The following is a 44,126-nucleotide window of genomic DNA, read 5'->3' on the forward strand; positions in this document are numbered from 1 at the left end:
GCCAAGCTGTTTAAGCGGTGCGACTGCTTCGTGATCAAAGCCCTGATATGTGTCTTCAAGAATGGCCTTAAGGGCATCGTCATCAACAGTACCCGCCACAAATGGCTGGATCACCTTGAACGCCACTTCGGCATAGGTCAGAGTTCGCAGCGCACGAATGTCATCCTTGGAAAAGGTCGGCCAGGTTTCGGGAACATAAAGCCCCCCGTCACGGGCCAGACCGGCAAGAAGAACTTCATCGAACTGCAAAACGGGGGCGCTTCCCCGCGTGCTGACATAGCGCACTAGACCTGCTCCTGCGTAAGGCGAATACCGGTTCCGTGCCCACAGGCGCAGTACGCCCCCATAAACACGGCAAGGCCTGATTTAGTGAGGGTTTGCGCCGCTATAGTCAAGGGTCAATACAACAGGTCTGGCACGCATTGGCGATAATACGCGATCAATACCAGCCATCGCTGCAAACATCCGTGAAGACTTAGCCATCAAGCGGGATGTCATGTTCCTTCAACTTGGCTTCCGCAAGCGCAGCGCGACGGACAACGGTGCGGTAATTGCCCAGAAGGATTCGCAAGACCGCCTTGATGAACCGGTCCGAGCCCGACATTTTCTTCTCGAACGTCTGGCGATTGATTGCGATCAGAACGGTACGTTCCTTGGCACGGGCGGATGCCATCCGGGGCTGATTATCAACAAGGGCAAGCTCGCCAAACAAACCACCGGCCTCAATCGTTCCCAGAACGACTTCTTTGTTTTCACTCAGCGTCTTGTAGATTTCGACCTTGCCTTCCTGCACGACATAGGCGGCATTGCCGGGCTTGCCTTCGCGGAAAATGACCTGATCGATGGCAAAGACCTGTCGGTCCATGACCTTCTTGTTGCCGTCAGTTATGCCCATGTCTTTGCAGTGCCCATGTAAATTTAGCCGGGATTTTGCCCCGATCATTGATGGCAGCGTATATCACCAATCCATCAATCAATGCTAGCAGATTGCCCGATCCATTCAATTGAATTTACTGGCCATACCTATTCTCAAGATGGGCCTTGAATGCATCGACGCCAAGGGCCTTTCCTGTTGCCGCTTCAAGGATCGCGTCGGTGGATTTACTTGACGCCTGACCATGAATGTTTTTGCCAAGCCAGCGCATCAACGGGGCGAAATCACCGCGCGAAAGTGCGTCTGGAATCTCCGGGTTGGCTTCCCTGGCAGCGGCAAAGATCTGGGCTGCGGCCATCGCACCCAACGTATAGGTCGGGAAATATCCCCACGCCCCGGCAGGCCAGTGGATATCCTGCATACAGCCGTTACGGTCATCTTCGGGCACAATGCCCAGAAGTTTCTGCATCATTTCGTTCCAGGCCGCTGGGAGGTCGGCAAGTTTCATGTCACCTTCGATCAATGCACGCTCGATGCGATAGCGCAGGATCACATGGGCGGGATAGGTCACCTCGTCGGCATCAACACGGATCAGCCCCGGCTCAACCCGTGTATACAGACGATGCAGGTTTGCCGGTTTCCATGCCGCACTGTCGCCGCCAAAGGCCGCCTCAAAAACCGGCCCGGCATAGGTCAGGAATTCTTCTGACCGGCAGGCCTGCATTTCAACCAGAAGCGACTGGCTTTCATGCATGGTCATGCCACGCGCCTTGCCAACAGGCTGGTTTTGCCAATCGGCTGGCAACCCGCGCTCATACATGGCATGGCCGGTTTCGTGCAGAACCCCCATGATAGCGGAGGTAAAATCATCCTCGTCATAGCGCGTGGTCAAGCGTACGTCTTCGGGGATGCCACCACAGAACGGGTGATGCGAAATATCCAGACGTCCGTGATCAAAGTCGAAACCAACCGCCTTCATCAGCTCAAGGCCGATCTGGTTTTGTGTTTCAACCGGGAACGGCCCATTCGGTTTCAGCGGATTGTCTTCGGCTTTTTGACGCTCGATGACATCGGCAGTGAAATCCGGCAGGAAGGATTCCAGTTCGGCAAATAGCGTATCAATCCGGTCAGAGCGCATCATCGGGTCATACTGATCAAGCAGCGCGTCATAAACAGACGTCCCAAGTGCCTCTGCCTTGGCTTTTCCGGCCTCAATCGAAAGATCGAGAACTTCTTGCAGTTGCGGCAGCAATCCCTTGAAGTCATTTTCAGCCCGCGCAGTACGCCAGGCGACCTCACAGCGCGTTCCAGCACGTGACATCTTCTCGACCAGTTCGCCCGGAACAGCTGTCCCATGGACCCATGCGCGCTTCATTTCCGCCAGATTGGCCTGTTGCCAGTCATCAAGTCTTTCGCCCTGGGCACTGGTGATCAGGTCCCTCAGATCCGGTGCATTGATCAGCTCGTTTTCGAGAACGCTCAGTGTTGCCAACTGTTCAGAACGGGCATCTGCGCCGCCGCCCGGCATGATCACTGCCATATCCCAATGCAACATCCCGCCAATGCCCGACAGGACACTCATGCGGTGAAAACGGGATTCAAGCTTTTTGTATGCTTCAGTCATGGGGGCTCCTGCGCGGTCTGGTTGGTCACAGTCCGCATAAAAACAGTCAAATTCGGCAAAGTGCAATCAGGACGGCGTGTCGTTTTCCTTATCACCAGACGGGCGGCGATGATACAGGACAAACATCACGATCAGGGTCAGTGCAAGACTGTACCAGGTGATGGCGTATTGAAGATGGTTATTGGGCAGTTCAACTTTCGCCTGACCACCGATCGGCAGGCCACCCGGGACCTCGGAATCATCGAGTTCCAGATAATACGGGCTTGCAAGCTCCGCCCCGGAATCTTCGGCCATGTGATCGACATCGACGTAAAACCACTGATTGCGCAAGGCATCGTTTTCTGGCTGGGCCCAATGCTTTTCGCGCGGCAGACGCAGAACGCCAGATACCTGCACAGGTCCCTCGATCAGGCTTTCCGGGCGGGTTTCCGGGTCGCGGTAATCCTGGGGCACCCAGCCGCGATTGACCAGAATGATACGGCCGTCTTCCTGTTCAAGCGGTGTGATCAACTGAAACCCGACATTGCCGCGACGGGTCCGCGCCATCAGGTATTTTTCCTGATCGTTCAGGTACACACCTTCGGCATATGCCGCGCGAAACGCCATACCCGGATCTAGGGCCGTGTCCGTCGGCACCGCGATGGGGGCCATTTGCGCCTGTGCTTGGCGGCTTTCAATCAGGTTTTGCTTCCAGAACAGTCTGTCGACTTGCCAGGAACCAAGCCCCAAAAGGATCACCAAAGACAGCCCGGCGGAAATTTTCATCGCCAGACTGGGACGCGTTTTAAGAAGTGGCATGAAGGGTCAGTCCTGTTCGGATGTCGATCGGTGACGATATTGCAGCGCCACCATGATGCCTTTGAGCGGCCTTAGCAAGACCAGTGTCAACCCGATGATCACCGGGCCCCACATAACGGCATGGAGCCATAATGGCGGCATATAGGCCATTTCGACCCAAAGCGCCATGGGCACCACCAGAAATCCGAGAATAAAGATGATGAAAACGGCCGGGCCATCACCGGAATCATGGCCGCGAAGATCCAGTCCGCAAACCGCACAGGTTTCACGGACTGTCAAAAAGCCCGAAAACAACTTTCCCCCACCGCAGCGGGGGCATTTGCATGCCAACCCGGTACGAATGGGGGAAAGGTTTGGATAATAATCATCCATGATCTTGTTTGTGACCTGACGGCGGCTTATTCGCCACCCCAGATGTAAACGGCAAAGAACAGGAACAGCCAGACAACGTCAACAAAGTGCCAGTACCAGGCTGCCGCTTCGAGACCAAAGTGATGATCCTGCTTGAAGCCATCTTTCATTGCACGCACAAGGCAGACCGCCAGGAACACCGTCCCGACAAACACGTGGAAGCCGTGGAAACCGGTCGCCATGTAGAAGGTCGAGGAATAGATGTTGTCCGAGAAGCCGAATGCCGCGTGGCTGTACTCGTATGCCTGCAGGAACAGGAAGATAACGCCAAGACCAACGGTCAGTGCCAGCCCCTGAACAAGGTCCTTTTTCTTGCCTTCAAGGATGCCATGATGCGCCCAGGTCAGGGTGCAACCCGACAGCAGCAGGATCAGGGTATTCAGGAACGGCAGATCCCAGGGATCAAGTACTTCGACACCGGCAGGCGGCCATTCGGTCACACCCGGGCTGAAGATCACAAACGCGTTGTGGAAGAATGCCCAGAAGAAGGCGACAAAGAACATCACCTCGGATGCGATGAACAGTGACATCCCGTAACGCAGGCCAATCTGAACGACCTTGTTATGATAGATGTGTGATTCACTGATCACGTTGCTCCACCAACGGAACATCACAAACAGAATGCCTGCAATGCCGATCGCTGCCAGCCAGAAGTCAGCCGGCGCACGGTCCGAATGCATGAACATGACCATGCCACCGGTGAACAGACCAGCAGATGCCGCAGCCACCAGCGGCCACGGGCTCGGGTCTACCAGGTGGAACGGATGCTTTTGTGCATGATCACTCATTCCTTGCCCCCCTCAATCCTTACAAAAGAAACTCTAAGTTCGCTTTGTTAACCAAAGACTGGACATGCCACCAAACAGTGGACTGTCAGCCTCCATGATCTTCGTTCCCGTCAACTGCTTCCACCGATGCCTCGGATTTGAAGAAGGTGTATGACAGGGTAATCGTCTTCACGTCTTGGGTATTGATGTCTTCGGCAATGGCAGGATCAACATAGAAACTGACCGGCATGTCGACGCGCTCGCCCGGTTGAAGGGTTTGCTCGTCAAAACAGAAACACGCGATCTTGCTGAAATACTGCCCTGCTTTTAGTGGTGTCACATTATAGACCGCCTGCCCGGTGATCGGTTTGACGGCCATGTTTTCGGCCACGTAATAGGCCAGATTGTCTTCGCCCAGACGCACCGTGATTTCACGCTGTTCCGGTTTGAACTGCCATTGCAGTCCCGAATTCACATCTGCGTTGAAACGGACCTTGATGGTCTTTTCCGACACTTCAACGCCGGTGTCCTTGCCCACTTGTGGCGTGCCGCCAAATCCGGTTACCTGACAAAACAGCTCATAAAGCGGAACCGACGCATAGGACAGGCCAATCATGCCGCCAACGACGACAACACAGCTGAGCAGCACACGCTTGTTGCGTGCCTTTACAGTATCTGTGTGTTTTTGATCAGCCATGGCTTCCTAGCTCATCTTCAATATGGTTATGGCAAAGAACAGCACAATCAGGCTGGTCAAAATCACCAAAAACGCCCAGTTCTTCTTTTTACGCTTGGCGTAAAACGCTTCGAGTTCGGCTTTGCTCATTTTGGGGTGCTCCGTCATACGATGAACCCGCCAAGCCAGACATCTGCAACCATCGCCCCAAACAGGACAAACAGATACAAAATGGAATATCCAAACATCTTGTGCGGCGCGCGTTCTTCGGCGTTGCGCAAAACCCGTACCGCATGGCGCAGGAACCAAAGCCCGGTCAGACCCGCCGTCACGGCGTAAATCGTTCCTAGCAATCCGGTCGCGACCGGAACAAAGGTCACCGGCAAAAGCAGAATGGTATAAACCAGCATCTGCTTTTTGGTTGCGGCGTCACCGGCAACCACCGGCATCATGGGAACACCGACCTTGGCATAGTCGCCGCACCGAAACAGTGCCAGCGCCCAAAAATGCGGCGGTGTCCACATAAAGATAATCATGAACAGCGCGATTGAATTGATATCAATCCCGCCCGTCACCGACGCCCAGCCGATCATCGGGGGAAAGGCCCCGGCGGCACCGCCGATGACGATATTCTGTGGTGTGCTGCGTTTCAGCCAGATGGTGTAGACGAACACGTAAAACGCTATCGATACAGCCAGCAAAACCGCAGCAGCAATATTGATGGCAACCGCCATGATCGTGACCGAAACAATCGACAGCGCAATGCCAAGAGACAAGGCCTCGTCGGCGGGCACGCGCCCGGCCGGGATCGGTCGGTTTTGGGTACGTTTCATGTGGATATCGATATCACGATCATACCACATGTTAATGGATGCCGCGGCACCACTGGCGATAGCGATACAGGCGATTGCGACGAGTCCCAGAAACGGATGGATCGAACCCGGGGCAATCAGCAACCCCACAGCACCGGTGAAAACCACAAGCGTCATCACACCGGGTTTGAGCAACGCGATATAGTCACGCACATCCGAAACCGGCAGGGATACTGCGTTTTCAAGCGCTAGGGTCTGATCTGCAACCTGCTTGGTCATTGAACTCTGGTCTTCTCGTTTGGGGCGGTAGGATGCCCCCCGCAAACCGGGGCCTGCGGGGGACTTAAACCAGGATCACTTACTTGATACGTGGCAGTTCGTCAAAGGTATGGAACGGCGGCGGAGAGCTGACGGTCCATTCCAGTGTATCTGCACCTTCCCCGTACGGGTTTGCTTCGGCCTTCTTGCCACGGATGAAGGCATGCGCCACCACACCAAGGAAGAAGATGGTCGCGGCAAACGAGATGTAAGCACCATAAGACGAAACCATGTTCCATCCGGCAAACGCATCCGGGTAGTCGGCATAACGACGCGGCATGCCGGCAAGCCCCAGGAAGTGCTGCGGGAAGAAGGTCAGGTTGACGCCAATGAAGAAGAGCCAGAAGTGGATCTTCGCACCGAGATCGGAAATCTCGTAGCCCGACATTTTGCTGAACCAATAGTAGAAGCCAGCAAAGATCGAGAAGACAGCGCCAAGCGACAGAACATAGTGGAAGTGCGCCACAACGAAATAAGTGTCATGCAGCGGCAGATCCATGCCCGAGTTCGCCAGAATCACACCTGTCACACCGCCCACAGTAAACAGGAAGATGAAACCGATTGCCCAAAGCATCGGAGCACGCAAGGTGATCGAACCACCCCACATGGTCGCAATCCACGAGAAGATTTTAACCCCGGTCGGCACCGCAATCACCATCGTCGCTGCGGTAAAGTATGCACGGGTATCAACATCCAAGCCCACCGTGTACATATGGTGCGCCCACACGATGAAGCCGACAACACCGATTGCCACCATCGCATAGGCCATCCCGAGATAACCGAAGATCGGCTTGCGCGAGAAGGTGGAGATGATGTGACTGATGATGCCAAAGCCCGGCAGGATCATGATGTACACTTCTGGATGACCAAAGAACCAGAACAGGTGCTGATACAGGATCGGGTCACCGCCACCGGCCGGATTAAAGAAATCCGTACCAAAGTTACGGTCGGTCAGAAGCATGGTGATCGCGCCACCAAGTACCGGCACCGCCAGCAGCAGCAAGAATGCCGTCACCAGCATTGCCCAAGCAAAAAGCGGCATCTTATGCAGGGTCATGCCCGGCGCACGCATGTTAAAGATGGTGGTAATGAAGTTCACCGCACCAAGGATCGAGCTGGCACCGGCAAGGTGAAGGGCAAAGATCGCCATATCCACCGAGGCATCCGGATGGCCAAGCACACTTGAAAGTGGCGGATAAACCGTCCAGCCGGTGCCGGCACCACTGCCGACAACAGCCGACAGCATCAGCAGGATAAAGGCCGGAACAATCAGCCAGAACGAAATGTTGTTCAAACGCGGGAACGCCATATCCGGCGCGCCAATCATGATCGGAACAAACCAGTTGCCAAAGCCGCCAATCATCGCGGGCATGACAACAAAGAACACCATGATCATGCCGTGTGCGGTCACAAGCACGTTAAAGAATTGCGGGTCATCAATGACCTGGGTTCCCGGTTGTGCCAGTTCCATACGGAACCAGACCGAAAACGCACCACCGATCAAACCGGCAAGCACTGAGAAGATTAGATAAAGAGTCCCGATATCCTTGTGGTTGGTCGACAGGAACCAACGGGTAAAGAAGCCGGGGGTATGATCGTGATCATGTGTTTCAGCGTGAGCCATCAATCTCTCCCTCACTCTGCCGATGCCACTGATACCGCAGACGGCAGATCAGCAGATGCGAACTGTTCTTGAGCCTCGGCGACCCAGGCTTCGTATTCTTCCATGGTAACGGCCTTAACCGCGATCGGCATATATGCGTGGTTCACACCACACAGTTCCGAACACTGACCATAGAATGTCGTACCGGCATACTCAGCTGGAATGCGGGTCCAGGTTTCGTTCAGTCGGCCGGGAACGGCATCAAGCTTGATGAACAGCGACGGCATCGCCCAGTTATGGATCACGTCGTCTGACGTCATGATAAGACGGATGTTCTGATCCACCGGCAGGACAACGGGATTGTCCACATCCAGAAGGCGATTCAAGCCTTCGGCAACAGCAGTTTCCTGATCGATCATAAGAGAATCAAAGGTGAAGTTGCCGTTATCCGGATACTCGTAGGTCCAGTACCACTGCTTGCCAATGATCTTGAGCGTAAGATCGGCGTCCTCGACGCGGTCTGCAAAATACAGCAGGCGGAAAGACGGGATCGCAATAACAAGGAGGATCAGGACCGGAACAACCGTCCAGACCACTTCAAGAAGGGTATGGTGCGTTGTTTTCGATGGGACCGGGTTGCGTTTCGCGCTGAAGCGATAAAGCACAAACAGCAGCAAAGCCAAGACGATCACGGTAATGATCACCATCAACCACGTAACGAGATTAAAGAATTTCTGGCCTTCAACAGCCACAGGCGAAACCGGATCCTGCAGCCCAAGCTGCCAGGGTTCAGGTTGACCAACAGCCGCAAGTGCTGCGCCATCAAACCCGGTAAGTACCGCCAATCCCAACAGAAGGATGGGAAATAGCTTCTTGATCGACATGCGAATCTGCCCCCTCGCATTACATCTCAAGGCGATATGCCTCAATCGTCTCCACCCCTGACTGACAGTGGCCGAGCTGACAAATACGGCCCACTCTCAAGGACCTTATCACGTCTCAACCAAAGATTACCCTGACAAACAGGCCGGAGCATTTCCTCTGACATATCTTATTCTTAATAAGCCTGCACTCGAAAGTACATTTGTAACGCAGGCAAATAGCGTATCTTCGACACCAGTTCCAGAAAAAACCTCGCTGCATTGCACAAAAAATATATTTTGCCGCCATCAGAATGATCGCTCTGGTTTTGACTGAAATCGCTCTAAATACCCACCCTTGGATAGAAAAACCGCCATTCCGCGTCGCAAGGTTTTGCCATGCCTGCTTTTGCTGCTGTGCAATATAGTCGTAATTGGTGTTTTTATCCCTTCAACCAATGGCTAAAGCCGTCATCCAAGTGATGCTACGCTCTTGGGCGATCTTCGGATCAGCACGACGCCCTGACGGGCAACAGATTGCCAAATGATATCAAATTTCCCCGGCTTGCGCCGACATGCCCCAAAGAACGATTCGCCAGACCGGTTTGGGGGAATTATGTGCACCCAGTCACAAAAAAGGCACCTGAACCCTTTAATTATGCGGGCTTTTCCCCAATATCACAGATAGAAATTCAGTTGGAAATATCAGCTTTGCCAACTATTCTATTCTCACGTATGAGTACCGAACATTGGATGCAAGGCAGTCGTCCAGGCAATTGCCGGATGCAGACAGTTCAAAGACAGAGGTTCGCCTATGGCACGCTCAGGAAGTAAAAGACTTTTCACTGCAGAAATGCGGTTGCTCAATAAACTTGAATCCATGAGTGACATGGTCGCCCTGCCGACCGAAATGCCATCCGATCCAAATGCATCTGCAAGTGGCCCGGACATTTCCAGCCTTCACACCGCGATTGAGGAGCTCAAGCTTGAGCTGCTGTCTGATATCCGTGTGATGATCGAAGAACAGAAAAAGGCAAATGCTGCCCCTGAGGATGACGAACAGGCAGATGCGCGCAACGAGCTGCGTCTGGTCAAAAACGAAGTCCGGGCGCTGGCCAATTCCATTCAGGAAACCAAAAAGGAAATCGCCGCCCTTTATACCGCGCCCGAAGATGACACCGGCACGCGCATTAATATCGTAAAGGGTGAGCTTGATTCCGTCGTTGCCGCCACCGAGGACGCAACGGCAAACATACTTGAAACCGTCGAAAAGATCGACGCGGTCGCCCACAACATTCGTTCGGCAGCACCCGATGACTATACGCAAGGGCTGGCCGACGACATTGTCGAACTGGTGGTCAAGGTCTTTGAATCCTGTAACTTCCAGGACCTGACCGGGCAGCGGATCACCAAAGTCGTCAACACGATGAAATATATCGAGGAACGCGTGAACCGCGTGATCGAGATTTGGGGCGAAGACGACTTTGGCGACTTTGACCTGCCGCCAGATCCCAAGGGCCTCGACAATCTGGACAAAACTGTCACCAAGGCCCCGCAGAACGCCAATCGCGTGTCTCAGGATGAAGTTGACCAGATCTTCTCACAGGAAGAAATCGACGCCCTGTTTGATTGATCCGCACAATCCCGCGCAAAAACAAAAGCCTGCCAAATTGGCAGGCTTTTTCTTTTGGCAGTTTGTGAAAATTTGTGCCTCAGGCGTGTCCGGCTTCACCCGACAGCAGTTCGGGCGCAAATCCAAGCCGCGAGAACGCCTGTTCCCACTTGTCTTCGCAATCGGTGTCAAACAGCAAGTCTGCATCCGCATCGACATGAAGCCAACCGTTGGCCAGAATTTCACTTTCAAGCTGACCACTGCGCCACCCGGCATAGCCAAGGGCCAGAATACGGCTTTGCGGGCCTTCGCCCACTGCAATCTGTTCAAGGACATCAACCGTCGCCGTGACCGATACACCACGATCGACGTGAAGTGTCGCTTCGTTGGAGAAATCGGTTGAATGCAGAACAAAGCCACGGCTGCTTTCGACCGGGCCACCGAAATGCACCTGAATGTCTTCGATGGTGGGTGCCGGACGCGCAATGCCAAGCTGTTCAAGGAGTTCGGGGAAGGTGATGCTGTCGATCAGGCGGTTGATGACAAGCCCCATCGCACCGTCTTTGTTATGCGCACAGATATAGACCACACTTTGCGAAAAGCGCGGATCACGCATTCCCGGCATCGCTACCAAAAGCTTCCCGCCAAGATAATCGCCAGTGTCTACACCTTCACCCATCTCGAAAACTCTCTTTATCCAGTTTCATCAAGCCTAACGCGAATGCCTTTCCATTACCATCAAGAACCCCGGAAACCGCGACAATTTGTCGTTTGACATTGCTCCATCCCATATATCGTATGTAGGTGCAAACGCCATGTTCTGCCATTGGGCGGCATTACAGTTGTTCTGGATCAGGCCAAGGCACAGCGGTTTTGTGGTACTGATAGACCGTTCACACAGTCGTGGCTTGATTTGAACACGGGCTCGAACTACGCCTGTTTTGTGCCACAAGTCTGGCTCATACTGCGCCAACCGTTTTTCGTGCTTAAGGAACAACACGTGTTTCGCCACCTTATCGCCCGTTTGACCCTGTTATTTGCCCTCTGTCTTACGATCATCGGCACAACGTCGGCCGCAATGGCGGCGTCGAGCATGGCCACCGACTGGTTTGACGAAGACTTTGCCTCGGTGCGCCTGATCAGTGCACAGACCGAAACCAGCGGCAAAGAAGTCCTGCGTTTGGGTCTTGAATACGAATTGCAGCCGGATTGGAAAATCTACTGGCGCAGTGCGGGCGATGCCGGTTTCCCGCCGCAACTTGACTGGACCGGGTCCGAAAACATTGGCGAGGCCGAGATGCTCTGGCCCGCACCATACCGGTTCTCGATCTTCGGGCTGGAGACCTTCGGCTATAAGGACCATATCATTCTGCCGATTGATGTCGCGATCATGGACCCGACTGAACCAGTCGCGATCCGCCTTGATGTCGACTATCTGGTTTGCAGCGACGTCTGCATTCCAGCGACAGCCACCTTCAATCTCGACATACCGGCGGGCAGTTCTGGCAGCGCTGCCGGATCAATCACCAGCGCCCACGCCCATCAGATCGAAAAATTCGTTTCAAAGGTACCGCTGACTGGCGCTGGCCTGCCGATCCAAGTCACCAGTATCAGCAGCGAAAATAACGGCGATGCACGTAAATTGCGTCTTGGGATTCAGGGGCTTGATGCCGCCGGGGTACAGGTCGAAGACATCCTGATTGAAAGCGACCTTCGCGCAGGCTACGGCCTGCCCAAGCCTGCTGGATCTTCCGATGATCAGGCCGACGATATCCGGTATTTCGACATCGCGGTCATGGGATTGGCACAGGACCAGTCGTTGATTGACCAACCGCTTACGGTCACGGTCATCGCTGGTCCGCTATCTGTTGAACAAGACCTTGTCGTTGGCGCAGCCAGTGACGGGGTTGCGCCCAAGGCCGCCCCGGCCAGCACCGGCGCAAGCGCTGGCAACAGCTTCTGGATGATCGGCTTGTTTGCCTTGCTTGGCGGGTTGATCCTGAACATCATGCCGTGCGTCCTGCCCGTCTTGTCAATCAAGGTGATGTCTGCACTCAAGGCAAACGCACAGGATACCAACCGTGTGCGCATCGGATTTCTGGCCAGTGCGGCCGGGATCATCACATCCTTCTGGGTGATTGCCGCGGTCCTGGTTGGCATCAAACTGGCCGGCGGCACAATCGGCTGGGGCATTCAGTTCCAGCAACCACTGTTTTTGACCGTCATGACGATCATTCTGGCCCTGTTCGCGCTTAATATGTGGGGCCTGTTTGAGATTTCCGGCCCAGATCAGCTTGGCAATGCCGCCAATGATGCGATCACACGCAGTGAAAGTCACGGCCGCCATATCAGCAGCAATTTCCTGACCGGCATGTTTGCAACCTTGCTGGCAACACCGTGTTCTGCGCCGTTTCTTGGCACCGCTGTTGGGTTTGCTCTGGCAGGCAGTGTCTTTGATATCTTCTGGATCTTCACGCTGCTTGGTATCGGATTGGCAATACCGTATTTCGCCATCGCCATTCAGCCACGCGTCGCCCGCATCCTTCCCAAACCGGGTCGCTGGATGAACGGTGTGAAATTCGTGCTGGGCCTTGCCTTGATCGGCACGGCGATCTGGCTACTCGGTGTGCTTTCGGTTCAGGTCGGATTGACCGGTGCAATTGCAGTCGGCCTTGGCCTGATTGCTGGTGGCGTCTTTATCTGGGCGCGCAAACGGACATCAAACCTGCGTCCGCGCCTTGCCTTTACCTCTTTGGCAGTTCTAGGTTTCCTGATTGCGTTGTTTGCGCCCGGATTTTCCAAACCGCCGTCATTGCCCGACACGTCATCTGGCAACGGCACCCTCACCTGGCAGCCCTTTGCGCCAGAGACCATCGATACGCTGGTTGCCGACGGCAAGACTGTCCTGGTTGATGTGACGGCAGAATGGTGTGTGTCCTGTCAGGTTAACAAGAAGCTTGTTCTGGAAAAAAGCAATGTCCGCACGGCACTGACACAGGACAATATTGTGCTGATGCAGGCTGACTGGACCCGCCCGGATCAACAGATTGCCGACTATCTGGCATCCTATGGCCGCTTTGGTATTCCGTTTAATGCCGTGTTTGGACCCGGTGCACCGGATGGCATCCTGCTTTCGGAGTTGCTTGGCGTGGACGAAGTTCTTGGTGCGCTTGATGATGCAAATGGTTCCGCCAGCCTTGCCAGTTCGGCAGAGTAATCACATCTGATTGAGGATGCGTATTCCAACCGTCCCGATTTGCATCCCCGCTTTTGCAGGAACAAGGGCGGGGATGCCAACGTTACAAGTTAACCAGATGAAACCTGTTAAAAACTCTGCGTGAAAGCATTGAATGCCAAACAGATATGGTGTTTGATTCCGGCATGCGATCCAGCGCGCAGTCAACGGGATTGCGCCAAATAACGGAGATACCAATGACCATTAAAGTCGGTACTGAACTCCCGGAAGTCACCCTTTTCCGCGCAACCAGCGATGGCCCCGAAGCCATCAATTCCAAGGAATTCTTCGCAGGACGCAAGGTTGTCCTGTTTGCGGTGCCGGGTGCCTTTACCCCGACATGCTCGGCAAAACATCTGCCGGGTTTTGTTGCCAAAGCCGATCAGATCAAAGCCAAAGGTGTCGACGAAATCGCCTGCCTGGCATCCAATGATGCTTTTGTTCTGCATGCGTGGGCAGATGCCGAAAATGCAGAAAACATCACCATGCTGTCAGACGGTGACCTTGCATTTGTCGATGCGACGGGTCTTGAACTTGATTTGACCGGACGTGGCCTTGGCAAACGTGCCAACCGCTTTGCCATGATCGTGGAAGACGGCAAGGTCACCGAGCTTGCCGTCGAAGAACCCGGCGCCTTTGAAGTATCAAGTGCCGAAGCGGTTCTGGAAAAACTCTAGGCCCGCGATAAATTACACGCACAAGCGCTTAAAGCTCCGCAGACTGATGCGGAGCTTTTTGCTTTGCAGATACATCTTAGCGCACAGGATCAGCGCGGCAGCAAAACCGGTATCGGGTCTTCCTTGCTGTCGTAGTCGCATTCAAAGGTCGGGTTGGTGTGTTTGGCAATGAAATGCACAACACCTTCCCGGAAGCTGCCCTTGATCGGCGACCAGCTCATATAGACCCCGCCGCGGGTATCATATTCGCGAATATCGGGATCGCGCATCAGTTCAGAAAAACTGTGTCCAAGATCCTCTGTCGCACCTGCTACAAGCCACGACGGCTTCAAGCCGCCATGCCACAGCAAATAGACGCCACCGACATTATTCAGACCAAGTTCAGAAATGTCATCGATCATGAAAAGACGGTAGTAATCCCCACGCGGGCTCTTTCGCCATTTGATATCTTGCGCCTTAGGCTGGCGAATAGCACCGAGAGACCAAAATCCCATAGTAACCTCCAAGCACGCCAAAACACGTGCAACCGAATGTCACACGCATCCCAACATAGCTTCTTATTCTTATAGGTAAGAACTTACCTTAGCATATGTAAACTTTTGGTTGACGAAAGACAGCGCACAAAACGCTATCATTTCGCCTAGCGAGTTCAACTGTGTAACGCTACTACCTAATTAACCCGACAAAACCAAGCATTTTTCGAGTTATTCGAATAACTTATCGATGTCGTCCTGGCTGATACCCTCGCCATCAAGCTGCGGACCATTCAAAAGGTCTGAATCTTCGGGCCGCGCTTCTTCTTCAACTTCAGGGACCGGCAGTTCGGCGAAGGCGTCTTCACCCCAGATCGAGATCATGTTGTGGACGCGCTCTTCAACGAATTCAAGGGTACTAACCACCTTGTTGATGCGCTGGCCGGTAATGTCCTGGAAGTTACAGGCTTCAAAAACCTTGGTCACGATGAAGGCAATCTGCTCGACGTGATCAGCAACAAAATCGCTGGGCGCCGAGTTCTTGAGCGCCATGGTCAGATCGTCGATCTGCTCGGCCGATTCAAGAATGGTGTGGGTCGCCATTTCAGTGTCTTTGACGATCGCATCAAGTTCCGAAGCAGCACTGACAAGACGGTCGTCCTGCGCCTTGGGATGGCGCAATGATGCAATCTGCACCTTGGCCTTGTGAATGTGCTCGTTCATTTCTTCGATCTGGGTGCGGATCAGTTCCAGATCGTCGCGATCAGGCTCTGCTGCCCCCGGTCGGTTGGAGTGGGTCGGATTGCTTGTAACCGGCTCAGGTAATTCGTCCATCGGTGCGTCGTTCGACGCAACGGGTGCTCCAACATCGCTTGGCGCCACCCCACCGGACGCCACGGCCTGACGGAGTTGCGAAACTTCACTGCGCAACGCGCGGATTTCATCAAGAACCGCCTGGGAAATTCCGGAGTTATCCGGAACACTCGCCGCCGACGGCAAAGAAGCCGGCATCGGTTCGCCTGCCCCCATCCCGCTTTCCAGCGTCGGATCGAAGAAGGAATCCGACCAGTCTTCAACAACACCACCTGTCCGTTCTTTAAGACGACGTTCGGCAGTGAATACTTTTTGCACGCGACGAGACATGACTTGTTCCAAACCTCCGGAACGGACGGTAGTCCGATCACTAAATCCCCAAAACGCGTCTTTGATGACGTCGTTCATTACAATTCTGACAAGTATAAGGGTGCAGATTGCGACAAGTCCAATGGGTTTCAAGTACAAGTCTTTGAAAAAGAACACCCCGGTCAGATGACCGGGGTGCCCTAAACAGTCAGGTTGCTTGGGTTATCAAGCTGTTTCAGGTTTCCAGCGCAAAACCGGCTTGCGCGCAGCCGCAGTTTCATCAAGGCGTCTGCGCGGTGTCAGGTACGGTGCATTCTTGAAGAATTCGGCATCGCCCGACTCGGCCTTGGCCACAAGGGACAGAATCGCATCACAGAATTGATCGATCGATTCCTTGGTTTCGGTCTCGGTCGGCTCGATCAGCAATGCCCCATGGACCACCAGCGGGAAATACATCGTCATCGGGTGGAACCCTTCGTCGATGATTGCCTTTGCCAGATCAAGGGTCGAAACTCCGGTATCCTTCAGGAAGCTGTCATCAAACAACGCTTCATGCATGCAGTATCCCGGGAAGGCGACACTGAGCTTGTCTTTCAGACGCGCCAGCAGATAGTTGGCATTCAGCACCGCATCACCGGACGCCTGACGCAGACCATCCGCACCGTGGCTTTTCATATAGGTCAGCGCACGAATAAACATGCCCATCTGACCATGGAAGCCCTTCAGACGGCCAAACGGCTGCATGCCGTCTTCTTCGTCTGCGGTTTCAACCAGATGGAAGCCATCGCCTTTTTTGACGACATACGGGATCGGGGCAAACGGTGCCAGTGCCTCGGAAAAGACGACAGGCCCGGAACCCGGCCCACCACCGCCATGCGGGGTCGAGAAGGTCTTGTGCAGGTTGATATGCATCGCATCAATGCCAAGGTCTGCCGGACGCACCCGACCGACAATGGCGTTGAAGTTCGCACCATCGCAATAGAAATAGCCACCCGCTTCATGCACCAGATCGGCAATCTTGCGCACGTCACGTTCAAACAGGCCACAGGTGTTCGGGTTGGTCAGCATGATACCCGCCACATCGTCGCCAAGCTTGGCTTCGAACGCGGCCAGGTCAACACGGCCATCCTCGGTCGCCGGGATTGAATCAACCGTGAAGCCACAGGCTGCTGCCGTCGCCGGGTTGGTCCCGTGTGCGGATTCCGGCACCAGAACACGACGGCGGTTTTCACCGCGCGCGTCAAGGGCCGCACGAATGGCCATCATGCCGCAAAGCTCGCCCTGCGCACCCGCTGCCGGGGACATGGAAACGGCCGGCATGCCGGTCAGAACCAGAAGCCAATGGGCACACTGATCAATCAGTTCCAGCGCGCCCTGTACGGTGCTTTCGGGCTGCATCGGATGCAGATCGGCAAGACCGGGCAAACGCGCGACCTTTTCATTCAGGCGCGGGTTATGCTTCATCGTGCACGAACCAAGCGGGAAGAAACCGGCATCAATGCCATAGTTCTTCTGCGACAGGCGCGTGAAGTGACGCACGACCTGCGGTTCGGACAGGCCGGGAAGACCAACTTCGCTATCACGATCAAGTCCGCCGAGACGGGATTTCGTGCCCTTCGGTTCGGGCAAATCAACGCCGGTTCGGCCGGGCTGACCCTGTTCAAAGATCAGTTGTTCTTCAATAACAAGGCCGCGGTTGCCGGTATGGGTTGTGAAATTCATGCCAGCGCCTCCTTCAATGCGTCCGCAAGGGCCGCGATATCCTCGTCCGTGTTGGTTTCGGTTACCGCAACCAACAGGTAGTTATCCAGATCCGAACGGTTCGGATACAGGCGCGACAACGGCACACCGGCAAGAACCCCCTTGGCCACCAGTGTCTCGACCACGTCGGCGGCCGGCTTGGTCAGCTTGACGGTGAATTCGTTAAAGAAGCTGTCATTGACCACCGATGCCCCGTCAACGGCATCAATCGCATCTGCCGCCTTGCAGGCATTTTCATGGTTCAATGTCGCCAGACGGCGATAACCGTCTTCCCCCAGCAAGCTCATATGCACCGTAAAGGCCAACGAACACAGACCAGAGTTGGTGCAGATGTTCGAGGTCGCCTTTTCGCGACGGATATGCTGTTCGCGGGTCGACAGCGTCAGAACAAAACCACGCTTGCCATCCTGATCAACCGTTTCACCACACAGGCGGCCCGGCATCTGACGCACGAGCTTTTGCGTGGTGGCAAACAGACCGACATACGGCCCACCATAGTTCAGCGCATTACCGATCGACTGGCCTTCGCCGCAAACGATGTCTGCGCCAAAGCTTCCCGGCGATTTCACCGCACCAAAGGCAACCGCCTCGGTAAAGACCACGACCAGAAGCGCACCCTTGGCATGGCAAAGATCAGCCAACTGGGTGTGATCCTGAATGCGGCCAAACACATCGGGATACTGCACAACCACACAAGCGGTCTGGTCATCAATCAGATCATTGAGTTCCTCGGCAGTTGCCTGATGTTCCGGATGCCCGTCGCGCCCGGCGACTTCGGTGTCGCTATACTGGCAATAGGTTTCGGTCACTTCGCGGTAATGCGGGTGCAGACCACCCGAAAGCACCGCCTTCTTGCGACGGGTCGCACGGCAGGCCATCAGAACCGCTTCGGCGCAGGATGTCGCACCATCCCACATCGAGGCATTGGCAACATCCATCCCGGTGATCGAGGCAACCTGGGTCTGGAATTCAAACAGGTATTGCAGTGTCCCTTGCGCGATTTCCGGCTGATACGGGGTATAGGCGGTCAGGAATTCACCGCGCTGGATCACGTAATCAACCGTCGCCGGAACATGGTGGCGATAGGCACCCGCGCCAAGGAAGCTGGGCACGCTCGAGGCACCCATATTTTTCCCGGCAAGGGCCAGCATATCGCGTTCGACCTGCATTTCGCCAAGGTGGGACGGCAAATCAACAGGTGCATCAAGTAACGCACCTTCCGGAACGTCACCGTAAAGTTCATCAACAGATGATGCCCCGATGGTATCGAGCATCGCAGCACGATCAGCGCGTGTCAGTGGGAGATAGCGCATGCTTAAAGGCCTTCGACGAATTCTTTGTAAGCTGCTTCATCCATCAGCTCATCAAGCTGGGATTCATCAGCAAGGGACATTTTAAAGAACCAACCTTCGGCTTCCGGCGCTTCGTTCACCAGTGCGGGGTTGGCATCAAGTTCTTCGTTGATTTCGACGATCTCGCCATCAAGCGGGGCATAGACGTCGCTTGCCGCCTTGACCGATTCAACAACCGCTGCGTCGCCATCCTTGGTCAGCTTTTTGCCAACTTCGGGCAGCTCGACATAGACGATATCGCCCAGCGACTGCTGCGCGTAATCGGTAATGCCGACGGTCGCCACACCATCTTCGAACTCGATCCACTCATGTTCCTGCGAAAATTTCTTCGTCATTTCCCTTTGTCCCTCTTGATCAATTCAATGCCAATGCGGCGTTGGCCGCTCTCTCAAAAATTTCTGGTACTCAACCGCGGAAGTAGCGATGCGGTGCAAACGGAAGATCAACCACTTCGGCCGGGCGCGCCTTGCCACGCACCATCAGGTCGATCTTCGTCCCCGGTTCGGAAAACTCTATGGCAACATACCCCATTGCAATCGGGCCATCGACGGTCGGGCCAAATCCGCCCGAAGTGATCTCGCCGATTTCTTCGCCATCGGAATTAAGGATCTGGGTATGTTCGCGCGCTGGTGCCTTGCCTTCGGGCTTGATGCCGACACGCTTGCGGTCCGCGCCGTTTTCAAGCTGATCAAGGATCACATCCGCACCCTTGAACCCGCCTTCTGCGCGGCGGCGTTTGTTGATGATCCAGTTCAGATCCCCTTCAACCGGGGTCGTGGTGGTATCAATGTCATTGCCATACAGGCACAGGCCCGCTTCCAGACGCAGCGAATCACGCGCGCCCAGTCCAATCGCCTCAACCTCTTCTTCGGCCAGCAATTTACGTGCAAGTGCCTCTGCATCCGCATTCGGCACCGAAATCTCAAAGCCGTCTTCACCAGTGTAACCCGAACGGGTGACAAAGCACGGACTGCCAGCGATTTCGATTTCGGCAAAGCTCATGAATTTCAGATCGGCAACGGCTGGCGCAAAGCGTGCCAGCACCTTGGGCGCATCCGGGCCCTGCAACGCCAGAAGCGCGCGATCATCAATTTCTTCAAGGGAGACGCCATCACCCAGATTGGCGCGCATGTGAACGATATCGTCATCCTTGCACGCCGCGTTGATCACCAGAAACAGGCTGTCTCCGGCGTTGGTGATCATCAGATCGTCAAGGATCGTGCCATCATCCTGGGTAAACGCGGAGTAGCGGGTGCGACCGGGTTTAAGGATGGCGATATCACCGGGCACAAGTTTTTCAAGCTCTGCCACACGGTTTTCGCCGGTCAGGCGCACCTGCCCCATATGAGAGACATCAAAAAGGCCGGCTTTGGCGCGGGTATGAAGATGTTCGCCTTTTACGCCAAGCGGGTACTGCACTGGCATGGCATAGCCAGCAAACGGCACCATTTTGGCACCGAGTTCCACATGCAGGTCATAAAGGGCTGTTTGAAGCAGTTCGGTCTGTTGATCCACTCTTCCTTCTCCGGGACAATCGTTGCGAAACATAGCCGACCACTGGCCAACCACATTCCCCCTCTGTCTCGGAGCCTGAAAGAATCACAGCCAATGGTCGAAACTGGTCTGCTTACATCTTCGGCGAGGTACACTTGATCAGGCTGATCACAGCACCTGCTTTCCAGAGTCCCATCTCCGCGCGGTCCTGTTGCCTGAGAGTTTCCGGGGTGGTTGCTCCTTCGGCGTCCGCTCATCCATAAGGACTGCGGCCTCTCCCACGGGGATCATTTGGGTATGTTTTTGTTTATACGGGTTTCCGCGCAAAGCGACCAGCCCCTATTTTGCAAAAGGCGGCTGACAACCGGCACGAAACGCCAGAAACCGTTAATAAATCAATCGGTTCCGAAGCGACGATTATATTCCAGTTGCTCGGCATTCAGCTGAAAACCAAGATAGATTTCATAATCCGGCCCGGTCCAGACATCATTCAGCGGCACCGACAGCGTGACCTGTTCATCGCGGATCCGAGCCATGTTCAGATTGTCGGCAAACGGCATATTCACGTCGAATACGGACTTCTGGATGAAGTTGCCCGCAGGGTCACGAAGGGCGACGAAATACTGGAACTGCACGGTGCGATTTTGTGCCGCCGGTCCAAGCTCGGCCGTGATGATCGGACTGATGATGACATCAAGTTCCTTGTCATCCAGATCATAGCCGCAGTCACCAACGTAGCCTGTGAATTCGGCTTCGACGATCACATCGGTCAGGTCGCGGCCACCGCCGCTGAACTCGACAAGTTTTGCCGTATCCTTTGGCAGATAGGCCGCCGGGCAAACCGGCACGGGCTGTTCTTCGAACGGGTTTCCGCCGCCGCACGCACTTAGCAATCCGCCAAGCGATACCATACCCAATGCATAAACGCGCCGAAGTCCGTTACCGATTGTCATCCAAGCCTCTATCAAACCAAATGTTTTCAGGCCTGTGTCTTTCGCAAGTGGCCCGTGCGCAGTCTATTCCGTCACGGTTGTCGGCACAACCCGCTTGAAGGATCTGCCCGTCTGGAAAAGGTCAAATTTCCTGCCAAGGCACACAACCCAATTGCCGCAGAGTCATTGCACCACATGATCAAGCGGGTTATGTAACGTGAATGTTTGAAAAATGCGTCGGCAACGCCCGTACGCAATTGGGAAAGCCGGACCTGTATCATGTCTGACAAAGCCAGCCTTCAGATCGTACTTGCCAACCCGCGCGGCTTCTGCGCCGGGGTTGATCGCGCCATCGAAATCGTCGAAAAGGCGCTCGAAAAATACGGCGCACCGGTCTATGTCCGCCACGAAATCGTGCATAACAAATTTGTCGTCAATCGCCTGCGCGACATGGGCGCGGTTTTTGTCGATGAACTTGATGCCGTTCCTGATGGCGTGCCTGTGATCTTCTCGGCCCACGGCGTACCAAAATCCGTGCCCGAGGCCGCAGAAACCCGCAAGCTTGAATATCTTGATGCGACCTGCCCGCTGGTTTCAAAAGTCCATCGCGGGGCCGAACGCCATCACGCCGATGGCAAACACATTCTTCTGATCGGCCATGCGGGCCATCCGGAAGTTGTCGGCACCATGGGCCAGTTGCCACCGGGCAGCATGACCTTGATCGAAACCGAAGAAGACGCAGAAACCATCGAGATTACAGATCCGGAAAATCTGGCCTTTGTCACCCAGACAACGCTGTCGCTTGATGACACCGCCAAGATCATCGAAATTCTGCAGCGGCGCTTCCCGTCGATCTCGGTGCCAAAGAAAGAAGACATCTGCTACGCCACGACCAACCGTCAGCATGCCGTCAAACTGATTGCAGAAAAGACTGACGCCATTCTGGTTCTTGGCGCGCCGAACTCTTCGAACTCCAACCGCCTGGTCGAAGTCGCCAAGCGTGAAGGCTGCATGCGTTCTGTTCTGGTCGAACGCGCGAAAGATATTGACTGGTCCAAGCTTGAAGGCATCAAAAGCCTTGGCATCACCGCAGGTGCCTCTGCGCCGGAAATCCTGGTCGAAGAAGTGATTGATGCCTGCCGCGAACGTTATGACGTGACGGTCGAAACCATCACGCTGACCAACGAAAACGTAACCTTTAAACTGCCGCGCCAGCTTGCCAGCTAATTCTGCGGACATGCTTACTCTCAGATCAGGACGACAATAAAGCCCATGGCCGTCTATACCGATGTTTCAGACGAAGATATCGCCCGTTTTGTTGCCGAATACGATATCGGTGAAGTGGTCTCTTTCAAGGGCATTGCCGAAGGTGTCGAAAACACCAATTTCCTGCTCCAGACCAGCATCGCGCCCTTTATCCTGACCCTGTATGAAAAGCGGGTAAATCCTGACGACCTGCCTTTTTACCTTGGCCTGATGGATCATTTGTCAGGCAAGGGACTGAACTGTCCGACCCCGATCCATGGCAAGGATGGCGCTGCCTTGCGCACACTCTGTGATCGCCCGGCTGCCATTACATCGTTCCTGCGCGGCATGTCACCGCGCCGTATCCAGCCCCATCATTGTGCCGGTGTTGGCGCGGCTCTGGCACAGCTTCACAGTGCCGGCCTCGATTTTGAGATGCACCTGCCCAATGCGCTGAGTGTTGCGGGATGGCGTTCACTGTTTGAAAGCTGTCAGGAACACGCCAATGACGAAGTGCCCGGTCTTGGCGACATGATCGGTGAGGAGCTTGATTATCTCGAAGCCAACTGGCCGCACGAACTGCCCAAGGGCGTCATTCACGCCGATCTGTTTCCCGACAATGTTTTCTTCTTCCCGGGCAAGGAAGAAGTCTCTGGCCTGATTGATTTCTATTTCGCGTGCAATGACCTGCTTTGCTATGACGTCGCGATCTGCATGAATGCGTGGTGCTTTGAGCCTGACAACAGCTTCAATGTCACCAAGGCCAAAAACCTTCTGTCGCATTACAGCAAAGTCCGTCCGATCTCGGACGCTGAAAAGGCCGCCCTGCCGATCCTGGCACGCGGTGCCAGCCTGCGGTTTCTTTTGACCCGCCTGTATGATTGGGTAAATACGCCCAAGGATGCGCTGGTAACGCCAAAGAACCCGCGCGAATATATCAACAAACTGCGCTTCCATCAGCGCGTGGATAATGCATCGGCCTATGGCCTGGACTAAGCCCACAGCATCGCCGGGGAATAAAAACATGACTTCAACTGACGGCGACAATCGCGTCGAGATTTACACAGACGGCGCGTGCAGCGGCAATCCCGGCCCCGGTGGCTGGGGCGCTATTTTGCGCTTCAAGGGTGTCGAAAAGGAAATGTCGGGTGGCGACCCCGAAACCACAAACAACCGCATGGAAATGATGGCTGCGATCAGCGCACTTGAGGCCCTGAAACGGCCCTGTGTGATCGATATTTATACCGACAGCAGCTACGTCCGCGATGGCATTACCAAGTGGATTTTCGGCTGGCAAAAGCGCGGATGGAAAACGGCGGATAAAAAGCCGGTCAAGAACGTCGAGCTGTGGCAACGCTTGCTAAAAGCCCTTGAACCACATCAAGTCGAATGGCACTGGGTCAAAGGCCATGCAGGGCATCCGGAAAATGAAAGATGTGATGAGCTTGCACGCCAAGCCGTACCAAGGTAACGAATTTTTCGCAGATCGCACAAAAGCTGCTTGAAGCGAAAGGGTTTCGCACCAAAATAGATAGGCTTGTCGGCCTTGGTCGGATATTAGATTGATTAAACGAAATCGACCTTGCGTTTTCATCAAGTTGCGGTTTGACTTGAGACTAATTCAGGGGGGAGTTGGCACCCATACAAACGTCGAGTACAGTATATTCGACTAATCCAAAGTAGGTGCCGAGGAGAGAACGCTTGTCGCGCGGATCGTACGGGTTTTTACAACGAAAGTCTTTGAGCAGTCGGCTGCTGTTTATTGCATTGCCGCTTGTTTCACTGTTCTCGCTCGCACTTTTCGTTGTGTTTGGCTATGTCAGCTACAAGGTGCTGCGCGATGATCTGAACGGCAAGGTCGAACAGACCGCCGACATTAATGCACGCGTTCTGGCCACACCTTTCTGGTATCTTGACGTCGATAATATCGAATCAGCCCTTAACGCGATGGCGCGCGACCGCGATATTGTTGCTGTGCAGGCGCTGGGTGCCGATGGCACTGAATTTGCCCATACCGGCGTTTCCCAATCCGAACTGACCGACACGCTCCGCCTGTCGCGCCGGGTCTATTTCGAACGCAACAATGTCCGCCATGACGTTGGCGAACTGGTTATCTTCTTCACCGATGACCGCGTGCAGGACTTGCTGTTCCGCCGCATTGCCATCGACATGATCCTGTTCGGGCTGTTGATTTCGGTCGTGGCGGCCAGCCTTCTGATCGCCAACAAACGCTCGATCAAGGAACCGCTCAATCGTCTGCTGCATTCCATCCGAATGACCAAGCACGGCCGACTGCGCCGTCCGGTGGAATGGAACAGCTCGGACGAACTCGGCCTGCTGATCCGCGAGTATAACGAAATGGTCGCCCTTCAGGGGCAGGCACAGGAAGAAGCCCAGCGTAAGCAGGCCCTGCTTGAAGCCACCCTGCATAATATTGGTCAGGGCATTTGTCTGTTCGATCAGGACCTGAACCTGATGGTCTGGAACGAACGCTATATCGAACTGCTGAACCTGCCGCGTGATCTGGTCAAGGAAGGCACCCCGCTTTCCGATATCCTGCGCTATAATGGTGAACGCGGCGAATATGGCGATGTCAGCATTCAGGCGCTGATTTCCGACCGCGTTGCGATTGCACGGCGTCGTGAACCCTATCGCATGGAACGGACCCGGCCGAATGGCCGCGTTATTCAGGTTGATCACAACCCGATGCCGGGCGGCGGTTACGTTGCAACCTATACCGACATTACCGAACGTAAACAGACCGAAGCGCGCATGCGCCACCTTGCGGTCCATGATGTTCTGACCAGCCTGCCGAACCGCACCCTGTTCCTTGACCGCCTGCGTCAGGCATTGCTCTCCGCCCGTCGCTTCCAGCGCGGTGTTACGGTTCTGTTTGTCGACCTTGACCGGTTCAAGGACATTAACGATCACTTCGGCCATGACGTGGGCGATCTGATGATTCAGGAAATGGGTCAGCGCCTGTCGCGCATCATCCGCGATTCTGACACGGCCGCCCGTCTTGGCGGTGATGAATTCGCCATCATCCAGACCGATGTCCAGAACATCGAAGACACCATTGCCCTTGCCCAGCGCATCATTGACGAGCTGTCCCAGCCGTTTGATTGCCGCGGGATCCGCCTGCATTCAACGGCCAGTGTTGGTATAACGCTTTTTCCGGAAGACGGCGAAAACCCCGAACAGCTGGTCAAAAACGCCGATATGGCGATGTATGCTGCCAAGGCCGAAGGCCGCAACAATTACCGGTTCTTCCTGCCGTCGATGCACGAACGGGTCAAGGAACGCAAAACCATCGAGGAAGATCTGCGCAACGCGCTCGAACATGATCAACTCGAACTCTATTACCAGCCGAAAATCGACTGCCGAACAGAACGCGTCGTCGGCGCAGAGGCACTGGTACGCTGGCATCACCCGGAACGTGGCCTGATCCTGCCCGGCGAATTCATTTCCGTTGCCGAGGAATGCGGCCTGATCAACCGTCTGGGGGCGTGGGTTCTGGAAAAAGCCTGCCGGCAGACACGCATTTGGCGTGACACAACGCTTGCGGGTCTGCGTATTGCAGTCAACTTGTCGCCTGCGCAGTTCCAGGACGCCGAACTGGTCAACAGCGTCACCAAGATCGTCAAGGAAACCGCCCTGCCCGAGGGGACGCTGGAACTTGAAATCACCGAATCCATTCTGATGAACAACCCGGAGAAGGCGGTCTCGACACTTAAGGAACTCAAGGAACTCGGGGTCCTGATCGCGATTGACGATTTCGGTACGGGGTATTCATCACTGAACTATCTCAAACGCTTCCCGGTCACCTCGATCAAGATCGACCGTTCGTTTGTGAACGACATCCATGTCGATATGGATGACAAGGCAATCGTTGATGCGGTCATCGGCCTTGGCCACAGCCTGAACCTCGAAGTGGTTGCCGAGGGCGTGGAAGAAGTCGAACAGCTTGTCTATTTGCAGGAAAAGGGCTGTGACTTCATTCAGGGCTTCCTGTTTGCAAAGCCACTTCCGGCAGGCACATTTGAAAGCTGGGTCTGTGAACGTCATGGCATTGAACTGGAAAGCGTTTCCGCAAAGTCATAACGCTGTCGCGAAGGTATCCAGATCATGAAAAACGCCACGGATCAAGGCCCGTGGCGTTTTGCTTTTGTCGGTAGTCCGGCACAAGGTCAGGCGTTTACACCACTATCAACCGTGAATTCCGCACCGGTCACCACGCGGGCTTCCGGCCCCGCAAGCCACGCAACAAGCCCGGCAGTATCGTCGGGCTGGCTATAGCTCGGTATTGCCATCAACCCCCGCTGCGCGTCGGACATCTGGCCATCTGCAGGATTCATATCCGTGTTGGTTGGCCCCGGGTGAATGATGTTCGCAGTGATTGACCGCGCTCCCAAATCCCGCGCCAGGCCACGGGTTAATCCGATCAAGGCTGACTTTGACATGGAATACAGGCTGAAACCCGGCCAGGGCACATGTTTGGCAAGGTTGCTGCCGACCGTGATAATGCGTCCGTCATCTGACATGTGCAAAAGGGCTGCCTTAACAGCCACAAACACCCCACGCACATTGACGTCCATTGTCCGGTCAAATTGATCCAGCGACAGATCGGCAATCGGCGCAACATCAAACACACCGGCATTATTGACGAGGATATCAAGCCTGCCAAAAGCACGGGCAGCTTCATCAATGGCCGCTGAAATCGCCGCTTCATCCTGATTATCCGCCTGAAGGGCGATGGCCCGCCCGCCATTGGCCTCAATCCCGGTGACGACCTCGTCGGCCTTGTCCGCGGCGTTGGCATAGGTAATGGCAACTTGCGCGCCTTCTGCCGCAAGGCGCTTGGCGATTGCGGCACCGATGCCACGGCTCCCGCCTGTTACGAAGGCGACCTTTCCTGAAAGGTTCTGCATTGGAAAATCCTTTATGTAATGATCACTACATAATTCGTGACAGGCTTGAATTTTTTCGTCAACTAATTTATTTAGTGATCATTACATAAAAGGACAGGCGCATCATGGCAGCACGTGGAAGACCCAGACAATTTGACCGGATCGACGCACTGGACAAGGCACTGGCCCTGTTTTGGGAACGGGGATATGAAAACACGTCCATGTCAGATCTGAGCAATGCCATGGAGCTGCGGCCGCCAAGCATCTATGCCGCCTTTGGCAGCAAGGAAGCGCTGTTCGAAGAAGTCGTCAAACGTTATAGCGAAGTGTATGGCGGGGCGATTTGGGGCGATCTTGAACGGTTCAAACACCCGCGCGATGCAACGCGCCACATCCTGATTGCGACAGTGAATGCGTTTTGTGATGAAAGCACACCAAAAGGATGCCTGATTGTCCTGGCCGCACCACAAACAGAATCATCACAGTCAAACGTCACACAAACATTGTGCACACACCGCCAGAAAAATGTCGAAACCCTGAAACACCTGTATGAAGAAGGCTTGCGTCGCGGCCATATCCCGCGCGGTGCAAATATCAACGTCATGGCAAACTATTACGCCACCGTTCAGCACGGGATGTCGATTCAGGCGCGGGACGGCATGAACCGCGCCGCCCTGACCGCTGTTGCCGAGGCGGCCATGGCCACATGGCCAACCCTTATCAAGACATCCTTGTCTTCGACCTAGGCCGAGACTTCAATCATCAATAGATAGACGTTTCGTCCCCCGCGCCATCTGGATGGATGCCCCCGCCAACCGGGTACGTTGATGACGTACGATCCACCAGATCGACGATCTCCGAGATCACCTTGGCCAGCTGATAGTCCTTTGGCGTATAGACCGCCGAAACGCCCATCTGGCGCAGCACCAGCATGTCCGATTCCGGGATGATCCCGCCAACGACGACCGGGATGTGACCGGCCCCTTTGGCACGCAGGCCATTGACCACTTCACGCACCAGCGGCACGTGCGAGCCAGACAGAATCGAAAGCCCGATCACATGCGCACCATCTTCGATGGCGTTGCGCACAAGTTCCTCTGGCGTCCAGCGGATGCCCTCATACAGCACTTCAATCCCAGCATCCCCGGCCTTCACGGCAATCTGCTCTGCCCCGTTGGAATGGCCATCCAGTCCCGGTTTGCCCACCAGCATCTTCATGCGTTCACCCAGCTTGTCGGAAACCTGATCCACGCGCTTGCGCAAATCCTGAAGGTTTTCCGCATCCCCGGTCACGATCATCGACGTGATTCCGGTTGGGGCACGATATTCACCAAACACGTCACGCAGTGTTTCCGACCACTCACCGGTGGTCACACCTGCATGGGCGCAGGCGATCGAACACTCCATGATATTACGCTCTTCACTTGCCGCAGACTTCAGATCTGCCAATGCGCTCTCGACTGTTTTCTGATCGCGATCAGAACGCCAGGCTTTCAGCTTTTCGATCTGTTCCTGTTCGGCCATGTCATCGACGGTCAGGATCGATTTTTCACCCGATGTCAGCGGCGATGGTTCGGTTTCGGTAAAGGCATTTACACCGATCACCTTTGTCAGACCGCTTTCAATATCGGCCAGACGCAGCGCGTTGGAGCGCACCAGTTCCTGTTTCATATAGCCGCGATCCACCGCAGCAATCGCCCCGCCCATCTCATCAATCTTTGCAAGCTCTGCCCGCGCGCCTTCCTTAAGCGCGCCGACCTTGCGTTCAATCGCCGGGTTGCCGTCAAACAGGTCTTCATATTCCAGAAGATCAGTTTCATAGGCCATGATCTGTTGCAGACGCAGCGACCATTGCTGATCCCACGGGCGGGGCAGACCAAGCGCCTCGTTCCAGGCGGGCAACTGCACGGCGCGCGCCCGCGCATTTTTTGACAAAACAACCGCCAGCATCTCGATCAGGATTCGATAGACGTTGTTTTCGGGCTGCTGTTCGGTCAGGCCCAATGAGTTGACCTGCACGCCATAGCGGAACCGGCGGTATTTGGCGTCTTCGATGCCGTAACGATCGCGGGTGATTTCATCCCAAAGCTCGCAGAATGCCCGCATCTTGCAGATTTCGGTAACAAAGCGAATCCCGGCATTCACAAAGAACGAAATGCGCCCGACCACTTTGGCGAAATCTTCTTCGGGTACCTGTCCCGAATCGCGCACCGCATCAAGAACCGCAATTGCCGTTGCCAGCGCATAGGCCAGTTCCTGTTCGGCCGTCGCCCCGGCTTCCTGCAGATGATAGGAACACACATTCATCGGGTTCCATTTGGGAACCTCGCGATAGGTAAAGGCTGCCACATCTGTAATCAGCTTAAGGCTGGGTGCAGGCGGAAAGATATAGGTCCCGCGCGACAGATATTCCTTGATGATGTCGTTCTGGGTTGTGCCCTGCAGGCTTGCACGCGCCGTGCCCTGCTTTTCGGCCACCGCAATATAAAGCGACAAAAGCCACGCCGCCGGCGCATTGATCGTCATGGACGTGTTCATCTGATCAAGCGGAATGCCGTCAAACAAGGTCATCATGTCGCCGAGATGTGACACCGGCACACCGACCTTGCCGACCTCGCCGCGCGCAAGCACATGATCCGAATCATACCCGGTCTGGGTTGGCAGATCGAAGGCCACAGAAAGGCCGGTCTGCCCCTTTGCCAGATTTTGACGATACAGCGCATTCGACGCCTGGGCTGAACTGTGCCCGGCATAGGTCCGGATCAGCCACGGGCGATCGCGTTCAGACTTTGCTGCATTGCGCTTGTTTTCCATCGACATCGCGACCTCTTGTATTTTTATTACCGTGTTTATTTACGATAATTACGCCTAAACGTTATTAAATTATCCACTAGACATTAGATTGGTAATTATATAACAATTTGTGCAACGCGATAAAAGCGAAAACACATATCTCCTTGGTTTCAACTGCAAGAAACCCGCAGAAAACCGGGAGATGACCAGGGAAATAAAACAAATTCCGTGGCTTGGAGGATTCGTCGACCGCAACGCAGCATAGGTAATTTTGTTACCCTGCATATCGGATCGACCCCGAACAAGGAGTGAAGGCCATGAATACCACTGCTGAAGTGCTGCCTTTCCGTGGCGGTCAGGAAGAGAAAGATCTCTATGAAATCGGCGAAATTCCGCCGTTGGGCCATGTGCCGAAAAACATGTATGCGTGGGCGATTCGCGAAGAACGCCACGGTGAACCCGACACCGCGATGCAGTGCGAAGTGCTGCCAGTCACCCAGCCTGACAGTCACGAGGTGCTTGTTCTCGTGATGGCAGCTGGCGTGAACTATAACGGGATCTGGGCATCGCTCGGCAAGCCGATCTCGGTCTTTAACTCGCACGACTGCCCGTTCCACATTGCCGGATCGGATGCATCGGGCATCGTCTGGGCAGTTGGGTCGAAAGTCACCCGCTGGAAAGTCGGTGACGAAGTTGTCATTCACTGCAACCAGGATGATGGCGACGACGAAGAATGTAATGGTGGTGATCCGATGCTGTCCCCAACACAGCGAATCTGGGGTTACGAAACCCCGGATGGATCGTTCGCACAATTTACCTGCGTACAGGCACAACAGTTGATGCCGCGCCCCAAACATCTGACCTGGGAAGAAAGTGCGTGTTACACGCTGACCCTTGCCACCGCCTATCGCATGCTGTTTGGCCATCGCCCGCATATCCTGCGTCCGGGCCACAATGTTCTGGTCTGGGGGGCTTCGGGTGGTCTTGGCTCCATGGCGATCCAGCTGATCACCACCGCCGGGGCCAATGCGATTGGCGTCATATCCGATGAAAGCAAGCGCGATTTTGTGCTGGGACTTGGTGCCAAGGCCGTAATCAACCGCAAGGATTTCAATTGCTGGGGTCAGCTTCCGACCGTTAACGGTCCGGAATTTGGCGACTACATGAAAGAAGTCCGCAAATTCGGCAAGGCGATCTGGGATATCACCGGCAAAGGCAACGATGTTGATATCGTCTTTGAGCACCCCGGCGAACAGACCTTCCCGGTATCATGTAATGTCGTAAAGCGTGGTGGCATGGTCGTGTTCTGTGCTGGTACCACCGGCTTTAACCTGACGTTTGATGCGCGTTTCGTCTGGATGCGCCAGAAACGTATTCAGGGCAGCCACTTTGCCAACCTCAAACAGGCGGCACAGGCCAATACCCTGATGATTGAACGCCGCATTGATCCAAGCATGTCCGAAGTGTTTTCGTGGGAAGACATTCCGCGCGCCCACATGAAGATGATGCGCAACGAACACAAGCCCGGCAACATGGCCGTTCTGGTTCAGGCCAAACGCCCCGGCATGCGTACCCTTGAAGAAGCAGTCGAAGGTTAATCCCACTTGGGTGGCGGATTATTCTCCCAAGTCGTCCGTCACCCGGCCTTTGACTGATTGCTGGCACCCTGCGCGCGTTCTCGCCCGATTTGCGCCGGGGTGCCACCACCCTCTCAAATCATAACTGATCCGCGCAATCGCTCCACAGGATTGCCGAACCAAGGACCCGATCCGAGGACCCGAAAAATGACTGATAACGCCCTTTTGCCTGACCTCGAACGTTTGTGCGACGACGCGCTTTCTGCACTCAGCCCCGTTTATGACGCCGCCGAATATGCGCTGCGCACGGCTGTAACGGTCGATGGCCGGATCAATGCGGATGCCTTTGACGATCATCAGTTTGCCGCACACGGCTTTGCCTGGTTCACCACCTATGTCACAGCCCTTGGTCAGATGAAGGCATGGGCAAGCAGGCTTAAGGATCAGGACAAGTTCGGCACGCTCGAACACCTCATCCTGCAATCGGCGTTTGGTGAATATCTCGCCCAGATCATTGGCGGCATTCCCATGTCACAAGGCGAGATCATCCGTCTGTCGACCCTTGGCGTCGCAGACAACCTCATTGCATCGCTTGCGGCAAACCCGTCGGTGGCAACACTTGCCCAATACGGCAATTCGGATGCCGCACGCCGTGCGATTGCGACCGAGATCGAAGACAGCCTTGATACCGGTCGGTTTGGCGAAACCGGCCTTGAAGACGAAACCCTTGATATGGTCCGCGATCAGTTCCGCCGTTTTGTCGAGGAAAAGGTCTCTCCGCATGCCCATGGCTGGCATGAACGCGATGAACTGATCCCGATTGAGATCGTGACTGAAATGTCGGAACTCGGCGTCTTTGGCCTGACGATCCCAGAAGAGTTCGGCGGCCTTGGCATGGGCAAGACCGCCATGTGTGTCGTGACCGAAGAACTTTCGCGGGGCTATATTGGTGTCGGGTCACTTGGAACACGTTCCGAAATTGCTGCTGAACTGATCCGCCTTGGCGGCACGGAGGCGCAAAAGGAACATTACCTGCCCAAACTGGCATCGGGTGAAATTCTGCCAACGGCGGTCTTTACCGAGCCCAACAACGGATCGGATCTGGCACATCTGCGCACGCGTGCAGTGAAGGATGGCGATACCTATAAGGTCACCGGTAACAAGACCTGGATCACTCATGCCGCGCGGTCTGACCTGATGACGCTTCTGACCCGAACCAACCCGGATGAAGCCGGTTATCGCGGTCTTTCGATGCTGTTGGCCGAAAAGCCACGTGGCACGGATGACAACCCGTTTCCGGCAGATGGCATGTCAGGCGGCGAGATCGAGGTGCTTGGCTATCGCGGCATGAAGGAATACGAGCTTTCCTTTGACGGGTTTGAAGTCCCCACGGAAAACCTTTTGGGCGGCGAAGAAGGCCAGGGCTTCAAGCAACTGATGGCGACCTTTGAGTCGGCACGTATTCAAACGGCCGCCCGCGCGGTTGGCGTTGCCCAGAACGCGCTTGAAATCGGCATGCGCTATGCCAAGGATCGCATTCAGTTTTCCAAACCGCTTTATGCCTTCCCGCGGGTGTACGGAAAAGTTGCATGGATGGTTGTAGAAACCATGATTACACGTCAGCTCACCTACTTCTCTGCCTTTGAAAAAGATCAGGATATTCGCTGCGATATCGAGGCGGGCATGGCCAAACTTCTTGGCGCGCGTGTCGCGTGGTCAAATGCCGATAATGCCCTGCAAATTCATGGCGGCAACGGCTATGCGCTTGAATATCAGATCAGCCGCGTGCTGTGTGATGCCCGAATCCTCAACATTTTCGAAGGCGCTGCAGAGATTCAGGCACAGGTCGTCACGCGGGGCATTCTGGGCCGCTGAACCTGATAACATTCTGAATTACTGATGAAATTGACATTTGAACCGTGGCCCCTGTGAACAACGAGGGCGAACTCGGCCCGCCATCCGTGGCGGGCCTTTTTTCCCCATCAACCTAAAGTATGATATCTTCTAGACTTACCTAAGGTGCTACACTCTCCGAAAGCACATACAGATCGCGGAAAATCTGTGAAAAGCGGGCTAAACCGCACGCATGGAATTAGGGAGTGAAACGTAAATGAATCACACTTCTGCAATGCCGGAAAATACAATCTACGCGCGTATTGGGGATGCAAAAGACCTTTTCGCGCAACACGGCGAACAGCTTGCAGAAAATCTGGTTTCGGAACTGCTGGGCTCCGGGCAAAACAGTGCCGCGCCAAGTGACCCGAAAAGCCACGTTGCAGGTGTCGCCGCCCGCTTCTCGGCAATGATTAATGCAAGCAGCCCCGCCGCGTTTAATGACTGCCTTAACGATCACGTTCTGGCCAATGCCGTCACCGGACTGAGCACAGATCAGCTTGTCCTGGCCTATCACAAGGTCGCGACGAATTGCGCAACACTGGCGGCACGTTCCAAAGGCGGCGCATCAATTGCGGACGCGGCACGATGCCTTTTGATGTCGGATATGGGAAGCCTGATTTCCGCACGTCAGAATGTGCTTTCCGAACATCGATCCGCCTCCGAAATCCAGTCGATGTCTGAGATCATCGAACGTGAAACGGACAACATCATCTCGGAGGTCGGTTTTCAGGCCGGGCGCACCAATGATGTTGCGCAGGCAATGGAAGCTGACGCCAGCGAATTGTCACAACTGGTCGAACGCATCACCGCTACAACGGAAATCGCCAGCAGCAATGTCGCCACCGTGGCATCCGCTACAGAGGAACTGCAGGCATCCAGCCACGAAATTGCCGAACGTATTCACAAAACCAATGACATCGCCGGTCAGGCCGTAACCCGGGCGCAGGAAACATCGAACACGATGGGCAGCCTGTCGGAAACCGCCACCGAGATCGGCAAGGTCGTTGATATCGTCAAGCGCATTTCCGATCAGACAAAGATGCTCGCGCTGAACGCAACGATTGAAGCTGCAAGGGCGGGTGACGCCGGCAAGGGATTTGCTGTTGTCGCGAACGAGGTGAAAAACCTCGCCACTCAGACCGAGAAAGCCATCCTTGATATCAACGCCCAGATTACCGCCATTCAGGGCGCCACATCAGAGGCCGTGACAGCAATTGAGGGCATCGGCGGGGCTATTGACGAAGTCAGCCAGCTTTCAAGCGATATTTCGGCCTCTGTTGAACAACAAACCGCTGCCATTGCCGAAATTTCGACAAGCGCACAGGAAGTCTCCACCCATATGCAGGGCATTTCCAGTGACATCGAACTGGCCAGCCACAAATCGCATAACGCCAGCGAGACGGCCGAAAACCTGCGCATTCTGTCGTCAAATATCCGCAACGATATCAACGAGATGGAAACGCGCTTCCGTATGGTCCTGCGCAGTGCAGACAGCACAAATCGACGACACGAGGAACGCGTCCCCATTGCGGTCGACATCAATGTTGATTTCGGCAATGGCGATGTTCGCAAAGGTGTCACTGCGGACATGTCGCTTGCTGGTCTTCTTGCCCGTATCGATGCCAGCGAGAAAGATCGCAACAAGGTGATTTCCATCACCATGGAAGACGGCACACGCCTTAAGGGCATCGTCAAGGCCTACTCGACACTTGGCACCCACATCCAGTTTACCGAAGTTGACGACGCGGCAACGCAGGTCATCCTCGGACTGCTCAAGAAAACCAGCGAACATGACGAAAAGATCGCCGGTCTTGGCACCGAACTGGCGGCTGATCTGGGCAGGGTTCTTGAAAGCGGCCTGCGCAATCAGGAATTCAGTGAAGATGATCTGTTCAATACCCGGTATGAACCGATCCCCGACACCGATCCCAAGCAGTTCATGACGCCCTATATTCCGTTCACGGATCGCAACTTCACACCGCTGCAGGAAGCGATGCTTAATAAAGACGAACATATCGTCTTTGCCGCCGGGGTGGACACCAACGGCTACCTGCCGACCCACAACAAGGTCTATAGCCAGCCACAAAGACCGGGTGAACCCGCCTGGAACATGGGCAATTGCCGCAACCGGCGCATCTTTGATGACCGTGCCGGTCTGATGGCCGGGCGCAATACCAAACCCCATCTGCTGCAGACCTATTTCCGTGACATGGGCGATAGCGTCGTCTTCATGAAGGAATGCGACGTGCCGATCATGGTCAATGGGAAACAGTGGGGGAACCTTCGGATCGGTTACAAGTCCTAGCCCCTGCACACCTTCTGGATAACGAGCAAGCAAAAAAGCGGGCGGTTCAATCACGAACCGCCCGCTTTTTCATGCCTTTAACGCTTATCTGAAATCAAACAGCTCCTGATGGAAGGCCCGGCTTGGTAATCCTGCCGCCACCAGATCGTCCCTGATCGCGTGTCCAAAGCCACTTGGCCCACAGAACCACACACCGGCCATTTGCCAATGCGCAACATCGCTTCGCAGGCGTTCACCGGTCAAAAAACCATCGCGCCCATCACGCCATTCATGCAATCGCACGCCAGCACGCTCTGACAGATCCTTGATCCGCGCCATCAGCTTGTCATCGCAATGTGGCGCTACCTGATAAAAATCGATCTCGCGCGGTGCCGGATTGGCCACCAGATCCTCAAGCCAGGCAACGAATGGCGTCAGCCCAATACCGCCGGAAATCCAGATTTGATGGCTTTGGTCACGATCAAGCGTGAAAGCCCCGTACGGGCCTTCAAGCTCCACCGGGGCACCCGGCTTCAATGTTTCCTGAAGCGTGCTGGTATAATCGCCCAGTTTCTTGGCGATGATGGTCAGCCCGGGAACCCCGTCATGCCAGGCAGATGCAATGGTGAACGGATGCGGTTCATTGCTATTGCCAAAGCGGGCAAAGGCAAACTGCCCAGCCAGATGACCTTTCCAGTCACCATCGGATTTAATCGCAATCTGAAGCGATTGCATCTCTGGAAGATAGTCAACTTCAACCACCTCGCCCTTGGATCGACGCCCGGCACCGATTTGCCCGAAAAGAACAATGATCGCCGATACCGTGCCAACCAGCAGCATGGCGGCCAACGCCCAACCAACCGGCGTTGCCCAGTTGGCGAAATCAAGCAGGACGATGCTGTGATACACCAGCACAAGATAAACCACCGCCAGAACCGTGTGGGTCTTGGCAAACCAGCGATACGGGATGCGCTTGATCAGGGCGACAAGGATCAGGACAACGGCGATATAGAAAGCCCACTCACCTACTGTTTCAGCCAGATGGCGATGTTCCAGAAACAGCGACTGCGCCCAATGCATGCCCGCCCCGTCCGGCCGTGGCCCGCGCCGACGCGGCGCAAGAAGATCAAGCGCCACCGCCCATTTCGGTGCCATCCGCCATGCCCAATGCAGGGTCGCCACCGCCAGAACGGTGATGCCAAGCCACTTATGCAGACGGTACGCCTTGTCCAGACCGCCCAGACGACGCGTCAGCCAAACCGGACGGATCGACAAAAACAGGATGAGGCTCATCATGCCGACAGCCAGAAACCCCGTATACTGAACCATCAGGTTCCGAAAACCGATAAAGTCATGATCGGCAAAAACATCGGGATTAACCGCCAACCACAAGGCGGACAGGCCAAGAAGCGTTCCAAAATATAGGCGCGTGATGTTCTTCATGGGGCTGGTTCCTGACAATCCAATAAAGGCCCGTGAAGTAACGATACCAACACGCGCCATCCGACGCTTTGATTTAAACAAAAACACTTCGTGGAATTATGTCGGGAAGCCCGCAAAACTGTATCAAAACGTATCAGGGCAGCTGCAAGACCCTGCAGCTGCCCTGATGTTTGATAAAACGACGTTCATCGGGTCCAAATCCCCGAAAGAACCTTAAATGGTCTTCTGAGCCTTAACTATGGGACTGCAGGATTGCTTCGGCGATTTCGCGCTCGACATCCTGGGGATATGCATAAAAGCCCGGCTTGAAAGATGTTGCCCCACCAGATGCCAACCAGTCGATACCGCGGATCAGAATGGCCGAGAACGGATCAAACAGATCCTTGCCCGATCCGCCCATGCCGGGCGCCAGGTTAAGCAAGCTTCCGCGATTGAGGAGATAGACCTCACGGCTGTTATCAAGCTCGAACCGTTCAATATAGCGGCGCATTTTGGTGCGCGGCTGGGTATCAAGCCATTTGACATCGATCTCGGTATTCGAATGGCCGACATTGACCAGGATTGCACCGCGACGGCATTGCTTGATTTGTTTCTCGCCCAGAATGCCAGAAAGGCCGGTGGCGGTAACAATGATCGCGCATTCCTTCAGGCCGTCTTCAAGGCTCACCACACGGCAACCATGATGCTGTGCCTCAAGGGCGCGGACCGGATCGCGCTCGGCGACCGAGACCACCGCCCCAAGATTACGCGCACGTTCCGCCACACCGCGCCCGACCGGGCCAAACCCGATCACCAGAACCGACCGGCCATAAAGGGCAAGACCCGTCACATTCGAAAAGACCGGCCACATTTCCTGCGCGACATGGTGGCGATTATGCAGACGGTCCTTGATCGCAATGTCGTTCCAGTTAAACACCGGGAAGGAATACTCAAGCTTTTCCACACGATGAACACCGGTCGTGGTGGCTTCAAGCGCGCCGTCAACCTTTTGGCCCTTTTTAACAAACGCCTCGATCAGCTCGCCACCCATATCCGCGACGATATCGGCGGGCTCAGACGACAGGATATCGATGCTATTGGCGTATTCTTCGGGTGTCATTCCGGAAAAGGCGTGGACCTCGACCCCGTTGGCGGCAAGGTAGGCGGCCGCGACATCATCGGTGCTATCCGGGTTACACGCGCCGACCTTGACCTTTGCACCGGCCTTTACAAAGGGCAGCAAGGTCGGAATGGTATCTTCAAGAACATGCTGGAAACTGACGATGGTCTTGTCACGCAGGTCGCGCTTGGCAACATAGTTTCCGTACTTCGCCGTCACCGGACAAATCACCTCGCGCCAGGCAAGGGTCTCGTCAGTGATCTGCTGGGCAAGGCTTGCGTCCTTGATGCGGCTGGTCTTGAAGGTCGTCATGGGGGTTGGTCTCTTAACTTCGTGGGACAAAATCTGCCCCCTAGTTAAAGCCAGTCTGACCGGATGAAAAGTATTTCTGATCATCCGGTCAGGTTTCGGCGAAATTTCCGCGATATGCGCAGATCAGTCGCGGGCGGGAATATTCACACCGCGTTGAACCGCCGGACGCTCAAGACCACGCTCAAGCCAGGCCGGAACGTTTTTAAATTCGTCATAATCAACCAGATCACCAGCGTCATAAAAACCGATCAGGTTGCGCACCCAACCCAGCGATGCAATGTCGGCAATGGTATATTCATCACCCATGATCCAGTCGCGTCCTTCAAGACGGGTCTCAAGAACTCCCAGCAAACGTTTGGACTCTTTGCGATAACGATCAAGTGGTCGCTTGTCCTCGATCTCCTTGCCTGCAAATTTATGGAAGAAGCCAAGCTGGCCCAAGATCGGACCGAGTCCGCCCATCTGGAAATAAACCCATTGGATCGCCTCAATGCGTTTCGCCGGATCGGCGGGCAGGAACTTTCCGGTTTTCTCGGCCAGATACTGAATGATGGCACCGGATTCAAACAGACCAAGTGGCTCACCATTCGGTCCGTTCGGATCAATGATTGCCGGGATTTTACCGTTCGGGTTCAGCGACAGGAACTCCGGGGTCCATGTTTCATCTTCGCCGATATTGATCAGATGCGGCTCATAGTCCAGACCGGTCTCTTCCAGCATGATGGAAACCTTTACCCCGTTCGGGGTCGGCAGGGAATAAAGCTGGATAACGTCCGGATTTTGCGCCGGCCAGCGCTTGGTAATATCGAAACTCGACAGATCAGCCATGATAAAGCCCTTTCAAAGTCAATAGGTTGTTGACCAATACATTTAGGCTATCACAACGATTGCGCCACCGGAAATCAGGCAACTAATTGTTTCCACCAACACTCCCGGACTTAAACACCCCAAGAAAGTAAAAGACGTTCCGTGGCAGCGATCTAAAGGGCAAAATGATCAAGATCCAGGATTGGCCGATACAAAGCTCCACAGGTACTTGGCGAAAATGGCGCGGTCACATTTCCGGATATCAAACCAACCACACTGGCCTCGCGTATCAAGAAATTCAAAATCGACCGCCGCAGCTTCGGGGAAAGCGAAACCATCGACTAATTGCGAAATATCCTATCGTCTGGTTGCCTGTTGCGTCCGTTTGGCGCAGCATGTCTCCGCCGGGCGCGGTAGAAGTCTGCGGGCAGAAACAGGGAAGAAACAGGAATGGCTGGTTTTTTACAGATTGGTGTGTTGATTGCGATGGCAGCTGTCGCAGGTGTTCTGGTCATGGGCATTGTTTCCATGGCGCGCGGCAAGGATGCACGCAAGCAAAACAAACTGATGCAAATGCGCGTCCTGTTGCAGGGTCTGGCCCTGTTGCTGCTTTTCATCCTGTCGCTGATGGCTGTTGGTTCCTAAGCCAAGCATACGCCTTGACCACACAAACCAAGATTACGGACGACACATGGTTCAACTGACTCGTATCTATACAAAATCCGGTGACAAGGGCAAAACCGCCCTTGGCAATGGCACCCGCGTTCCCAAAAATTCCGTGCGCGTGGACGCCTATGGCACCGTGGATGAAACCAATGCCGTGATCGGTGTTGCCCGACTGCATGCACAAGGCGAAGTCGATGAGATGCTCGCGCGAATCCAGAATGATCTTTTCGATCTGGGGGCGGATCTTTGCACGCCCGGGGATGGCAGCGATGATAATCCCGAACAACCCGCCCTACGCATTACTGCCAAGCAAACCGAGCGTCTTGAAACCGAAATTGATCAGATCAACGCTTCGCTTGATCCGCTGAAATCTTTTGTTCTGCCCGGTGGCAGTGCGCTTGCAGCACAGCTTCATGTGGCGCGCACTGTCTCGCGCCGGGCGGAGCGCCTGATTGTCGAGCTTGCCGGGGTTGAAACCATCAACCCGGAAGCCATGCGATATGTCAACAGACTGTCAGACCACATGTTTGTCCTTGCCCGCCACGCCAATAACGACGGCAAGGAAGATGTTCTCTGGCAGCCCGGACTGACCCGATAATCTGGCCCGATAACAGGATTATCGGACAAAATCCTTGTTCCCTTGCGGATTTTTGCCGTATCAAGACCGCGAAGGGCATCAAGATTTTCGTGAAGAAGTTGTCGTTAACGTCAACACCTTTACGTAAATTGACAACCTGCGTAGCACTACTTATTGTGCGTCGCGGGGAAAACATTACCATGCGGGTCCGCTTGCCTTCTGCCTTAGTAGGGAGCAAAGCCCGCAGTTTCGACAACAAAAACGAACAGGTCTGTCATGAAGGTTCTTGTCGCCGTTAAGCGCGTTGTGGATTACAACGTCAAGATCCGTGTCAAACAGGACCAGTCTGGCGTTGAATTAAACAACGTTAAGATGTCCATGAACCCGTTTGACGAAATCGCCGTTGAAGAGGCCATCCGCCTCAAGGAAGCAGGTACTGCCACCGAAGTGGTTGCTGTATCGCTCGGCGTTAAACAGTGCCAGGAGACCCTGCGCACCGCCCTTGCCATGGGTGCCGATCGCGGCATTCTGGTCGAAACCGAGGACGAACTCCAGCCGCTGGCTGTTGCAAAGCTCCTGAAAGAAGTCGTTGCCAAGGAAAGCCCGGATCTTGTGATCCTTGGCAAACAGGCAATTGACGATGATGCCAACCAGACGGGTCAGATGCTGGCCGCGCTGCTGGATTGGCCGCAGGGCACCTTCGCGTCCAAGGTTGCCGTTGCTGACGGCAAACTTGATGTCACGCGTGAAATCGACGGTGGCCTTGAAACCATCAAGATTGATCTTCCAGCAATTGTGACCACCGACCTGCGTCTCAACGAGCCGCGTTACGCGTCGCTGCCGAACATCATGAAAGCCAAGAAAAAGCCGCTCGATACCATGAGCCCGGCCGATCTTGGTGTTGATACCGCGCCGCGCCTGAAAACCCTGAAAGTTGCCGAACCGGAAGCACGTCAGGCAGGTGTCAAAGTTGCCGATGTCGCAGAGCTTGTCGACAAGCTCCGCAACGAAGCAAAAGTAATCTAAGCGGGGATCAATCAAATGAGCATTCTTGTAATTGCCGAACACGACAACACCGAACTGAAGGGTGGCACGCTTAACACCGTTGCTGCTGCTCAGAAAATCGGTGGCGACATCAGCGTTCTGGTCGCGGGCGAAGGCTGCAAGGCCGTTGCCGACGCGGCGGCCAAGATCGAAGGTGTCTCCAAGGTTCTCCTCGCGGACAACGCTGCCTACGGCCATTTCCTGGCTGAAAACATGGCAGGTCTGGTGGTCGAACTGGCTGATGATTACAGCCACGTTCTTGCGCCGGCATCATCCACGGGCAAGAACTTCATGCCCCGCGTTGCAGCAAAGAAAGATGTCGCACAGATTTCCGACATCACCGATGTTGTTGATGCGGACACCTTTGTCCGTCCGATTTATGCCGGTAACGCCATGGCGACCGTCCAGTCGTCTGACGCGCTTAAGCTGATTACTGTCCGTACCACCGGCTTTGATGCGGTTGCTGGCGAAGGCGGTTCGGCTGCCATCGAAGACGTTGCTGTTGCAGCCGATGCTGGCAAGTCGAGCTTCGTTGGTCAGGAACTGACCGAGTCGGAACGTCCGGAACTCACCGCTGCTGGCATCGTCATCTCTGGCGGTCGCGGTATGGGTTCGGGTGAAAACTTCCACCTGATCGAACCGATTGCCGACAAACTCGGCGCTGCCATCGGCGCTTCTCGCGCTGCGGTTGATGCGGGTTATGCCCCGAATGACTGGCAGGTTGGCCAGACCGGCAAAGTTGTTGCACCGCAGCTATACATTGCTGTAGGCATTTCGGGTGCTATCCAGCACCTTGCCGGCATGAAGGACAGTAAGGTCATCGTGGCAATCAACAAGGACGAAGAAGCACCGATCTTCTCGGTTGCGGATTACGGACTTGTCGGTGACCTGTTCGAGGCCCTTCCCGCTCTGGCGAGTGAACTCGACAAATAATCTGATCCCCGTTAGGGTCAAAGCTACGCATACTGTTGTTTTGACCCTTGGGGACGAGTGGGGAACAAATGGCTTCGTTGGAAGATATTAAAACCATTGGCGTAATCGGCGCCGGTCAGATGGGCAATGGTATTGCACATGTGATCGCACTGGCTGGTTACGACGTCCGAATTCTCGACATCTCGCAAGAAGCCTTGGACAAGGCCATCGGCGTGATGGAAAAGAACATGGACCGACAGGTCAAGAAAGAGATCATTACCGCAGCGCAAAAAGACGCTGCGCTGAAACTGATCTCAACCGGAACGGAATATTCCTTCCTGTCTGACTGTGATCTGGTTATCGAAGCGGCCACCGAAAACGAAGAGATCAAGAAACAGATCTTCAAGGCCCTGTGCCCGGTGCTTGGCCCGGAAGCGATCATCGCGACCAACACTTCATCGATTTCGGTCACCCGTCTGGCGTCCTATACCGACCGCCCGGCGAAGTTCATGGGCATGCACTTCATGAACCCGGTACCGTTGATGAAACTGGTGGAACTGATCCGCGGCATTGCCACAGACGAGACCACCTATCGCACCATTCATGAACTGACCAAAAAGCTTGGCAAGGACACGGCGAGTGCCGAAGACTTCCCGGCCTTTATCGTCAACCGCATCCTGCTTCCGATGATCAACGAGGCGATCTACACCCTTTACGAAGGTGTGGGGAACGTCGAGTCCATCGATACTGCAATGCGTCTGGGTGCGAACCATCCGATGGGCCCGCTGCAGCTGGCCGACTTTATTGGTCTCGATACCTGCCTGTCGATCATGCATGTCCTGCATGATGGTCTGGCCGATACCAAGTATCGCCCGTGCCCGCTTCTGGTCAAATATGTCGAAGCCGGATGGCTTGGCCGCAAGGCTGGTCGTGGCTTCTATGACTATAGCGGCGACGAACCGACCCCGACCCGCTAAGCGGTTGCATGCCAAGACAGGCATCAAGACATCAAAGCCGCTGCCCCGCAGCGGCTTTTTTTGTTGCATTCCGTGCTTCAACCATCTGGAATGGACCTTGCTCTAACCTGCGCAATCATGACGTCGGGAAAAATCAAACGGTTCTGGAGGCCGTCCGAACATGTATCTCGGAATTGATGTCGGCAC

At 54.9% G+C, this 44,126-nt stretch carries 39 protein-coding genes, 1 pseudogene and 2 riboswitches; of the genes and pseudogenes, 16 read left to right on the forward strand and 24 right to left on the reverse strand.

What is annotated here, in order from left to right; genetic code table 11:
* From B2R48_RS06045 to coxB, 11 genes and pseudogenes are all read right to left on the reverse strand, one after another.
* A pseudogene (locus B2R48_RS06045) lies at positions 1–285 on the reverse strand (threonine synthase); the annotation flags it as partial.
* Positions 286–475: 190 nt separating this feature from the next.
* Positions 476–895, reverse strand: a complete 420-nt coding sequence (locus B2R48_RS06050) for a cyclic nucleotide-binding domain-containing protein (protein ID WP_296998784.1) — start codon at positions 893–895, stop codon at positions 476–478.
* 115 nt (positions 896–1,010) lie between these two features.
* Positions 1,011–2,498 (reverse strand): carboxypeptidase M32, encoded by a 1,488-nt coding sequence (locus tag B2R48_RS06055; protein WP_296998786.1) that lies wholly within the window; start codon positions 2,496–2,498, stop codon positions 1,011–1,013.
* A 66-nt stretch (positions 2,499–2,564) separates the two neighbouring features.
* Positions 2,565–3,296, reverse strand: coding sequence for an SURF1 family protein (locus tag B2R48_RS06060; protein WP_296998788.1), 732 nt, complete (start codon positions 3,294–3,296; stop codon positions 2,565–2,567).
* A 6-nt stretch (positions 3,297–3,302) separates the two neighbouring features.
* Positions 3,303–3,575 carry a DUF983 domain-containing protein gene (locus B2R48_RS06065; protein ID WP_349676144.1) on the reverse strand — a complete coding sequence of 91 codons (273 nt, stop codon included), beginning with the start codon at positions 3,573–3,575 and terminating at the stop codon, positions 3,303–3,305.
* Between the two features lie 119 nt (positions 3,576–3,694).
* The gene (locus B2R48_RS06070) at positions 3,695–4,495 is read right to left on the reverse strand and encodes a cytochrome c oxidase subunit 3 (RefSeq protein WP_008889200.1); all 801 of its coding nucleotides are present in this window, start codon (positions 4,493–4,495) and stop codon (positions 3,695–3,697) included.
* An 85-nt stretch (positions 4,496–4,580) separates the two neighbouring features.
* Positions 4,581–5,171 carry a cytochrome c oxidase assembly protein gene (locus B2R48_RS06075; RefSeq protein WP_296998792.1) on the reverse strand — a complete coding sequence of 197 codons (591 nt, stop codon included), beginning with the start codon at positions 5,169–5,171 and terminating at the stop codon, positions 4,581–4,583.
* A gap of 6 nt (positions 5,172–5,177) precedes the next feature.
* Entirely contained in the window at positions 5,178–5,300 is a 123-nt protein-coding gene (locus B2R48_RS06080) for a hypothetical protein (RefSeq protein ID WP_255356190.1), read from the reverse strand.
* 14 nt (positions 5,301–5,314) lie between these two features.
* Entirely contained in the window at positions 5,315–6,241 is a 927-nt protein-coding gene (gene cyoE / locus B2R48_RS06085) for a heme o synthase (protein WP_008889198.1), read from the reverse strand.
* A gap of 79 nt (positions 6,242–6,320) precedes the next feature.
* Positions 6,321–7,904 (reverse strand): cytochrome c oxidase subunit I, encoded by a 1,584-nt coding sequence (gene ctaD, locus B2R48_RS06090; protein ID WP_008889197.1) that lies wholly within the window; start codon positions 7,902–7,904, stop codon positions 6,321–6,323.
* 11 nt (positions 7,905–7,915) lie between these two features.
* Positions 7,916–8,767 (reverse strand): cytochrome c oxidase subunit II, encoded by an 852-nt coding sequence (gene coxB / locus B2R48_RS06095; protein ID WP_296998795.1) that lies wholly within the window; start codon positions 8,765–8,767, stop codon positions 7,916–7,918.
* Positions 8,768–9,596: 829 nt separating this feature from the next.
* On the opposite strand from coxB, the gene B2R48_RS06100 reads away from it, so the two are divergent.
* The gene (locus tag B2R48_RS06100) at positions 9,597–10,376 is read left to right on the forward strand and encodes a hypothetical protein (protein WP_296998798.1); all 780 of its coding nucleotides are present in this window, start codon (positions 9,597–9,599) and stop codon (positions 10,374–10,376) included.
* A gap of 79 nt (positions 10,377–10,455) precedes the next feature.
* On the opposite strand, the gene B2R48_RS06105 is transcribed toward B2R48_RS06100, so the two are convergent.
* Positions 10,456–11,034: a YqgE/AlgH family protein gene (locus B2R48_RS06105; protein WP_296998800.1), complete on the reverse strand. Its 579-nt coding sequence runs from the start codon at positions 11,032–11,034 to the stop codon at positions 10,456–10,458.
* 321 nt (positions 11,035–11,355) lie between these two features.
* On the opposite strand from B2R48_RS06105, the gene B2R48_RS06110 reads away from it, so the two are divergent.
* A complete protein-coding gene (locus B2R48_RS06110) occupies positions 11,356–13,572 on the forward strand; it encodes a protein-disulfide reductase DsbD family protein (protein ID WP_296998802.1) in 2,217 nt (738 codons plus the stop codon).
* Between the two features lie 215 nt (positions 13,573–13,787).
* Positions 13,788–14,267, forward strand: coding sequence for a peroxiredoxin (locus B2R48_RS06115; protein ID WP_062956667.1), 480 nt, complete (start codon positions 13,788–13,790; stop codon positions 14,265–14,267).
* Between the two features lie 89 nt (positions 14,268–14,356).
* Here the strand turns inward: B2R48_RS06115 and B2R48_RS06120 are convergent, their stop codons facing one another.
* The 7 genes from B2R48_RS06120 to B2R48_RS06150 all read right to left on the reverse strand — a co-directional run bounded on the left by B2R48_RS06120 (position 14,357) and on the right by B2R48_RS06150 (position 21,422).
* Positions 14,357–14,761 carry a hypothetical protein gene (locus B2R48_RS06120; protein WP_232310671.1) on the reverse strand — a complete coding sequence of 135 codons (405 nt, stop codon included), beginning with the start codon at positions 14,759–14,761 and terminating at the stop codon, positions 14,357–14,359.
* Positions 14,762–14,971: 210 nt separating this feature from the next.
* The gene (locus tag B2R48_RS06125; protein WP_062956669.1) at positions 14,972–15,883 is read right to left on the reverse strand and encodes a protein phosphatase CheZ; all 912 of its coding nucleotides are present in this window, start codon (positions 15,881–15,883) and stop codon (positions 14,972–14,974) included.
* A gap of 204 nt (positions 15,884–16,087) precedes the next feature.
* Entirely contained in the window at positions 16,088–17,584 is a 1,497-nt protein-coding gene (gene gcvPB, locus B2R48_RS06130; protein ID WP_062956670.1) for an aminomethyl-transferring glycine dehydrogenase subunit GcvPB, read from the reverse strand.
* A complete protein-coding gene (gene gcvPA, locus B2R48_RS06135; RefSeq protein WP_062956671.1) occupies positions 17,581–18,936 on the reverse strand; it encodes an aminomethyl-transferring glycine dehydrogenase subunit GcvPA in 1,356 nt (451 codons plus the stop codon). The genes gcvPB and gcvPA overlap by 4 nt, the downstream gene beginning before the upstream one ends.
* A gap of 2 nt (positions 18,937–18,938) precedes the next feature.
* A complete protein-coding gene (gcvH, locus tag B2R48_RS06140; RefSeq protein ID WP_062956672.1) occupies positions 18,939–19,310 on the reverse strand; it encodes a glycine cleavage system protein GcvH in 372 nt (123 codons plus the stop codon).
* Positions 19,311–19,380: 70 nt separating this feature from the next.
* Positions 19,381–20,523 carry a glycine cleavage system aminomethyltransferase GcvT gene (gene gcvT, locus B2R48_RS06145; protein ID WP_296998810.1) on the reverse strand — a complete coding sequence of 381 codons (1,143 nt, stop codon included), beginning with the start codon at positions 20,521–20,523 and terminating at the stop codon, positions 19,381–19,383.
* A 28-nt stretch (positions 20,524–20,551) separates the two neighbouring features.
* Positions 20,552–20,659: riboswitch (glycine riboswitch) on the reverse strand.
* Between the two features lie 3 nt (positions 20,660–20,662).
* Positions 20,663–20,760, reverse strand: a riboswitch (glycine riboswitch).
* 104 nt (positions 20,761–20,864) lie between these two features.
* Positions 20,865–21,422, reverse strand: a complete 558-nt coding sequence (locus B2R48_RS06150; RefSeq protein ID WP_062956674.1) for a hypothetical protein — start codon at positions 21,420–21,422, stop codon at positions 20,865–20,867.
* Positions 21,423–21,680: 258 nt separating this feature from the next.
* On the opposite strand from B2R48_RS06150, the gene ispH reads away from it, so the two are divergent.
* The 4 genes from ispH to B2R48_RS06170 all read left to right on the forward strand — a co-directional run bounded on the left by ispH (position 21,681) and on the right by B2R48_RS06170 (position 26,747).
* Positions 21,681–22,628 (forward strand): 4-hydroxy-3-methylbut-2-enyl diphosphate reductase, encoded by a 948-nt coding sequence (ispH, locus tag B2R48_RS06155; protein ID WP_296998812.1) that lies wholly within the window; start codon positions 21,681–21,683, stop codon positions 22,626–22,628.
* A 45-nt stretch (positions 22,629–22,673) separates the two neighbouring features.
* Positions 22,674–23,642 (forward strand): homoserine kinase, encoded by a 969-nt coding sequence (locus B2R48_RS06160; protein ID WP_062956676.1) that lies wholly within the window; start codon positions 22,674–22,676, stop codon positions 23,640–23,642.
* A 28-nt stretch (positions 23,643–23,670) separates the two neighbouring features.
* Positions 23,671–24,117, forward strand: a complete 447-nt coding sequence (rnhA, locus tag B2R48_RS06165; protein ID WP_062956677.1) for a ribonuclease HI — start codon at positions 23,671–23,673, stop codon at positions 24,115–24,117.
* Between the two features lie 269 nt (positions 24,118–24,386).
* On the forward strand, positions 24,387–26,747 hold the full coding sequence (locus B2R48_RS06170) for a putative bifunctional diguanylate cyclase/phosphodiesterase (RefSeq protein ID WP_062956678.1): 2,361 nt from the start codon (positions 24,387–24,389) through the stop codon (positions 26,745–26,747).
* Between the two features lie 86 nt (positions 26,748–26,833).
* On the opposite strand, the gene B2R48_RS06175 is transcribed toward B2R48_RS06170, so the two are convergent.
* The gene (locus B2R48_RS06175; protein WP_296998816.1) at positions 26,834–27,574 is read right to left on the reverse strand and encodes an SDR family NAD(P)-dependent oxidoreductase; all 741 of its coding nucleotides are present in this window, start codon (positions 27,572–27,574) and stop codon (positions 26,834–26,836) included.
* Positions 27,575–27,678: 104 nt separating this feature from the next.
* On the opposite strand from B2R48_RS06175, the gene B2R48_RS06180 reads away from it, so the two are divergent.
* Positions 27,679–28,299 (forward strand): TetR/AcrR family transcriptional regulator, encoded by a 621-nt coding sequence (locus B2R48_RS06180; RefSeq protein ID WP_296998818.1) that lies wholly within the window; start codon positions 27,679–27,681, stop codon positions 28,297–28,299.
* A 16-nt stretch (positions 28,300–28,315) separates the two neighbouring features.
* Here the strand turns inward: B2R48_RS06180 and B2R48_RS06185 are convergent, their stop codons facing one another.
* Positions 28,316–30,373: a protein meaA gene (locus B2R48_RS06185; protein WP_296998820.1), complete on the reverse strand. Its 2,058-nt coding sequence runs from the start codon at positions 30,371–30,373 to the stop codon at positions 28,316–28,318.
* A gap of 290 nt (positions 30,374–30,663) precedes the next feature.
* Between B2R48_RS06185 and ccrA the strand changes: the two genes are divergently transcribed.
* The 3 genes from ccrA (at position 30,664) to B2R48_RS06200 (ending at position 36,124) form a co-directional block, all read left to right on the forward strand.
* A complete protein-coding gene (ccrA, locus tag B2R48_RS06190) occupies positions 30,664–31,944 on the forward strand; it encodes a crotonyl-CoA carboxylase/reductase (protein WP_062957296.1) in 1,281 nt (426 codons plus the stop codon).
* Positions 31,945–32,130: 186 nt separating this feature from the next.
* Entirely contained in the window at positions 32,131–33,798 is a 1,668-nt protein-coding gene (locus tag B2R48_RS06195) for an acyl-CoA dehydrogenase family protein (protein ID WP_296998822.1), read from the forward strand.
* A 235-nt stretch (positions 33,799–34,033) separates the two neighbouring features.
* Entirely contained in the window at positions 34,034–36,124 is a 2,091-nt protein-coding gene (locus B2R48_RS06200) for a methyl-accepting chemotaxis protein (RefSeq protein ID WP_213473570.1), read from the forward strand.
* Positions 36,125–36,208: 84 nt separating this feature from the next.
* Here the strand turns inward: B2R48_RS06200 and B2R48_RS06205 are convergent, their stop codons facing one another.
* From B2R48_RS06205 to B2R48_RS06215, 3 genes are all read right to left on the reverse strand, one after another.
* Positions 36,209–37,546, reverse strand: a complete 1,338-nt coding sequence (locus B2R48_RS06205) for a ferredoxin reductase family protein (protein WP_296998825.1) — start codon at positions 37,544–37,546, stop codon at positions 36,209–36,211.
* 232 nt (positions 37,547–37,778) lie between these two features.
* Positions 37,779–38,957: an adenosylhomocysteinase gene (locus B2R48_RS06210; RefSeq protein ID WP_296998827.1), complete on the reverse strand. Its 1,179-nt coding sequence runs from the start codon at positions 38,955–38,957 to the stop codon at positions 37,779–37,781.
* A gap of 123 nt (positions 38,958–39,080) precedes the next feature.
* A complete protein-coding gene (locus tag B2R48_RS06215) occupies positions 39,081–39,785 on the reverse strand; it encodes a glutathione S-transferase N-terminal domain-containing protein (protein WP_296998829.1) in 705 nt (234 codons plus the stop codon).
* A 429-nt stretch (positions 39,786–40,214) separates the two neighbouring features.
* Between B2R48_RS06215 and B2R48_RS06220 the strand changes: the two genes are divergently transcribed.
* The 5 genes from B2R48_RS06220 (at position 40,215) to B2R48_RS06240 (ending at position 43,940) form a co-directional block, all read left to right on the forward strand.
* The gene (locus B2R48_RS06220; RefSeq protein ID WP_213473566.1) at positions 40,215–40,409 is read left to right on the forward strand and encodes a twin transmembrane helix small protein; all 195 of its coding nucleotides are present in this window, start codon (positions 40,215–40,217) and stop codon (positions 40,407–40,409) included.
* Positions 40,410–40,455: 46 nt separating this feature from the next.
* Complete coding sequence (locus B2R48_RS06225) at positions 40,456–41,028, forward strand: cob(I)yrinic acid a,c-diamide adenosyltransferase (RefSeq protein WP_296998831.1); 573 nt, start codon at positions 40,456–40,458, stop codon at positions 41,026–41,028.
* 255 nt (positions 41,029–41,283) lie between these two features.
* A complete protein-coding gene (locus B2R48_RS06230; protein WP_062956690.1) occupies positions 41,284–42,033 on the forward strand; it encodes an electron transfer flavoprotein subunit beta/FixA family protein in 750 nt (249 codons plus the stop codon).
* A 15-nt stretch (positions 42,034–42,048) separates the two neighbouring features.
* Positions 42,049–42,984 (forward strand): electron transfer flavoprotein subunit alpha/FixB family protein, encoded by a 936-nt coding sequence (locus B2R48_RS06235; RefSeq protein ID WP_296998835.1) that lies wholly within the window; start codon positions 42,049–42,051, stop codon positions 42,982–42,984.
* 68 nt (positions 42,985–43,052) lie between these two features.
* Positions 43,053–43,940, forward strand: coding sequence for a 3-hydroxybutyryl-CoA dehydrogenase (locus B2R48_RS06240; RefSeq protein ID WP_062956692.1), 888 nt, complete (start codon positions 43,053–43,055; stop codon positions 43,938–43,940).
* Positions 43,941–44,126 lie beyond the last annotated feature (186 nt).

Source organism: Thalassospira sp. UBA848, from assembly GCF_002295455.1.
Taxonomy (GTDB): Bacteria; Pseudomonadota; Alphaproteobacteria; order Rhodospirillales; family Thalassospiraceae; genus Thalassospira.

What these genes read in the sequence shown, in the direction of transcription:
- B2R48_RS06200 (WP_213473570.1), top strand. Translation starts at nt 34,034, where the DNA reads ATGAATCACACTTCTGCAATGCCGGAAAATACAATCTACGCGCGTATT.
- B2R48_RS06060 (WP_296998788.1), bottom strand. Translation starts at nt 3,296, where the DNA reads ATGCCACTTCTTAAAACGCGTCCCAGTCTGGCGATGAAAATTTCCGCC.
- B2R48_RS06115 (WP_062956667.1), top strand. Translation starts at nt 13,788, where the DNA reads ATGACCATTAAAGTCGGTACTGAACTCCCGGAAGTCACCCTTTTCCGC.
- B2R48_RS06220 (WP_213473566.1), top strand. Translation starts at nt 40,215, where the DNA reads ATGGCTGGTTTTTTACAGATTGGTGTGTTGATTGCGATGGCAGCTGTC.
- B2R48_RS06210 (WP_296998827.1), bottom strand. Translation starts at nt 38,957, where the DNA reads ATGACGACCTTCAAGACCAGCCGCATCAAGGACGCAAGCCTTGCCCAG.
- ctaD (WP_008889197.1), bottom strand. Translation starts at nt 7,904, where the DNA reads ATGGCTCACGCTGAAACACATGATCACGATCATACCCCCGGCTTCTTT.
- B2R48_RS06080 (WP_255356190.1), bottom strand. Translation starts at nt 5,300, where the DNA reads ATGAGCAAAGCCGAACTCGAAGCGTTTTACGCCAAGCGTAAAAAGAAG.
- rnhA (WP_062956677.1), top strand. Translation starts at nt 23,671, where the DNA reads ATGACTTCAACTGACGGCGACAATCGCGTCGAGATTTACACAGACGGC.
- B2R48_RS06230 (WP_062956690.1), top strand. Translation starts at nt 41,284, where the DNA reads ATGAAGGTTCTTGTCGCCGTTAAGCGCGTTGTGGATTACAACGTCAAG.
- B2R48_RS06105 (WP_296998800.1), bottom strand. Translation starts at nt 11,034, where the DNA reads ATGGGTGAAGGTGTAGACACTGGCGATTATCTTGGCGGGAAGCTTTTG.
- B2R48_RS06175 (WP_296998816.1), bottom strand. Translation starts at nt 27,574, where the DNA reads ATGCAGAACCTTTCAGGAAAGGTCGCCTTCGTAACAGGCGGGAGCCGT.
- B2R48_RS06100 (WP_296998798.1), top strand. Translation starts at nt 9,597, where the DNA reads ATGCGGTTGCTCAATAAACTTGAATCCATGAGTGACATGGTCGCCCTG.
- B2R48_RS06120 (WP_232310671.1), bottom strand. Translation starts at nt 14,761, where the DNA reads ATGGGATTTTGGTCTCTCGGTGCTATTCGCCAGCCTAAGGCGCAAGAT.
- B2R48_RS06225 (WP_296998831.1), top strand. Translation starts at nt 40,456, where the DNA reads ATGGTTCAACTGACTCGTATCTATACAAAATCCGGTGACAAGGGCAAA.
- B2R48_RS06125 (WP_062956669.1), bottom strand. Translation starts at nt 15,883, where the DNA reads ATGTCTCGTCGCGTGCAAAAAGTATTCACTGCCGAACGTCGTCTTAAA.
- ispH (WP_296998812.1), top strand. Translation starts at nt 21,681, where the DNA reads ATGTCTGACAAAGCCAGCCTTCAGATCGTACTTGCCAACCCGCGCGGC.
- B2R48_RS06205 (WP_296998825.1), bottom strand. Translation starts at nt 37,546, where the DNA reads ATGAAGAACATCACGCGCCTATATTTTGGAACGCTTCTTGGCCTGTCC.
- B2R48_RS06160 (WP_062956676.1), top strand. Translation starts at nt 22,674, where the DNA reads ATGGCCGTCTATACCGATGTTTCAGACGAAGATATCGCCCGTTTTGTT.
- B2R48_RS06070 (WP_008889200.1), bottom strand. Translation starts at nt 4,495, where the DNA reads ATGAGTGATCATGCACAAAAGCATCCGTTCCACCTGGTAGACCCGAGC.
- ccrA (WP_062957296.1), top strand. Translation starts at nt 30,664, where the DNA reads ATGAATACCACTGCTGAAGTGCTGCCTTTCCGTGGCGGTCAGGAAGAG.
- B2R48_RS06215 (WP_296998829.1), bottom strand. Translation starts at nt 39,785, where the DNA reads ATGGCTGATCTGTCGAGTTTCGATATTACCAAGCGCTGGCCGGCGCAA.
- B2R48_RS06050 (WP_296998784.1), bottom strand. Translation starts at nt 895, where the DNA reads ATGGGCATAACTGACGGCAACAAGAAGGTCATGGACCGACAGGTCTTT.
- B2R48_RS06180 (WP_296998818.1), top strand. Translation starts at nt 27,679, where the DNA reads ATGGCAGCACGTGGAAGACCCAGACAATTTGACCGGATCGACGCACTG.
- B2R48_RS06185 (WP_296998820.1), bottom strand. Translation starts at nt 30,373, where the DNA reads ATGTCGATGGAAAACAAGCGCAATGCAGCAAAGTCTGAACGCGATCGC.
- B2R48_RS06235 (WP_296998835.1), top strand. Translation starts at nt 42,049, where the DNA reads ATGAGCATTCTTGTAATTGCCGAACACGACAACACCGAACTGAAGGGT.
- B2R48_RS06055 (WP_296998786.1), bottom strand. Translation starts at nt 2,498, where the DNA reads ATGACTGAAGCATACAAAAAGCTTGAATCCCGTTTTCACCGCATGAGT.
- B2R48_RS06150 (WP_062956674.1), bottom strand. Translation starts at nt 21,422, where the DNA reads ATGACAATCGGTAACGGACTTCGGCGCGTTTATGCATTGGGTATGGTA.
- gcvPA (WP_062956671.1), bottom strand. Translation starts at nt 18,936, where the DNA reads ATGCGCTATCTCCCACTGACACGCGCTGATCGTGCTGCGATGCTCGAT.
- coxB (WP_296998795.1), bottom strand. Translation starts at nt 8,767, where the DNA reads ATGTCGATCAAGAAGCTATTTCCCATCCTTCTGTTGGGATTGGCGGTA.
- B2R48_RS06075 (WP_296998792.1), bottom strand. Translation starts at nt 5,171, where the DNA reads ATGGCTGATCAAAAACACACAGATACTGTAAAGGCACGCAACAAGCGT.
- gcvPB (WP_062956670.1), bottom strand. Translation starts at nt 17,584, where the DNA reads ATGAATTTCACAACCCATACCGGCAACCGCGGCCTTGTTATTGAAGAA.
- cyoE (WP_008889198.1), bottom strand. Translation starts at nt 6,241, where the DNA reads ATGACCAAGCAGGTTGCAGATCAGACCCTAGCGCTTGAAAACGCAGTA.
- B2R48_RS06240 (WP_062956692.1), top strand. Translation starts at nt 43,053, where the DNA reads ATGGCTTCGTTGGAAGATATTAAAACCATTGGCGTAATCGGCGCCGGT.
- gcvT (WP_296998810.1), bottom strand. Translation starts at nt 20,523, where the DNA reads ATGTTTCGCAACGATTGTCCCGGAGAAGGAAGAGTGGATCAACAGACC.
- B2R48_RS06195 (WP_296998822.1), top strand. Translation starts at nt 32,131, where the DNA reads ATGACTGATAACGCCCTTTTGCCTGACCTCGAACGTTTGTGCGACGAC.
- gcvH (WP_062956672.1), bottom strand. Translation starts at nt 19,310, where the DNA reads ATGACGAAGAAATTTTCGCAGGAACATGAGTGGATCGAGTTCGAAGAT.